Here is a 57671-nt window from a genome sequence, read left to right on the forward strand (position 1 = left end):
GACATAGGCGCGATACGGCTCCATCGTCACGTTGTTCGCGGCGTCGAGGATCCACAACAGGCTCGCCGCGATCCATAGAGCGCGGCTGTACGGCATCGCGAACAGGCACAGGCTGCACAGCACCGCGCCGATCAGGAAATACGGCGTGCGGCGCCCGAGCCGCGTGTTCGTCCGATCGCTCATCGCGCCGATCAGCGGCTGGACGAGCAGCCCGGTCATGGGGCCAGCGAGCCACAGCAGCGGCAGGCTGGCCTCGTCGGCACCGAGATAGCCGTAGATCGGCGCCATATTGGCCTGTTGCAGCCCGAACGAGAATTGCAGCCCGAGGAAGCCGAGGTTCATCTCGACGATCCGGGCCAGCGACAGGCGAGGCTTGGTCATCTCACGGCTCCTGCTTGGTAGGAGAGGACGGGTGCCGAACACACTCCGTTCGTCCTAAGCTTGTCGAAGGGCGGGTTACGGGGCGCGTGCTTCGACAAGCTCAGCACGAACGGCAAGAACGGGGCGGGCCTCCAGCGAACGATGCGCCCGCTCGCCTTCACCCTCCAGCCACACGACCCCCCATGCCGGCACGGCGTCGACAAGCGCGCCGGTCAGCCGGTCACGCCCGGTCTCCGCCACCGCGATCTCGCGCTCGCTGAAGTTGAGGAACACCCGGTCGCGCCCGCACGCAACTCCCAGCAACGCGGCGTCCGCGGTCGCGATCAGCGTCGGCGCCCCCGCACCTCCGCTCGCGATCCGCGCATCACGCAAGGCGGTAAGGTCGCCGCTGATCCGCAGCGCCGCCGGCGTCTCCAGCGCCCACCAGTCCATCGGCGGTCGGTGGATCCAGCGACCCTCATGCGCCAGCTCGGGATCGTCGGCATAAGCGTAATCGTTCAGCAGCCCGGCCTCGTCACCCATATAGGTCGTCGCGACCCCGCCGCTGGCGATCGACAGCGCGTTGAGCAGCGCGATCCGCCGCAACGCGGCCTCGCGCGCGTCATCGTCCTGCGCCGCCTCCAGCCCGGCGAGCGACGCGAGCGTGCCGTTGGTGCCGTGCAAGGCCGCGCCGTCCGACTGGAACGGCACCCCGCGCGCCCAACTGTCGCCCGCGCCGTGCAGGAAGGCGGCGGCGGCGCGCAGTCGCGCCTCGGGCGCCGGGTCGATCGCGCGCAGATCGCCGAGCACCGCGCCCCAGCCGATATCGTCGTGGCAGCGCGCATAGCTCAGCCAATTCGCGCCCGACGGCAGTCCGCCGCTCGCCGCGACGATCGCCGCGGGCAGTTGCGCGGATCGCTCCGCGAGCCCGACCCAGCCGGCGACCATCAGCGAATTGTTGTAGACCAGATGGCATTCGGGCTCGAACCCGTCGCCCTCGTCCATCCCGAAATAGGGCGGGACGAACGCGGTCGGCACGATCGCCTCCGCCTTGAGCAAGGTCGCGGGCGCGACGATGTCGAGCGCGGCGCGCAGCCCGCGTACGATGTAATGCGCCTGCGGAAGGTTGCGGCACGTCGTCCCCGACTGCTTCCACAGGAAGGCCGTGCTGTCGAGCCGGAACGCCTCGAAGCCGTGGTTGGCGAGGCGTAGCGCAGCGTCGAGCATCGCGACGAACACCTGCGGGTTGCGCCAGTTTAAATCCCATTGGAACGGATAGAAGGTCGTCCAGACGTTGCCGCCCATTTCGGGCACGTGCGTGAAATTGCCCGGCGCGGTGGTCGGGAAAACCTGCGGCAGTTCGGCATTGCGCGCCGCCGCCTCGGCATCGTCGACCACCATGTAGAAGTCGCGGTAGAAAGGATCGCCCGCGCGCGCCGCCTTCGCCCACTCATGGTCGTCGGCGGTGTGGTTGAGCGCGAGGTCGACGCACAGGCTGATCCGCGCCGCGCGCAGCCGCTCGGTAAGCCGCTCGACATCGGCCATCGTACCGAGCGACGGCTCGATGCTCCGATAATCGGCGACCGCGAACCCGCCGTCGCTGTCGCCCTCACGCGCCTTGAGCAGCGCGAGGACGTGGAGGTAGCGCACCCCCAGCGCCTCCAGATGGTCGACGTGCGCGGCAAGCCCGTTCACCGTCCCGCCGAAGCGATCGACATAGGTCGAATAGCCGACCATGTCGGCGCGCACGAACCAGTCGGGATCGGCGACCCGCGCGTCGTCGAGCGCCTGCAACGCTGGCGGGCGTTCCCCGGCACGCGCGTGGAGCAGCGCCTCGATCGTCGCCCACAGCGCGGCGCCATCGTGATCGGGATAGAGCCGCGCAAGCTGGCGACGCAGCCGCGGTGCGATCGCCTCCAGGCGCTGCTGCATGGTCATGATCCGCGATTCCCCATGTCGGTCATCATCTTACCCGATCGTCGTGTGACTGAACCACTCCGTCATTGCGAGCGTAGCGAAGCAATCCAGGGCGTCCTGGTCAGACACTGGATTGCCTCGCTCCGCTCGCAAGGACGAAAATACGTCCTGCCTCAGAAATCGAACCGCACCGATGCGGCGATCGTCCGGCCGTTGATCGACCGCGCCCGCACCAGCTGGTTCGACGGGATCGCGGCGTCCTCGGCCTCGGTGATGCCCTTTACGTTGAAGATGTTGTTGGCATTCAGGTTGAAGCTGACGTTATCCGCCGCGCGCACCAGCAGGAAGCCGTTGACCTGCGTGTAGGCGGGCATCTTCAACTGGTTGACCGGCTGCGTGTAGCTGGAGGTGGTGCCGATCACGTTCGCGCCGAAGCTGACGCGCCCGAAGTCGAGCTGCGGGGTCGCCTGATAGACGAACGCGGCCTGCCGCTGCGGCCGGTTGCCGTTCAGCGTCGCGTCGGTCGCGTCGCGCGTGATCTTGGCATCGGTATAGGTGCCCGCGGCGGTCAGCGAGAACGGCCCGTGGCGGAAGCGGCCTTCCAGCTCGACGCCGGTCGCCTCGTAATTGCGGCTGGTGAACTGCTGCTGCGACAGCAGATAGTTGGTTTCCTGCGTCTTCGCGTTGAACACCGTGGCATACAGGCCGATCGGCCCGGACGAGAATTTCAGCCCGCCCTCCGCCTGCTTCACGAAGTCGTAGGGCTTGGCACCCGGGACGAGGCCGCCGGTCTGCAGGTTGATCGTCGGGCCGAACAGCAGTCGGTCGGCATTGACGCGCCCGCCCCGGCTGTAGCGCGCGAACGCCGCCAGCGTGTCACTCAGCCGATAGTTCACGCCCGCCGAATAGGAGAGATAGCTATAGTCGTAGTCGATGCCGGTCCGGTTGTTGGGCAGGAACGCCACCGTCTGCTCGGCGGCGGAGATCACGCCATCGCCGTTCATGTCCTGCGCGCGCGTCGTGACCGCACCGGGCAGGTCGCCCGCGATGCTCCCCTTGGCCGAACCGAAGTCGTAGCGGACGCTGCCGTCGATGTTCAGCCGCCCGACCTCGAAGCCGAGCTGCGCGAACGGCGCATTGGTGGTGTAGCGCATGTCATAGCTGCGGCGGCAGCAATTGCCGAAGAACGACGCCGAATACAGCGTCCCTCCGGCGGTCTGCGACACGCCCGCGGCGTTGCGGATGTCGACCAGCACCGATCGGCCGTCACCCTGAACGGTCTGGAAGAACGAGGTCCACAGCCAGTCGGTCTTCACGTCCTGCCGCGAATTGTAGATGCCCGCCGCGATCGACACCGCGCCACCGCCCAGCTCGACCTTGCCGTTCAGGCGCAGATCGTTGGTGATGTTGTTCAGGCTCTTCAGGTCGACGTCGAACAGCACCACGCTGGCGAGTAGGCCGTTGCCGCCGACCGTTCCCGGGCTGGCGATCCGCTGCCCCGAAAGCGGGCCGCTGGCATAGTAAAGCTGAGCGCCCGCGCCGGCGAAGCCATTGGCCGTGGTCTGCGCATCGCCGACGGCGGCGGGGAAGGGCGAGACGAAGTCGCCGGAGATGTCCGAATAGCGGAACCGCTCGGTAAGGTTCCAACCGTCGGCGATCTCGAACTGGCCCTCGAACCCGACCGACTTGACGACCGGATGCATCCCGTCGCCGATGTTGCGACGCACCGGCTTGTTGTTGCCGTCAAGCGTCAGTAACGAACCGATGTAGCGGCTGTGCAGCGTGTCCTCGTTGATCGAGAAGCCGGGCACGTTGGTGTAGGTCGGGTCGTCGTTGCCACCGGTCACGCGCACCGGGTTGGGCAGATAGGCGATGCTGCGATCGTCGAGATACTTGCCGTAGACGCGGACATAGCCGCGGTCGAACTCGCGGGTGATGTTGGCCTTGATCTGCCCGCCGCGCATCGCGTCGTAGCCGACGTCGCGCGGACCGTCACCAAGCCGGTAGAAACCGCTCAATTCGTAGCGGGTCTTGGCATCGATGTGCCCGCCGTACGCGAAGTCGGCCCGATATTCGCGATAGTCGATGCCCGAGGAAAGCTGGAACGAGCCCCCTTCCTGCTCGCCGGTCTTCGAGATGAAGTTGATGATGCCGCCCGGCGAGTTGCTCGCGAAGGTCGACGCCGATCCGCCGCGTACCGACTCGATGCGGGCGAGCGACAAATCGTTGCGGATGAAGATGTCGGCATTGCCGAAGATGATGTCGCCGAATTCGAGCACCGGCAGGCCGTCTTCCTGCAATTGCAGGAACTTCGAGCCGCCCGACGCGACCGGCAGGCCGCGCACCGAGATATTGGCATTGCCCTCGCCGCCCGACGCTTCGACGCGAACGCCGGGCAGATTGCGGAGGATTTCCGCGGTGTTGCGCGGCGGGATCTTCGCGGTCAGGTCGGCATCGAGCGAGCTGACCGACACCGACGTATCCAGCCGGTTGCGTCCCTGTGCCACGCCGGTGACGACGATGTCTTCGGCCGCAGTGGCCTCGGGCGGATTGGCAGAAGTGCTGGTGTCGCTCTGCGGGACTTGCGCGTGCGCCGCACCGGCGATCAGCAACGCGGGGATCGAAGCGAGCAGGCGGAAGCGCAGTGTCATCACAGAAAAACCTCTCCTGAACGACCGCTCTTTGTGAACGGCCTGATGACAGCTACATATTCCTCCTGCAATCGATTGCAACGCCATTTTGCAAACGATTGCAGAGAGTGCGAAATTCGTTAGGCAGAGGTGCGGACGATCAGTTCCGGAGCGACGATCTCGCTGGATGCGGGCTCCCCGGCGATTCGCCGGAGCAGCGTTTCGACCATCAGCCGCGTCCCCGTCACCAGATCCTGACGGATCGTCGTCAGCGGGGGTGACGTATGCGCGGCGAGCGTGACGTCGTCATAGCCGATCACCGCGACGTCACCCGGCACGTCGAGCCCGGCCTCGGTCAGCGCGCGCAACGCGCTCATCGCAGCAACGTCCGAAGCGGCGAAGATCGCATCAGGCGCGTCACCTTTCGCCAGCCGCGTGCGCACGGCGGCATGGACCGCATCCGGGTCCATCTCGCACGAGAGCACCTCGACCGGCATCGTACCGGCGGCGTCCCGGAACCCCGACAGCCGATCCGCGAATTCGGGAGGCGCGGGATCGCCGAGGAACAACAGCCGGCTGCGCCCAAGCCCGAGCAGATGCGTCCCCGCGATCCGGCCACCCAGGATGTTGTCCGATCCGATCGTCAAATGCTTCTGGTCCGGCCGGTTGACCCCCCAGACGACCAGTGGCGCATAGCGTGCGGCGACACGCTCGATCGTGTCATATTGGTCCGATTGCCCGACCAGCAGCACACCATCGACGCGCCCGCTGTCGACCAGCCGGTCGAGCCACTCGTCGTTCTCGGGCAGCACGCGCGACAGCAAGATGTCATAGCCGCGATCCACCAGCAGATCGGCGAGGAAGCCCAGCAGACTCAGGAAGAACGGATCGGTCAAATGCTGGGTGCGCGCATGGCCCAGCGGCATGGCGAGCGCGATCGCGCCGGTGCTGCGCATCCGCAAGTTGCGCGCGAGCTGGTTGGGGCGCACGCCATGTTCGCGGGCCAGCGCGCGGATGCGCTCCTGCGTGGTCTTGCTGACCGAGGGGTGGCCGGACAGCGCGCGAGACACGGTCGCCGTCGAAACCCCTGCCATTACTGCAAGATCGGCCAGCTTCATCGCTGTCGGCACTGCATTACGTCCCCGCTCCGTTCCCGTTCTTCATAAGCGGTCGGCGCCGCGCCGCAATGCGGGTCATGGTCGCGGGTCGGCGACTGGACCCTGATCGCGCTCGATCGCGGCAATCTCGCCATCGATGAAGTCCATCAATAACTTAAGCACCTCCGGATCGGTGCACCGCGCGTTCATCAGCCGCCGCTGGCACATGCCGCCCGCCATGATGAGGATCGACTCGCCGAGCCGTGCGAGCCTCCCCTCGTCGTGCGCGGCGGGAACGATGATCTTCAACGCCCGCACGAGTTGCCCGCGCAGACGATCGTCCATCGCATCGAAGATCTCGGCGATCCGCTGGTTGCGGTTCGCCTCGGCCATGATTTCGGCAATCAGCCGCGTGTCGTTCAGGTCGTTGCACGCAATGAAGCGCGCGATCCAGTCGCGCACCATCGTGCGATCGGCCGTGCAACGCGCCGCACACAGTTCGTCACCAGCCAGAAACTCGTCGAGATCGTGTTCGACCAAGGCGGCGACGATCGCCTCCTTGTTGGCGAAGTCACGATAGATCTGACCGACCAATACACCCGATCGCTCGGAGAGTTTGGCCATGCTGGTGGCATGGAAACCGTGCTCCGCAAAAAGTTCCCGCGCGGCCTGAACAATTTTCGCTCGGCGCGCGTTTGCTTTTCCATTCCGGTCGAGGATCAGCGTGGTGTCAGGGTCGGGACACCCTTCTTTACAATGCTGCATCAATTTGTGCCGACCATCTTCTTCCCAGCTTGACGATGCCACCTGTTCGCAGTAGCAGCATTCGTGAGTGAGCGATCACTCACACACTTCATAAGAGATGTCCATGCCGAAAATGGGGCCGAAAACGGGGTTCGCGGTCGCCGCGATGATGCTGGTGCCGCTTGCGGCGTGCGGCGGCGGGAACGACGCCGAAAAACAGCAGCAACAACAGCAGGCTCAGGCCGGGCCGCCGCAAGTGAGCGTGCTGGCCGTGCAGCCGCAGTCGGTAACGCTGACCACGACCTTGCCGGGGCGGACGACCGCCTTCGAAACGTCGGAGGTGCGTCCGCAGGTCAACGGCCTCGTCACTGCGCGCCTTTTCACCGAGGGCGACCTCGTTCGCGCCGGGCAGCCGCTCTACCGCGTCGACTCGCAGCCGTACCAGGCGCAGGTCGCCAGCGCGCGTGCCGCCGTGGCGCGCGCCCGCGCGGCGATCGCGTCGAGCGCCGCGCTCCAGCGCCGCTACGGCGAGCTGGTCAAGATCAACGCGATCGCGCGGCAGGATTACGAGAACGCGGTCACGACCGCCGCGCAGGCGCAGGCGGACGTCGCCGCGCAGCAGGCGGCGCTGCGGTCGGCGCAGATCGATCTCGCCCGCACCACGATCCGTGCGCCGATCTCCGGCCGGATCGGCCGATCGGTGGCGACCACCGGCGCGCTGGTCAGCGCGGCGCAGACCACGCCGCTGACCACGATCCAGCGGCTCGACCCGATCTACGTCGACGTCTCGCAATCGAGCGCCGACCTGCTCAAGCTGCGTCAGCAGATTGCCGCCGGCGATCTGGCGCGCGGCGGCACCGCGGCGCGCGTCCGGCTGCGGCTGGAGGACGGCTCGGTCTATCCGATCGAGGGCAAGCTGCAGTTCGCCGACGTCAGCGTCGACCCGAACACCGGCACGCAGACGATCCGCGCATTGTTCCCGAACCCCAAGGGGCTGTTGCTGCCGGGCATGTATGTCCGCGCCGAACTGGTCGAGGGGACGAAGGACAATGCGATCCTGGTGCCGCAGCGCGCGGTCACGCGTGACGAGCGCGGCAATCCCACTGCTCTGGTCGTCGGTGCCGACGGCAAGCTCCAGCCGCGCCAGCTGACCGCACCGCGCACGATCGGCGAGGACTGGCTGGTCACCGCCGGGCTCAATCCGGGCGACAAGGTGGTCATGGAGGGCGCGATGATGCTGCGCCCCGGGATGCCCGTGAAGGCCGTCCCGTACAATCCGAATGCCAAGCCCGCCCAACCCGGTGCGCCGGGCGGTGCCGCGCAGGGCCAGCAGGCCCAGGGGAAGTAACGCCGCATGTCGCGCTTTTTCATCGACCGGCCCATCTTCGCATGGGTCATCGCCATGGTGCTCATGCTGGCGGGGATCATCGCGATCCGCAGCCTGCCGATCGCCCAATTCCCCGAGATCGCGCCCCCGGCGGTCGCGATCGCCGCCACCTATCCGGGCGCCGACGCCGAAACGCTCGAGCGCACCACCACGCAGATCATCGAGCAGCAGCTGCGCGGCATCGACAATCTGCGCTACTTCTCGTCGTCCTCCTCGTCGGCGGGCGTGGTCACGATCACGCTGACCTTCGAACAGGGCACCGATCCTGACATCGCGCAGGTGCAGGTTCAGAACAAGTTGCAGGCGGCGACGCCGCTGTTGCCGCAGGAAGTGCAGCGGCAGGGCATCCAGGTGACCAAGTCGGCGGCCAGCTTCCTGGCGGTCGTCGGGCTCGTCTCCACCGACGGCTCGCACAGCAACAACGATCTGGCCGACATGGTCGTGTCGAAGTTCCAGGATCCGATCAGCCGCATCAACGGCGTCGGCGAGTTGCAGGTGTTCGGCTCGCAATATGCGATGCGCATCTGGCTCGATCCGCTCAAGCTCAACAATTACGCGCTGACCGTCGCCGACGTGACCTCGGCGGTGCAGGCGCAGAACGCGCAGGTCTCCGCCGGTCAGATCGGTGCGCAGCCCGCCCCCAAGGAGCAGATGCTCAACGCGACCGTCTCGGTGCAGTCGCGGCTCCAGACACCCGAGCAGTTCGGTAATATCCGGCTGAAGACGGGGACGGACGGCGCGGTGGTTCGCCTGCGCGACGTCGCGCGGATCGAGATCGGTGCCGAGAATTACGGCTTCGACGTGCAATATAACGGCAAGCCGGCGTCGGGCTTCGGCGTCCGCCTGGCGGCGGGTGCCAACGCGCTCGACACCGTCGACCTGCTCAAGGCGCGCGTCGCCGACATCGGCAAGACGCTGCCCCCCGACGTGAAGGTCATCTATCCTTACGACATCACGCCGTTCGTGCGTCTGTCGGTGGAGCAGGTGATCCACACGCTGATCGAGGCGGTGGTGCTCGTCTTCCTCGTCATGTTCCTGTTCCTCCAGAACTGGCGCGCGACGTTGATTCCGACGATCGCGGTGCCGGTCGTGCTCCTCGGCACCTTCGCGGTGATGGCGCTGGCCGGATACACGATCAACACGCTGACCTTGTTCGGCATGGTGCTGGCGATCGGCTTGCTCGTCGACGACGCGATCGTCGTCGTCGAGAACGTCGAGCGCCTGATCGTCACCGAGCATCTCTCCCCGAAGGAGGCGGCGCGCAAGTCGATGGACGAGATCAGCAGCGCGCTGGTCGGCATCGGGCTTGTGCTGTCGGCGGTGTTCCTGCCAATGGCGTTCTTCGGCGGCTCGACCGGCGTGATCTATCGCCAGTTCTCGATCACGATCGTCTCGGCGATGGTGCTGTCGGTGCTGGTCGCCCTGATCCTGACGCCGGCGCTCTGCGCGACGATCCTCAAGCCGCACGACCCGAACAAGCAGGAAGGCAGGGGCCGCTGGCTCGCTTCTTCCGCTGGTTCAACGACAAGTTCGATAGCGCGCAGCATCGCTACGAGGGCGGGGTGAAGAGCACCGCGCGCCATTGGAAGCGTTCGCTGTTCGTCTATCTGCTGATCGTCGCGGGCATGGCGCTGATCTTCATCCGGCTGCCTTCGGGCTTCCTGCCGGACGAGGACCAGGGCTTCGTGATCGCGCTGGTGCAGGGACCGGCGGGCGCGAGCAGCGCGCGCACCGACAAGGGGCTGGCGATCACGCGTGACCACTTCCTCAAGCAGGAAGGCAAGAACGTCCAGGGCGTCTTCACGATCAACGGCTTCAGCTTCGCAGGACAGGGCCAGAACACCGGCCTCGTCTTCGTCAACCTGAAGCCGTGGGAAGACCGTTCGGGCGGCGACAATCGCGCACAGGCGATCGTCGGCCGTGCGATGGGCGCGCTGTCGCAATATAAGGACGGCTTGATCTTCGCGCTGATCCCGCCCGCGGTGCAGGAACTGGGCAACGCGACCGGCTTCGACGTGCAGCTGGTCGATACCGGCGGCATCGGACACGAAAAGCTGGTGCAGGCCCGCAACATGATGCTCGGCATGGCCGCGCAGGACAAAAGGCTGGCACAGGTCCGCCCGCTGAGCCTGGAGGACGCGCCGCAGCTCAAGGTCAAGATCGACGAGGACAAGGCGCGCGCGCTCGGCCTCGATCTGTCGGCGGTCAATACGACGATCGCGACCGCATGGGGCGGCGGGTACATCAACGACTTCATCGACCGCGGTCGCGTGAAGCGCGTGTATGTCCAGAACGACGCGCCGTATCGCATGTCGCCCGAGGATGTCGGTGAACTCTACGTTCGCGGTGCGAACGGGCAGATGGCGCCGTTCACCGCTTTCTCGACGCTCGAATGGGCCAATGCGCCGGTCTCGCTGACCCGCTACAACGGGCAGCCGGCGATGCAGCTGCAAGGCTCGCCGGGGCCGGGGCAGAGCACCGGTGCCGCGATGGAAGCGTTGCAGGAAATCCATGCGAAGCTGCCCCCGGGCACGACGCTGGAATGGACCGGCCTTTCCTATGAGGAACGGCTGTCGGGCGGGCAGGCGCCGGCGCTGTACGGGCTGTCGCTGCTGATCGTCTTCCTTTGCCTTGCCGCGCTGTACGAAAGCTGGTCGGTGCCGATCTCGGTCCTGCTGGTCGTCCCGCTCGGCATCATCGGTGCGGTGCTCGCCGCATGGCTGACCGGGCTGAACAAGGACATCTACCTGCAGGTCGGGCTCATCACCACGATCGGCGTGTCCGCCAAGAACGCGATCCTGATCGTCGAATTCGCCGAAGAGCGGATCGCCGAGGGGCTGAGCGCCTTCGACGCGGCGGTGGAGGCGGCCAAGCTGCGCTTGCGCCCGATCCTGATGACCAGCCTCGCCTTCGTGTTCGGCGTGATGCCGCTCGCGATATCGACCGGCGCGGGTGCGGGTGGCCAGAACGCCATCGGCCGCGCGGTGGTCGGCGGCATGTTGTCCGCGACGGTGCTGGCGATCTTCTTCGTGCCGATGTTCTTCGTCGTCGTGCTGCGCTTGTTCGGGCACGGCAAGGACGAGAAGACGCCGCACGACGACGCGCCTGCCCATGACGATCGTCCCACGGGCGACACCGCCCATCAGGGAGCCTGACGTGAAGAGTTCCTCGTTCCTCGCTGCGCTGGCCCTGACCAGCGCGCTCGCCGGGTGCAACATGGCACCCAAATACGAACGCCCGACCGGTTCGGTGCCGCTCGCCCTGCCGGAAGGCGGCGTGTACCCGCGCGCCGCCACCGACGCGCCCGACGTGACGCAGATCGGCTGGCGCGACTTCTTCCTCGATCCCCGGCTGCGGCAGGTGATCGAGACGTCGCTCGCCAACAATCGCGACCTGCGCGTCGCGGCGGCCAATGTGCTTCAGGCGCGCGCGCAATATCGCGTCCAGCGCTCCGCGATCGTCCCGACCACCGGCGTCACCGGCTCGGCGACCTATACCAACAACCTGTTCGGCGCGATCGGCGCGGCGGGCGGCGGCGCTGCTGCCGGCGGCGGCACCGGCGCGGGTGCCGGTACGGGTACCGGCACAGGGGTGGGCGCCGGGACCGGCGGCACCGGTGGCGGCACGGGGGCGGCGGCCGGTGGAGCGGTCGGCGAAAGCTCGTCGAACATTCAATTTTATTCGGCCAACGTCGGCTTCTCGGCGTTCGAGCTCGACCTGTTCGGCCGCGTCCGCAACCTCAACCGCGCCGCGCTCGAGCAATATTTCGCGACCGAGGAAGCGCAGCGCAGCACCCGGATCAGCCTGATCGCCGAAGTGGCGAGTGCATGGCTGCAACTCGCCGCCGATCAGGAGCAACTCCGGCTCAGCCGCGAGACGCTCAAGACCTTCGAGGAAACGGTGCGGCTCACCAGCGCGCAGTTCCGCATCGGGGTCGCCTCGGAGTTGGAGGCGCGACAGGCCGAAACCAACTATCAAGCGGCGCGCAACGACATCGCGACGCTGACCGCGCAGGTCGCGCGCGATCAGAATGCGCTCAACCTGCTGGCGGGCACCACCGTGACGGCGGAGCAATTGCCCGCTTCGCTCGGCACCGTCGCCTTCACCCGCGACGCGCTGCCGGGCGACGTGTCGTCGGCGGTGCTGCTGCGGCGCCCCGACGTGCTGCAGGCCGAGCATCAGCTGATCGCGCAGAATGCCAATATCGGCGCGGCGCGCGCGGCATTCTTCCCGCGCATCTCGCTGACCGCGACGATCGGGACGATCTCCTCGGCGCTGACGGGGCTCTTCGGGGGCGGGACCTTCAACTACAATGCCGCGCCGTCGCTGCAGCTGCCGTTGTTCGACGGCGGCCGCAACGCCGGCAACCTCGATTATGCCAAGGCGTCGCGTGAGGCGGCGGTCGCCACCTATGAGAAGGCGATCCAGACCGCGTTCCGCGAGGTTGCGGATGCATTGGCGCAGCGCGGCACGATCGGCGAGCAGCTGTCGGCGCAGGGCGCGCGCGCCAATGCCGCGTCGGTGGCGGCGCGGCTGTCGGATGCGCGCTACCGCGCCGGGGTCGATTCGTTCCTGACCTCGCTCGATGCGCAGCGTACCGCCTATTCGGCGCAGCAGCAGTTGGTGACGACCCGGCTGACGCAGGCGAACAACCTGATTGAGCTGTACCGCGCGCTGGGCGGTGGCTTGGCGGGAGAGGTGCCGGCGACCGCCAATCGCTGAGGCCCCTTGCGTCCGGTGGTGATCGGCGTACCCTGTCGTGGAAAAACGACGGAGAGGACGAGGTCATGATCACCCCGGACGCGCGCGCAGGCGAGGAAAGCCTGGTTATTCTCCAGAGCTTGCTGTGCGTGCTGCGCGAGAAGAACGTGCTGTCGCGGGCCGATGTCGAGACATTGTGCGAGCGCGTCGCGATGCGCGCCTCGGCTGCCGAACGCGATCCGCTGCCGTGCTGCGCCGAGGCGACCCGCGCCGCCGCGACCGAGATGGCGCGGATCAAGGACTATATCGGCCAGCATTACGGCGGGAAGCACCGGCGGATCTGAGGCGTTCCCGCCATTCCCGCTAGGGCGAGACCTTCGCGAGGGTCGATGACGGAGCGCCCTACTCCGCCCCGCGCACCCTTCGTCATCCCCGCGAAGGCGGGGATCCAGAACCTCGGACCTCGCGCCCCAATCGCAGACCTGCGCGTCTGGATTCCCGCCCGCGCGGGAATGACGAATCAGGTGAAAGCCTTTCCCTTCCTCAGCCTCGAATCCAGTCCGGGATGACGGTGGCCGGACGAAAGCGGCGACCATCTCGACGCGCGCCCGCGAACCGGCGTAAGGCGGGCGGGTGATTCAACGGCATATTTCCGCATGACCGCCGAGACCGGCCTCGCCGCGCTGTGGCTCGCCGCTGCGCTCGCCGCATTGCAGGTACTGCTCGGCGTGCTCGGGCTGCGGCGCGACATGCCGCAGGCCGTCGGCGCGATCCGCGCGGTCGCGATCGTGCAGGGCGCGCTTGCCGCGGTCGCGATGGCGGCGCTGATCCGCGCCTTCCTCGACACCGATCTGTCGGTCGCGCTGGTCGCGGCCAACAGCCATTCGATGAAGCCGTGGCTCTACAAATTCGCGGGTGCGTGGGGCAATCACGAGGGCTCGATGCTGTTGTGGGTCACGATCCTTGGCATCGCCGGGGCAGCGGTCGCGAAATTCGAGCACCGCCTCGCACAGCCCACCCTCGTCGCGACGCTCGCCGCACAGGCGGCGATCGCGCTCGGCTTCTACGCCTTCCTGCTCTTCGCCTCCAACCCGTTCGCGCGGCTCAGCCCGGCGCCCGCCGATGGCGCCGGGCTCAACCCGCTGCTCCAGGACCCCGGGCTCGCTTTCCACCCGCCGACGCTCTACGCCGGCTATGTCGGGCTATCGGTCGCCTTCTCCTTCGCGGTCGGCGCGCTCGTCACCCGCGATGTCGGGCCGGTGTTCGCGCGCGCGATGCGGCCGTGGGTGCTGGCTGCATGGATCTTCCTGACGCTCGGCATCACCGCCGGCAGCTATTGGGCCTATTACGAACTCGGCTGGGGCGGCTGGTGGTTCTGGGACCCGGTCGAGAATGCCAGCCTGATGCCGTGGCTCGCCGCGACCGCGCTGCTCCATTCGGTGACGGTGCTCGCCACCCGCGACGGCCTGCGCGCATGGACGGTGATGCTCGCGGTGGTCGCCTTTTCGATGAGCATGATCGGCACCTTCCTGGTGCGCTCGGGCATCCTCACCAGCGTCCACGCCTTTGCGGTCGATCCGCAGCGCGGCGCGTTCATCCTCGTGCTGCTGCTGCTCTATATCGGTGGCGCGCTGGCATTGTTCGGCGCGCGGGTCGGTACCGTCCGGCAGGGGAAATTGTTCGAGCCGTTCAGCCGCGAAGGCGCGCTGGTCGCCAACAACCTGCTGCTGACCGTGATCCTGGGCATCGTGCTGATCGGCACCTTCTACCCGATCATCGCCGGCGCGTTCGACGTCCAGCTGTCGGTCGGTCCGCCGTTCTTCGATTCGACCGCCGGGCCGATCGCCTTGCTGCTGGTCGCGGTGATGGCGGTCGGGCCGCTGCTGCGCTGGCGGCGTGACGACGCGGAGGCGCTGATCCAGCGTTCCTTCCCCGCGATCGCCGCGGCGCTGTTCGCGGGCGTCGGCGTGTTTCTGCTCGGCGGACCGATCAGCGTGCTGCCGCTGGCGGGGGTGGCGCTGGCCGCCGGGCTGGCGGTGGCGAGCGTCGCACCGCTCGCCAAGCGCAATCTCGCACGCGCGCCGCTGCATCTGTGGGGCATGGTGATCGCGCATCTCGGGATTGCGGTGTCGCTGGCGGGGATGGCGATCAGCACCGCCTATACGCAGGAGACGTTGCTCGCGGTCGGGGTCGGCGATCCGGCGCGGATCGCGGGGTATACGGTTCGGCTGGAGGGCGTACGCCCACTGGTCAGCGACAATTGGAGCGCGCTCGAAGGGCGGCTCGCGGTCACCGACGAGAGCGGCGCGCGCTTCGTGCTGCGCCCGCAGGTCCGCTATTTCACGACGCCGGTGACGACCACCAACGAAAGCGCGATCGCGACGATGTGGAACGGGCAGCTCTACACGGTGCTCGGCGCGCTGGGTGACGACGGGCGCTGGCAGTTGCGCTTGTGGTGGAAGCCGTTCGTGACGCTGATCTGGCTGGGCGGGGCGATGATCGCGATCGGCGGCGCGCTGTCGCTGGTCGGGCATCAATACCGGCTGTGGCGCACGAAGCAGCGGGCGGAGGCGTTTGCGTGAAGCGCTGGCTGGTCTGGCTGCCGCTCTGCGCGTTCGGGATCATCGTCGCGGTGATCGCCTGGGGGCTGTGGAAACCTGCCGATCGCACGGTGCGCTCGGCCTTGGTCGGGCGACCGCTGCCCGACTTCGTCCTGCCCGCGATCGCCCCCGGCAAGCCCGGCCTGACCACCGCCGACTTCAAGCAGGGTAGCCCGCGGTTGCTCAACGTTTTCGCGAGCTGGTGCGTGCCGTGCGTCGCGGAGGCACCGCAATTGCTGACGCTCAAGGCCGCCGGCGTGCCGATCGATGCAATCGCGATCAAGGACACGTCCAGCGACATCTCCGCTTTCCTGCGCCGTAACGGCGATCCTTACGCGCGGGTCGGCGCCGATGCGCACAGCCGCGTCCAGCTCGCGCTCGGCTCGTCGGGCGTGCCCGAGACGTTCGTCGTCGACGGCAAGGGCGTGATCCGTGCGCAGCATGTCGGCGATATCCGCGCCGAGGACGTGCCCCAACTCCTGCAAGCATTGGCGGACGCGAAGTGAGGGCGCTGACCGCCGCCGCCATCTTGCTCGCCGCGCCGCTCGCCGCGCAGACCGCGCTGCCGCAACTCGCCTATACGCAGTTGCGCGATCCCGATCAGGAGCGGCAGGCGCGCGCGCTGATGGAGACGCTGCGCTGCGTCGTCTGTCAGGGGCAGTCGATCGCCGATTCGGACGCCGATATGGCGGGCGAGATGCGCGCGCTGGTGCGGCAGCGGATCGCGCGCGGCGAGACGCCCGAGGCGGTGCGGTCGTGGCTGATCGCGCGCTACGGCGATTATGTCAGCTATGCCCCGCCGTTGCGCGCCGCGACGCTTCCGCTGTGGCTCGCGCCGCTGGTGCTGCTCGCGCTCGGCGCCTGGCTGGCCCGCGCGACCTTCCGTCGTCGGTGATGCGTCGCCCGACGTGATCGTGCGTTGAGCGCGCGATTGTTCGGGAGATGTCCATGCGTTCGCTGTTCACCACTGCCTTGATCGGCGTCGGCGCCGGGTTGGCCGCGTCGTTCGTCATGGACCGTTTTCAGGACGTTGCAGCACCCGCGTTCGGGATGGACGGCGGCAACGACGATCCCGCGACCGTCAAGGCCGCCGACACGCTCAGCAATGCGGTCGAGGGCCGCCCGGTCACGCAGAAGCATCGCGAGGCCGCGGGCTCGGCGATGCATTACGCGCTGGGGGCGGCGATCGGCGGCGGCTATGCGCTGGCGGTGCGGCAGTGGCCGGAGCTGGCCAGGGGCTGGGGCGTGCCGACCGGGCTGACCACGATGCTGCTGCTCGACGACCTTCTGGTCCCCGCCGCGGGCTGGGGGCCGTGGCCCGAGGCAGAGGTGCCGGGCAACGCCTATGGTCTCGCCTCGCACCTCGTGTTCGGCGTCGCGCTGGAGGGCGTGCGCCGCGCGGGCGAGGCGTTGCCGGCCTGATCGCCGCACGCTACGCCATGTTCCTTGTCCAGGGGGTGCCGTCCATGTTCTCGCCGATCGTCCGTTCGCTCGCCCTGCTGGGCACGGCCTGCACCCTGCTCGCTGCCGTGCCGGCGGCGGCGGAATGCACGCGGGAGAAGGTCCGCGTCGACCTGCCCGAGCAGCGGATGGACGAGCGGGTGCAGGCGCTGGCGCATCTGTCCGGTTGCTTCATGGAGGTCGACACCACGCTGCTCGCCGACAAGCAGGCGCGGCGGCTGAAGGGGCGGATGGTCCCGCGCGACGCGCTGTATCGCTCGTTGCGCGGCAGCGGGCTGGAGGCGGCGCGCTACAAGGGTCACTGGCGGATCGACCGCCGCCAGCAGGAGCGGTTCGCGCGTCGTGTCGCGACCCTGCGCGCCACCACCGCCGCGCAGCGCGAGCGGGAGGCGATCGGCAAGCAGCGCGCGGCCGACGTCGACCACACGCTGCGCCATATCGAAAAGGCGGTCCCGCGTGAGGTGAACGAGCAGGCGCACCTCGACGTCACCGACCGCATCCGCTTCGACGAGCGGCTCGACCGCGTCGCGCGCAAGATCGGCACGCCGCCCACGCCATTGGCGATGGGCTGGGTCGCGCCGGTTCAGTAACTGTCTGTCATCCCGGATCTGACCCGGTTAAACAATGACGGTCTACCGTTCCCGCCACCAGATCAACACCGCCAGCGCCACGCCCGCGGCGATTCCAGCGAGAAACCCGATCGACGGCTGTCCGGCATAGAGCCCGATCGCGGTCCCGCCCAGCGCGCCGATCGCGATGGGGAAGCCGCCGGCGGAGGGGTTGCGCGGGGATGAGCCATATGCGCGCTGTGCCACGCCGACGCGCCCGACGCCAGCCGCCGCGACGGGCCGGGGCCGCCGCGAGACATGGTTCTGCAATCGTTGTGCATTGGCTCTTCTTCTTGGCGAATCGGTCCGCTAGGGTCTGTACTCAATCGCAACAAGGTCGTGACGGAGCGGATTTTGGCGCCAGGCCAGGAGCAAGGAGGGAGCGATGCTCTCGCATCGTGACCGACGCGCGACGCCGCATGGCGCCAAAAGCCGCCCGCCGCTTCGCGGTCGCCTCTGGAAGGCCGCCCAGCATCGTCGCTTGCTTGCGGGTAGCGCAGCTACCCGACTGCGCTTCGCTCCTCGTGGGCGGCCTTCCAGAGGCGATCACGATCCTTGTTGCGATTGAGTACAGACCCTAGACCGCGAGGCATGTGGCCGGACGTGGGGCGGCACCGCGTGCTGGGTCACGTCGTGTGCGGCGCGATGATTGTGACGGGACCGGCGTTCGCGCAGACCGCGCCCACGCCGCCGCTCGTCGTGCCGCCGGCGCCGATGAGCGATGTCGATCCCAACGATCAGCTCGCACCCTTGCCCGATATCGGGGTCGACTGGCCCGATCTCGCTGCCGCCCCCGGTGATCCGACGGCCGCGACGAACAGCGTCGCCGCCAGCTTCCGTTACGGCTGGCGGATCGACGGCGTCGACACGGTCGGCGGCACCTTGCTGAAGCAGCGGTTCCGTGAACTATCGGTGCTGGCCGGCGCGGAGGGCAAGGAAGCCAATGCCGCGCAGCTCGATCGTCGCGCCCGGCAGGACGCCGACCTGCTCGTCACGTTGCTCAAGGGCGGCGGCTATTACGATGCCACCGTCACGACGCGCGTCGAGCGTGCGAAGAACCGCCCGGTGGTGGTGCTCGCCGCGACGCCGGGGCCGCTCTACCGCTTTACCGGCGTAACGCTCGCCGGGGTCGAGGCCGCGGGGACGAAGGAACCGGTGTTGCGCGACGCCTTCGGGGTGAAGGCCAATGATCCGGTCAACGCCGACGCGATCGCCGCCGCCGAGGCCAATCTGAAGACCCGCATCGGCGAGGAGGGCTTTCCCTTTGCGCAGGTCGGCGATCCGGAAGTGGTGGTCGATCGCGCGACGCAGACCGCGACGCTGGCAATGGAGGTCGCGCCGGGCACCGCGCGGCGGTTCGGGCGGATCACCGTCAACGCGGACAACAAGGTCTTCGACGCCGCGCATGTGCAGGACATCGCACGCTTCACCCCCGGCCAACCCTATGAGACCTCGCAGGTCGACGATTTGCGACGCGCGCTCGTCCAGACCGGGCTGGTCTCGACCGCCGAGGTGCGCACCGTGCCCGGCGCTGACCCGGCGGTGGTCGACGTCGCGGTGCGGCTGGAACCCGCGCCGCCGCGCACCGTCGCGGTCGAGCTGGGCTATGGCACCGGCGAGGGCGCGCGCTCGGAGATCAGCTGGACGCACCGCAACCTGTTCCCGCCCGAAGGCGCGGTGACGCTGCGCGGCGTGGCGGGCACGCGCGAACAGCTTGGGCAGATCACGTTCCGGCGCAACAATTTCCACGCGCGCGACCGCGTGCTGACTGCGCAATTGTCCGCCGCGCATCTGCGCCGCGACGCCTTCGACGCACAGACGATCTCGCTGTCGGCGGCGCTGGAACGGCAGACGAACATCTTCTTTCAAAAGACCTGGACGTGGTCGCTGGGGGCCGAACTGGTCGCGACCGACGAGCGCGACGTGATCGCCTCGACCGGCGTCCCGCGCCGCCGCACCTTCCTGATCGGCGCGCTGCCCACCAGCCTCGGCTATGACGGGTCGGACGATCTGCTCAACCCGACGCGCGGCTTCCGGCTGTCGGGGCGGGTCAGTCCCGAGATATCTTTGCAGAACACCGTTTTCGGCTACACTCGCGTCCAGCTCGATGCGAGCAAGTACCAGCCGGTGACCTCGTCGGTGGTGCTGGCGGGGCGGATGCGCCTCGGCACGATCCTGGGCGCGCCGCGTGACCAGATCGCGCCGTCACGGCGTTTTTACGCGGGCGGCGGCGCGTCGGTGCGCGGCTACAGCTTCCAGTCGATCGGCCCGCGCGACGTCAACAACGATCCGATCGGCGGGCGCAGCCTCGCGGAATTCGCGATCGAGGCGCGCGTGAAGGCGTTCGGCAATTTCGGCGTCGTGCCGTTCCTCGACGGCGGCAACATCTACACTGGCGGACTGCCCGATTTCAGCGGGCTGCGCTACGGCGCGGGGATCGGCGTGCGTTACTACAGCAACTTCGGCCCGATCCGCGTCGACGTCGGCACCCCGATCAATCCGCAGCCGGGTGACTCGCGGATCGCGGTCTATGTCTCGCTGGGGCAGGCGTTCTGATGCGCGGGTTGCGCATTCTCGGTTTCATCCTCTGTGCGGTGCTGGCGCTGGTCGCGGTCGTCGCCGTGGTGATCGACACCGGTATCGGCCACCGCATCGTCGCCGACCGCGTCAACGCGCTCCAACCCGACAATGGCCTGCGGTTCCGGCTCGGCCGGATCGAGGGCTCGCTATACGGCGAGGCCGAGCTGGTCGACTTCCGGCTCTACGATCCCAAGGGGCTCGTCCTGTCGGTGCCGCGCGCGCGGCTCGACTGGTCGCCGTTCGCCTGGCTCCACAACCGGCTCGACATCACGGCGCTCGATATCCCCGTCGCGACACTCGCGAAGCTGCCCGAGCCGCGCGATACCGGCCGCTCCGGCCCGCTGCTGCCGAAGTTCGACATCGCGATCGGTCGCCTGTCGGTCGCGCGGCTGATCGTTGCGCCTGCGGTGACCGGTCGGGTGCGCGACGGGCGGCTGCTCGCCCGCGCCGATATTCGCGACGGTCATGCGGTGGTCGCGCTCGATGCGTTGGTGGCGGGCAGCGACCGCGTCAGGCTGCGGCTCGATTCGCGTCCCGATGCTGGCAAGTTCGACATTGCCGCGCGCGCGCAGGGCGCGGCGACGGGCGTGCTCGCGCAACTGACCGGGCTGCGGCGAGCGATCGCGCTCGACATCGACGGCGCGGGCGACTGGCGGCAGTGGCGCGGGCAGGCGGTGGCGATGGCGGGGGGCACGCGGCTCGTCGACCTCGCACTCGGCAACACGGCCGGCCGATATACGCTGACTGGCACCGTCGCGCCCGCCAGCGTCACGCGCGGCAAGCTCCAGTCGCTGACCGCCCCGCGGGTGCTGGTGAACGGCGCGGGCACGTTCGTCAGCCGCCGCCTCGACGGGAGCCTGACGCTGCGTTCGCCGTCGCTCGCGTTGCAGGCGGAGGGAATGATCGACCTCGCCGACAGCGCATTTCGAAATTTGCGCGTCAACGGTCACCTGCTGAGCCCGTCTGCGCTTTTCCGCAACATGACCGCGCGCGACCTGCGCCTGCGCGCGATTCTCGACGGTAATTTCCGCACCTTCGCCTTCGACTATCGCCTCACGGCGGCACGGTTCGCGTTCGACGATACCGGCTTCGAGCAGGCGCGCGCCGCCGGCCGCGGCCATTGGGGACCGCGCCCGATCGCGCTGCCGGTCGCCTTTACCGCCGCGCGCGTCACCGGGGTCGGCGATGTCGCGGGCGGCATCCTGCGCAACCTGTCAGTGGCGGGGGTGCTGCGCATCACCGCCCATACGGTCACCGGTGACGGGCTAAAGCTGCGTTCCGACAAGCTTTCCGGCGATATCGGGCTGACGCTCGACCTTCACACCGGGCGCTATGACGTCGCGCTGTCGGGCGCGCTCGGGCGGTATCTGATCCCTGGGCTCGGCGTGGTCGACGTGCGGTCGCAGCTGCGCGTCGTCCCCGGCCCCGATGGGCACGGCACGCGCGTGATCGGGCGCGGGACTGCGCGCATGCTGCGGCTCGACAACGATTTCTTCCGCAGCCTGGCCGGCGGCCTGCCGCAAATCGAGACGCTGCTCGAGCGCACCCCCGACGGCGTGCTCCACTTCACGCGCCTCGTGCTCACTGCGCCATCGCTGCGGCTCTCGGGCACCGGCTATCGCCGCCGCGACGGTACGTTCGTGTTCGAGGGATCGGGAACGCAGAGCAGCTATGGCCCGGTCCAGCTCAAGCTCGACGGCAGGATCGAGAAGCCGACGATCGACCTCGTCTTCGCGCGTCCCAATGCCGCGATGGGGCTGAACAACGTCCGCGCGCACCTCGATCCGACGCCGCAGGGCTTCGCCTTCACCGCCGCGGGCGGATCGCGGCTCGGCCCGTTCGAGGGCGCGGGCGCGATCCTGCTGCCGCCGGGCGAGCAGGCGCAGATCGCGATCGCGCGGCTCGACGTCAGCGGCACGCGCGCCACGGGCACGCTCGATATCGTCGATGGCGGATTTCGCGGGCGGATGAACGTCGCCGGGGGCGGCTTCACCGGCGCGCTCGATTTCGTGCCGGTCGGCGAGGTGCAACGGATCAGCGGAAGGATCGACGCACGCAACGCGCGGCTCGCCGGCGCGGCGACCGTCCGGCAGGCACGCGTCGATTTCAACGTGCTGCTCGAACCCGATGGCGCACGCGTCAACGCCACCACCAGCGGCGCGGGCCTGCGGCGTGGCGCACTGTCGGTGTCGCGCTTCTCGGGACAGGCGGCGCTGACCGGCGACACCGGCGAGGTCCGCGCCTCGATCGCCGGCTCGCGCGGGGTCGGCTTCCGCGTCGATACCGTCACGCAGATTACCGCCGACGGCTATGCGGTCCGCGCCTCGGGGACGATCGGCCAGCAGCCGATCCGGCTGGAAACGCCCGCTGTCTTCCGCCGCGTCGGCGATCTCTGGACACTCGACCCGACCAAATTGACTTTTGCGGGCGGCGCCGCCGAAGTGTCGGGCCGGCTCGGCAACGGCGAAACCGCGGTACGCGCCTCGCTCACGCGCCTGCCGCTCGGCGTGCTCGACATCGGCTATAGCGGCCTCGGGCTCGGCGGCACCGCGACGGGCACGCTCGAACTCAACGCGCGCGACGGCGCGGCGCCGACCGGGCGCACCAACCTGACGATCCGTGGGCTCACCCGCTCGGGGCTGCTCAGCTCGTCCGCGCCGATCGACATCGGCGTTGCCGGGGTACTCGGTCCCGACAAGCTCGGCGTGCGGATGGTGATGGCGTCGGGCGGGCGCACTGTGGGCCGTGCGCAGGCGCTGCTCAAGCCGCTAGGCAGCGGCGATCTCGTCGAGCGGCTGACCAAGGCGGGGCTGTTCGCGCAGCTTCGCTATTCCGGCCCCGCCGACACGCTCTGGCGCCTCACCCGGATCGAGCTGTTCGACCTGTCCGGCCCGGTCGCCCTGTCGGCGGACGTCACCGGCACCGTCGCCAACCCGCAGATCCGCGGGCTGGTTCGCGCCAGCAACGCGCGCATCCAGAGCGCGACCACCGGCACCGTCGTCACCAACATCCAGACCGCCGGCCGCTTCGACGGATCGCGGCTGCGGATCGAGCGCTTCACCGGCGACGCCGGGCGTGGCGGGCGCGTGAGCGGCACCGGCAGCTTCGACTTCGCCGCGCCGAGCGGAGTCGCTTTCGACCTGCGCGTCGACGCCGATCATGCGGTGCTGATCGATCGCGAGGATATCGGCGCGACCGCCACCGGGCCGCTTGCCTTCACCTCGGACGGGGTCGGCGGGGTCATCTCGGGTGACGTGCGCCTCGACAGCAGCCGCTACCGGCTCGGACAAGCGACGGTCGCCAGTGCGCTGCCGCAGATCAACGTCCGGGAAATCAACGTACCCGGCGGCGATCAGGTCGACGACGACGCCGCCGCGCCGTGGCGGCTCGACGTCCATGCCCGCGCACGCAACGGCCTGATGGTGTCGGGGCTCGGGCTGGCGAGCGAATGGACCACCGACGTCCAGATCGCCGGCACGCCGACCAACCCCGCGATCACCGGACGCGCCGATCTCGTCCGCGGCGATTATGAGTTCGCGGGGCGCGAGTTCGAACTGTCACGCGGGATCATCCGCTTTGCGGGCGAGGTGCCGGCGAACCCGGCGCTCGATATCGAGGCGGCGGCGAACACCACCGGGCTCAACGCCACGATCCGCGTCACCGGCGTCGCGCAGAAGCCCGAGATCAATTTCGCGAGCACCCCCGCGCTACCGCAGGACGAATTGCTGTCGCGGCTGTTGTTCGGCACCTCGATCACCAATCTGTCCGCGCCGGAGGCTTTGCAACTCGCCGCCGCGGTGGCGGCATTGCAGGGCGGCGGCAACGGGCTCAACCCGATCAATGCGGTACGGCGTGCAGCGGGCCTCGACCGGCTGCGCATCCTCCCCGCCGATCCGCAGACCGGGCAGGGCACGTCGATCGCCGCGGGCAAATATGTGACCCGGCGGCTCTATGCGGAGATCATCACCGACGGTGCCGGCTATTCGGCGACGCGCGTCGAGTTCCAGGTGACGCGCTGGCTGTCGCTGCTCTCCTCGATCTCGACGCTCGGGCGGCAGAGCGGAAACGTGCGGGTGTCGAAGGATTATTGAGCGGACACCCGCAACCATCGTGCTTCGAGACGCTCTCTCGACTGCGCTCGACGGCGCCTCAGCACGAACGAACCGGCTGGGATCGAGGCGTTCACCTTCGCCAATTCACCCTATCCTGCGGCAGCAAGCCGGAACCGCGCGACAAGCCCACGGTTGAGCGGCAGACGATGACCACCCCGCAACTTCTCTCGATCGCCACCCTGATCGGGATGATGGCCCTCTTCATCTGGGGTCGCTTCCGCTACGACCTCGTGGCGATCATCGCGCTGCTCGCCAGCCTCGCGCTCGGCATCGTCGCGCCTGCCGACGCCTTCAAGGGCTTCTCCGACGACATCGTCATCATTGTCGCCTCCGCGCTGGTTCTGTCGGCAGCGGTGCAGCGCTCCGGGGTGATCGAGCGCGTGCTGCGCAAGGTCGCGCGGCGTGTCCGCCGCGTGCGCGGGCAATTGCTGGTGCTGACCGGCTCGGTCGGCGTCGCCAGCGCCCTGGTCAAGAACATCGGTGCGCTGGCGATGCTGATGCCGGCCGCGATCCAGATGGCGAAGAAGAACAACGCCTCGCCTTCGGTGTTCCTGATGCCCATGTCGTTCGCGTCGCTGCTCGGCGGGTTGATGACCCTGGTCGGCACCTCGCCGAACATCATCGTCAGCCGTTCGCGCGAACAGATGCTGGGCGAGCCGTTCGGGATGTTCGACTATACGCCGGTCGGCCTCGGCCTGCTGGTCGTCGGACTGCTGTACCTCAGCATCGCCTATCGCCTGATCCCCGCCGACCGCCGCGCCGCGCCGAGCATGGCCGAAGCGCTCGACATTACCGGCTATGTCACCGAAATCGTCATTCCGGACGGCTCGCCTGCGGTCGGCGAAACCGTCGCGGCGTTCCTCGATCGCCACGAACATGAGGTGACGATCACCCGCATGGTGCGCGCGGGGATGCGGAGCCATCCGCTCGCCGATACCGAGTTGCGCGCGGACGACACCCTGATCCTCGGCGGCGACCCCGACGCGCTGGAACGCGCGATCGCGGGCGATCGACTGACGCTGGAGAGCGAAGAACGCGAGAAGCGTACCGATCGCGGCGAGAGCGAGATCGGCGTCATCGAGGCGGTGATCAACGTCGGGTCGCCGCTGGAAGGACAGACCGCCGGGCGGCTCGACCTTCAGGCGCGCTACGGCGTCAACCTGATCGCGATCTCGCGCCGTGACGAGCGCCTGTCGCGCCGGCTCGGCAATATCGCGCTGCGCACCGGCGACGTCGTGGTGTTGCAGGGCACGCTCGACACCTTGCCCGAGAAATTGCGCGAACTCGGCTGCCTGCCGCTCGCCGAGCGCGAGCTGCGGCTCGGCACCAGCCGGCGCGGCTGGTTGCCGGTCGCGGTGCTCGGCGCGGCGATGTTCGCGACCGCAATGGGCTGGGTCCCGGTCGGCGTCGCCTTCTTCGCCGCGGCGGGGATCGTCGTCGTGACCGGGCTGCTGCCGGTGCGCGAGGCGTACAATCATATCGAGTGGCCGATCCTCGTGATGCTCGGCGCGCTGATCCCGGTGTCCGACTCGCTGCGTACCACCGGCGCGTCGGACGTCATTGCGACATGGCTGGCGCAGACCGCGACCGTGCTACCGGCATGGGGAGCGGTGGCGCTGGTCCTCGCCGCGGCGATGGCGGTGACGCCGTTCCTCAACAATGCCGCGACCGTGCTGGTCATAGCGCCGATCGCCGCGCAATTCGCGGGCGACCTCGGCTATCGCCCCGAAGCGTTCCTGATGGCGACGGCGGTGGGTGCCGGCAGCGATTTCCTCACCCCGATCGGGCATCAGTGCAACACGCTGGTATTGGGGCCGGGCGGGTATCGTTTCGGCGATTACGCGCGGCTCGGCGCGCCCTTGTCGGCGCTCGTGCTGCTGGTCGGCACGCCGCTGATCCTGTTCTTCTGGCCGCTCCATTGATCGGCATCACATAGAAATATTGGTTTCTTTCCGGGACGTTCGCCCCGAGCAGCGCGTTTGACAGGGCACAAATCCGAACGATGTGACGGAGAGAGAAGATGAAGCGTTTCCTGCCGGCCGCTGCCCTCGCCATCCTGCTCGCCACGCCTGCCGTCGCGCAGCAGATGACCCCCGACGCCTATGTCGCCGCCGCCGGTGCCGGCGACCTCTACGAGAAGACGTCGAGCCAGATCGTCCTGCAATCGACCAAGGACCCCAAGGTCCGCTCGTTCGCGCAAGGCATGATCCGCGACCACAATAAGAGCACCGCGATGGTCAAGAGCGCCGCCACCAAGGCCGGGCTGAAGCCCAAGCCGCCAATGATGACGCCCGAGCAGAACCAGATGGTGGCGCAGCTCCGCGGCGAAAGCGGCACCACGCGCGACCGGACGTACATGACCCAGCAGCAGACCGCGCACCAGCAGGCGCTCGCCCTGCATCAAGGCTATGCCGCCGATGGCACCGCCGCGCCGTTGAAGACCGCTGCGGGCGAAATCGCGCCGGTCGTGCAGCACCACATCGACATGCTCGGCGGGATGTAAGGTCTCGCGCTGAACCTGATCGCTTACCGTCCGTCGCCCCGGGTCAAGCCCGGGGCGCCGACACTCACTTCGGGCAGCTGTCCCCCGCGCCAGCGTCCAGGTCGAGACACCGCCCGTCGAGCCCCGACACCGGCAGCCCGATCGTCGCCGCCAGCGTCGGTGCGATATCGACCGTCTCGACCGACAGCGGTTGCTCGAACGCGACCATTCCCTTGCGCCAGAACAGGATCGGCACGCGGCGGTCATAGTCCCACGGGCTACCGTGCGTCTCGACATAGAACGGCCCCGGCGTGACGATCGTCGTCACACGCGGCTTGAGCAGCACCATCAGGTCGCCCGACCGCTCGGCATCATAGGAGGCGCGCGCACGCTCGATCAGCGTCCACGTCTCCGGCGGAGTCTTGGCGAACGGCGTCGCCGCGATCTCGTCGCGCGTGAAGGCGGCGGCGACCTGCGGCATCGCCAGGTAACGACGCTTCGCTTCCGCCAGCACCTGCTTGCGCCGTGCGGCGGGCACGCTGTCGGCGATATAGACGTCGCTCTCCGGCCCGATCAGCACCGGCCCGGCGATGCCGAGGTCCCGCCCGATCGCCGCACCGACCAGCTTGGCGGCGTTGCTGGCGGAGGCATGTTCCTCCAGCGGCATCGCGCGCTGTTGCTGGCGCTCGGTCATGTCGTGCGCGCCGTGGTCGGCAGTCAGCATTACCTCATAGTCCAGCCCCCATTCGTCGAGCTGCGCGAGGAAGGCGCCGATCGTCTGGTCGAGCTGCGCCATCTGGATGCACATCTCCGATCCCTGCGTGCCGAGCGCATGGCCGACATAGTCGGTCGCCGACGCGCCGACCGCGATCAGGTCGGTGCCCGCGCCCTGTCCGAGCTTCATGTCCTGGATCAGCCCGGCCGCCAGCGCGAACACCGCGCCGTCGAGTGCGGGAGAGGCGCGGAACGACTTGGTATCGCCGCCCGCGCGCTGGAACTGACCGGTGCCGATCGTCTGCGCGCCGACCGTGATCGGTTGCGCCAGCCCCTTGCAATAACCCGGCAGCGGCAGCGGTGCCTGCGCACCCGCCAGCAGCTTGCCGACCGCATCATTGGCGCGCGTCACCACCGCCGGCACCGGCGCGGTGCTGCGCGAGGGGAGGGTGACGAAATGGTCGGTGGCCCAGAACCACATCTGGTCGGTGTTGTGCCCGCCCATCATGATCGCCGCGCGATCCTTGCCCGCCACCGACACGACCCGGGTACGCGGATCGGCACGCTTCATCATGTCGCCCAGCGTATCGACGCGCAGGTGCAGGTCGGACGGCTGGTATTTGTCGTGGTCCGATCCCGGTGCGCGCTCGTCCTCCGCGCAATAGACGGTCTTGTCGGGCCGCCCGGCGCGCTGGTCGATCCAGTTGTTGGCGATGATCCCGGTATGCGCGGGGCGCATCCCCGTCAGGATCGTCGCGTGACCGGGGCAGGTCTCCGTCGCGGCATGGCTCTGGTAGCCCGAGGGGAAGACCACCCCCTGTTGCAATCGCGCGAGGCCATCGGTGTAGCGGTTGCGATATTGCGCGAACAGGTCGGCGGAGAATTGGTCGACCGAGATCGCGACGATCAGCTTCGGCTTGCCCTGCGGCGCCGTTGCGGCGGCGGTCGGCGTGGCCGTCTGAGCGGCGACCGGCAGGGCTATCGCGGCGGTGGTCAACAAAGCGGCGGCAAACAGCGATTTCATCGGGCAACCTTGATGCAACGGGGGAGCGAAGCCGCTATGATCCCGCTCCGATGATCAGGCAAGCAATGCGCGCGGCGCTTTTCACTCTGATGACAGCCGTCTCGCTGCTGCTCGCCTCCACGGCCGGCGCGCAGGCGCGGCATGTCGCGATGACGCTGATCGCCGAGAGCGACCGTCCTACGCCCGGCAGCACCGTCGCGCTCGCGATCCATGCCGTTCCCGACGCGGGCTGGCACGGATATTGGCGCAATCCCGGCGATGCGGGGGTGGCGACACGTGCGACCTGGACGCTGCCGGCCGGCGTTGCCGCGGGGGCGCTCGATTATCCGCCGCCAGGGCGGCTGGTGATCGCCGGGCTAATGAACCACGTCTACGAACGACCGTGGACGATGCTGACGACACTGAAGGTGCCCGTCGGCCTGGCAGCCGGCACCGCGCTGCCCGTGCGCGTCAAGCTTGACTATCTCGTCTGCACCGAGACGATCTGCGTGCCCGAGACGCAGGAGCTTAGCACGCAACTGACGGTCGGCGACGGCGCGATCACGCCTGCGCGTCGCGCGCAATTCGACACATGGCGGCGCGCGCTGCCGCGCCCGCTGGGCAGCACCGCGACCTGGCAGATCGACGCCGGGCGCTTCCGGCTGTCCGTGCCGTACCCCGCCGATGCGCCGCTGGGAAAGGCATGGTTCTACCCCGCGCGCAGTGGCGCGACCGACTATCCCGCGCAGCAGATCGTCACCCGCGACGGTGAGCGGCTGGTGATCGAGACCAAGGCCGCCGCCACCCCGGAGCGTGGCGCGCTGGAGGGCGTGCTGACGCTCGGCGATGACGCTGCGCTGGCGCTGGTCGCGCAGCCCGGCACCGTCGCGCCTGCAAAGGCGGCGGCGTCGCTCGACTGGAGCGTCGCGCTGGCGGCGTTCGGCGGCGCGGTGCTCGGCGGTTTGCTGCTCAACGTCATGCCGTGCGTCTTCCCGATCCTCAGCCTCAAGGCGCTCGGCCTCGCACGCTCGGGCGAAAGCGAGCGCCACGCGCGGATCGAGGCGCTCGCCTATACCGCGGGCGTCGTGCTGGTGTGCCTCGCGCTCGGCGCGATCTTGCTGGTGCTGCGCGCGGGCGGGGCGAGCGCGGGGTGGGCGTTCCAGTTGCAGGATCCGCGCGTCGTCGGCGTGCTGTTGCTCCTGGTTGTCGCGATCGCGCTCAACCTCGCCGGGCTGTTCGAGCTGCCGACTCCGCAATTCGCCGGGCGCAGCGGTGCGAGTGGCGCCTTCATGACCGGGGCGCTCGCCGCCTTCGTCGCGACGCCGTGCACCGGCCCGTTCATGGGCGCGGCGCTCGGCGCAGCGTTGGTACTGCCTGCGATCGCCGCGCTGTTGGTGTTCGCGGGGCTGGGCCTCGGCATCGCGCTGCCGTTTCTGCTGATCGGCTTCGTTCCCGCGCTGCGACGGCGGCTGCCGAAGCCGGGGATGTGGATGGTGCGGCTGCGCCATATCCTGTCGGTGCCGATGTTCGCGACCGCGCTCGCGCTCGCCTGGGTGCTCGGGCGACAGGCGGGGGTCGACGGGATGACGCTCGCGCTCGCCGCTGCATTGCTCGCCGGGCTCGGCCTATGGTGGAGCGGGCGGCGGCAGGTGCAGGGCGACCGGCTGGTCTGGGCACCTGCGCTGGTCGCGCTGTTGCTGGCTGGCGGCGCGCTGGCCACCGTCCGCGCGATGCCGGCGGGCGCGACGGTCGCCGGAGTCGCAGGTGCCGAGCCCTTCACCGAGGCGCGACTTGCGGCCTTGCGCGCCGAGGGCCGGCCGGTCTTCGCCTATTTCACCGCCGACTGGTGTTTGACATGCAAGGTCAACGAAAAGGCCGCCATCGAGACGCAAGGGGTGGCGGACGCCTTCAGGCGCAACAAGGTCGCGGTGCTGGTCGGCGACTGGACCGACGGAGACCCGACCCTCGGTCGCTTCATCGCGCAGCACAATCGCGCGGGCGTGCCGCTCTACCTCTTCTACCCGCCCAAGGCCGACGAGCCGCGCGTCCTTCCGCAGGTGCTGACACCGGCGACGCTCACTTCGTTGCGTTGAGGGACTGCTGCACTGCAATGAAGTGTTGCACGGGCGGTTGATCTCGCTCAGCATGCGACGAATCCGGTTATCGGGCGTTGCAGGGGACAAATGGGGACAGCGGCGTTCGACGAGATCATGGGGGTAAGTGGCGCCGATGGTGCCCGCCCCGAGTTGCGGGAATTGTGCGGCTGGCTGGCCGACACGCCCGATGGCGAATTGCGCCGCCGCCAGCAGTCCGCCGAAACGACCTTCCGCCAGCTCGGCATCACCTTCGCGGTTTATGGTGAGAGCGATGCGGGTGAGCGGATCATCCCGTTCGATATCGTTCCGCGCGTCTTCCTCGCCGACGAATGGGCGCGGCTGTCCGAAGGGCTGATCCAGCGTGTCGAGGCGATCAACGCCTTCCTCGTCGACATCTATGGCGACCAGAAGATCCTGCGCGACGGCGTGCTGCCTGCCGACCTGATCCTCGGCAACGCGCAATTCCGCCCCGAAGTCGCCGGCATCCGCCCGCCGCACGACGTGTGGGCGCATATCTGCGGGATCGACCTCGTCCGCACAGGCCCGGACGATTTCTTCGTGCTGGAGGACAATGCCCGCACGCCGTCGGGTGTGAGCTACATGCTGGAAAACCGCGAGGCGATGGTGCGGCTCTGCCCGGAGCTGTTCGCCAAGTTCCGCGTCGCCGCGGTCGACAGCTATCCCGATCGGCTGCTGGAGACGATGCGGTCGGTCGCGCCGCGTGGCTGCGGCGGTCCGCGCCCGACCTGCGTGGTGCTGACGCCCGGCCATTACAATTCAGCCTATTACGAGCACAGCTTCCTCGCCGATTCGATGGGCGTCGAGCTGGTCGAGGCCGCCGACCTCGTCGTCGATGACGACGTCGTCTACATGCGCACGATCGAGGGCCGCGTCCGTGTCGACGTCATCTATCGCCGGGTCGACGACGATTATCTCGATCCGCTCGTCTTCCGCCCGGATTCGATGCTCGGCGTGCCGGGGCTGATCGCGGCCTATGCCTCGGGCAACGTCGCCATCCTGAACGCACCGGGCAACGGCATCGCCGATGACAAGGCGATCTACAGCTACATGCCGGAGATCGTGAAATATTACTCGGGCAGCGAAGCGCGGCTGCCCAATGTCGAAACCTATCGCTGCCGCGAGCCGCAGGCGCTCAAATACGTCCTCGACCATCTCGACCAACTGGTGGTCAAATTGGTCGATGGATCTGGCGGCTACGGGATGCTGGTCGGCCCGACCGCCTCGACGGCGGAGATCGAGCGCTTCCGCACGGCGCTGATCGCCGAGCCCGAGCGCTATATCGCGCAGCCGACGCTGGCACTGTCCACCGTCCCCACCCTGGTCGAACAGGGCGTCGCACCACGCCACGTCGATTTCCGCCCGTTCGTGCTGACCGGCGCGAAGGGCGTGCAGGTCGTGCCGGGCGGGCTGACCCGCGTCGCGCTCCGCGAGGGCTCGCTGGTCGTGAACTCGTCGCAGGGCGGCGGGACCAAGGACAGTTTCGTGCTGATGGACGAACCCCGTGGCATGACCCAGTCGATGTCGGGCGCGGCCGGCACGATGACGCAGACGCTGGGCGGGGGACAGCGCTGATGCTCAGTCGTACCGCCGCGTCGCTCTACTGGCTCGGCCGCTATGTCGAGCGCGCCGATTTCGTCGCGCGACTGATCGAGGCGACGCTGCGCCTTGACGTCCTTTCCCCGCGCTCGGCGGGCGAGGATGCGTGGCGCACCGCGCTTGCGGTAAGCGAAACCGACGATGCTTTCGCAGCGGGCGGCCATGTCGTCAGCCGCGAAGAGGTCGCACACTTCCTGCTCGCCGACAGCTCGCATCCGGGTTCGATCCTGCGCTGCCTCGCGATGGCGCGCGACAATGCCCGCGCGGTGCGCACCGCGCTCAGCCGCGAAGCGTGGCAGGCGATCAACGGCGCATGGCTGATCTTCGATCAACGGATCGGCCGGCTCGATCCGACCGCGGTGCTCGGGGTGGTCGATGCGGTCAAGGCCGAGACACGCGGGTTCGAGGGCGCGGTGCACCGGATGCTCCGCAACCAGACGACCTCGTTCATCCGGCTTGGGCAGGCGGTCGAGCGCACCGACAACACCGCGCGGCTGCTCGACGTCAAATATCACATCCTGCTCCCTGAGGGCGAACGCGTCGGCGGTACGGTCGATCGCGACCAGTGGACGACGATCCTCCAGACCGTCTCGGCCGTCACCGCCTTTCGCTGGCTTTACAACGACGGGCTCAACCCGACCAACGTCATCGACCTGCTGCTCAGCCGCGGCGAGCTGCCGCGGAGCCTCGCCGCTTCGATCGAGGAGACCGTCGCCGCGCTCACCGCGCTCGCGCGCGCCAGCGGGACGCAAGGCGAGGCCGACCGGATGGCCCGTACCCGCCACGCGCGCGTCGCGCGCACCCGCACCGGCGACGTGATCGCCGCCGGGCTCCACCAACATCTCCAGGCCCTGATCGTCGAGAACGCGCAATTGCACGACGCGATCGGCCGGCAGTTCAAGTTCCACTGATGCGCCTGACCATCGACCACCGCACCACCTATCGCTTCACCGCGCCGCAGGGCCGCGTCGTGCAATTGCTGCGCATGACCCCGCGCAACACGCACGATCAAACGGTGGCGGCGTGGAACATCAACATCGATTGCGACGCGCGGCTGCGCGAGCATCGCGATGGCTTCGGCAACATCACGACGATGCTCTATGCCGAGGGGCCGCTGACGGGGATCGAGATCAGCGTTTCCGGCGAAGTGGTGACGAGTTCGTCGAGCGGCGTGCTGCACGGCACGTTCGAGCCGCTGCCTGCCGCGCTCTATCTGCGCAGCACCCCCGCGACCCACGCGGAATCCGCGCTTGCCGCCTTCGCGCAGGCCGAAGTCGAAGGGCGGACGCCGATCGCCGCGCTCCACGCGCTCAACCGCGCGCTCCACCGGCGCTTCACCATCGTCGACGGCCGTCCCGAGCCGGGGCTCACCGTCACCGCCGCCTTCGCGCGGGACACCGCCACCGCACGCGACTTGGCCCAGATGTTCGTCGCCGCCGCGCGCGCCGCCAATTTCCCGGCGCGCTACGTCACCGGCTATTGCGACATACTGGCCGGTGGCCGTGCGACGCCGCATGGCTGGGCAGAGGTGTGGGTCGAGGGACTCGGCTGGGTAGGGTTCGACCCGACGCTCGGATCGTCGCCGGAGGCGCACCACGTTCGCGTCGCGGTCGCGCTCGACGCTGCCGGTTGCTCGCCAGTCGCCGGGTCGCGGCTGGGCGAAGGACGCGAATGGCTCGACGTCGAGGTGCAGGTCAGCGCGCAGGATTGACCGAAACGGTTCGATCGTATACCCGCCGCGCCAACATCAAGAGTCGACGTAGTTCGACGCCAACCTGCTCCCGAGCAAGGTGGCGCCTCCGGCAACGGGGGGATGTGGCCGGACCGGCAACCAACGGGACTTTCGCCACATATCGTTTCGACTCCTGATGCCCGAACCGAGCAACAGGATCAGCGACCGTGACGATCGAGCCCCAGCAATTCGCCAGCGACAATTATGCCGGAGCCTGCCCCGAGGCGCTGGAGGCGATGCTCGCCGCCAATGCCGGCTCGGCGGTCGCTTATGGCGATGACGGCTGGACGCAGCGCGCGTCGGACAGTTTCCGCACCTTGTTCGAGACCGATGCGGAGGTCTTCTTCGTCTTCAACGGTACCGCCGCCAACTCGCTTGCGCTCGCGTCGCTCTGCCAGAGCTATCACAGCGTCATCTGCTCGTCGGCGGCGCATGTCGAAACCGACGAATGCGGTGCGCCCGAGTTCTTCTCGAACGGCTCCAAGCTGCTGCTCGCACCATCCGCGGACGGCAAGCTGACGCCCGAAGCGATCCGCACGCTCGCCAGCAGCCGATCCGACATCCACTTTCCGAAGCCACGCGTCGTTACCATCACCCAGCCGACCGAGACCGGGCAAGTCTATTCGATCACCGAGGTGCGCGCGATCTCGGCGGTGTGCCGTGAACTGGGGCTCAAGCTGCACATGGACGGCGCGCGTTTCGCCCACGCCTGCGCCGCGCTCGGCTGCACGCCGGCGGCGATCACCTGGGAGGCGGGCGTGGACGTCCTGTGCTTCGGCGGGACCAAGAACGGGCTGATGATCGGTGAAGCGGTGATCTTCTTCGACCGCGCGCTGGCAGAGGATTTCGACTATCGCTGCAAACAGGCCGGGCAGCTCGCCTCGAAGATGCGCTTCCTCTCCGCGCCGTGGATCTGGCTGATCGACAGCGGCGCATGGCTGCGCAATGCCGAGCACGGCAATGCCTGCGCCGAGCGGCTTGCGGCGCGCGTCGCCGATCTGCCCGCGGTGCAGTTGCTGTTCCCGGTGCAAGCCAATTCGGTGTTCCTCGTCGCACCGGAGGCGGTACTCGACGAGCTGCGCGCGCTTGGCTGGCGCTTCTACACGTTCATCGGCGGCGGAGCGCGCTTCATGTTCGCATGGGACGCCGACCCCGCGCGCGTCGACCAGCTCGCGGCGGACATCCGCGCCGCGTGTGAAGTGCCGGCGCTGGCGTAGGTCGTCATTGCGAGCGTAGCGAAGCAATCCAGCGCGTCTCGGTCCGACCCTGGATTGCTTCACTACACTCGCAATGACGGGTTTTACGCCGGAATGTGGATCAAGCGGTCACTGGCTGCGCTTCATCCTCGGGCATCAACACCCAGCCATGCGCCGCGAGCATCTCGATCGGACGATAGCGCGTCTTATACGCCATCCGCTGCGAGCCCTTCACCCAATAGCCTAGGTACACATATGGCAGCCCCGCCTCACGCGCGCGGGCGATATGGTCGAGGATGATGTAATTGCCGAGCGCCGGGCGCGCATCCTGGTCGGTGTCGAAGAAGCTGTAGACCATCGACAGCCCGTCCGCCTGCCGGTCGGTCAGGCAACAGCCGACCAGCTTTCCCGGCCGTCCGTCGTCGGACGGCTCGCGATATTCGACCACCACCGAATTGACCGGCGAATGCTCGATCATGTCGGCAAAGTCGCCTTCGTCCATCGCCGCCATCCCGCCGCCGGGGTGCCGCGCCGACAGATAGCGGCGCATCAGCGTATATTGCTCGTCGGTCGCCCACGGCCGACATGCCGTCACGTCGAGATCGCCGTGGCGGCGGACCAGCTTGCGCTGCGTCGCGTTCGGTTCGAACTCGCGCGTGCGCACCCGCACCGACACGCAGGCGGCACACCCCGCGCAGCTTGGGCGATAGGCGACCGACTGGCTGCGGCGAAAACCGATCCGGCCCAGCGCGTCGTTCAGCTCACCGGCCTCGGGGCCGGTCAATTCGGTGAACACCTTCCGCTCCTGCCGGCCGGGCAGGTACGGGCACGGCTGCGGGCTGGTGACGAAGAAGCGCGGGAAGCGGAACGGTGCCGTCATTCGTGCCGCTCCTTTGCTGCGTCGCCCATGCCTCGGCCCATCGTCTTACCTGCCAACACCTTTATAGGCGATGTCGTGCGACGCGCGAAATGCCGCTTTGGCACAAAAAGCAGTGCCTTGTGTCAGGCCAGCTCGACCGTGCTCACCTCGAACCCCGCCTCGCGCAGGCCGACCATCAACCGGTCGAGATGCGCACGATCGCGCGCCTCGCATTCGATGTCGGTGATCAGGCCCTTGGCGGGCAGGGTGGTGAAGACGCGCTGGTGATAGATTTCGATGATGTTCACCCGCTCGCGATCGAACACCCGCATCACGTTATACAGCGCGCCCGGCTGGTCCTGCAGCCGCAGCCGCAGCCGCGCCAGCCGCCCCGACCGCGCCAGATCGCGCAGCAGCACGTTGGCGAGCAAGCGCGTATCGATATTGCCGCCGCACAGCACGACGCCGATCGTCCGGCCGCGGAAACGCTCGGGATGCGCGAGCAACGCGGCGAGCCCCGCCGCCCCCGCGCCCTCGACCACGGTCTTCTCGATCTGGAGCAACAGGCTCAATGCCTCCTCCAGATAACGTTCGGAGACGAGCACGATATCGTCGACCAGTTGCGCGACCATCTGCGCGGTGATCCCACCCGGCTCCTTGACCGCGATGCCTTCCGCCAGCGTATCGCCGGCGCACGGCATGTCGGTGCCGTTGATGCGATTGTACATCGACGGATACAGCTCGGCCTCGACGCCGACCACCTCGATCGGGCGATCCGCCGCGCGCGCGACCGTCGCCATGCCGGAGATCAGCCCGCCGCCGCCGATCGGCACTACCAGCAGGTCGATCTCGGGATGCTCCTCCAGCATCTCCAGCGCGACGGTGCCTTGCCCCGCGATGATCCGCGGATCATCGAACGGATGCACGAAGGTGAAGCCGCGCTCCGCCTCCAGCACGCGCGCATGGGCGTAGGCGGCGTCGAACGTGTCGCCCTCCAGGATCACGGTCGCGCCGTGGCCCTGCGTCTGCACCACCTTCACCACCGGTGTGTTGCGCGGCATCACGATCGTCACGGGCACGCCCAGCCGGTTGCCGTGATAGGCGAGCCCCTGCGCATGATTGCCCGCCGACGCCGCGATCACGCCCTTGGCGCGCGCTTCGTCGGAGAGTTGCAGCAGCGTGTTGAGCGCGCCGCGCTCCTTGTAGGCGGCGGTGAACTGCAGGTTCTCGAACTTCAGATAGACGGTCGCGCCGGTCAGCTTCGACAGCGTCTGGCTGATCAGCGTCGGCGTCCGCACGACCGCGTCGCCGATGCGGATCTGCGCGGCGCGCACGTCCTCGATCGAGACGGGAAGGGCAGGGGCGGACGCGAGCTTGGTTGCCATGCCGGGGACGTAGCGGAACACCGGTGCGAAAGGAACACCCGCGCGCCGTTACGGTGCGGACCGGGGCAACGAGCGCCATCGCCTTGCCACTACCGTCATTCCCGCGAAGACGGGAATCCAGACACGCTGGTCCCTCTGATGACGCGAGGCGTCCGCGCTTCTGGATCCCCGACTTCGCGGGGATGACGGATGAGGGTGTCGCTCAGGATGGGCGCACGGCCGCGAACGCCCCGCGCCATTCCGGCCGCACGATCGCCAGCACGGCAGGCGTGACCGGCACCGTCATCTCGTACATCCCCTCGGCATAGGAACCCGCGACATATTGCCCGGCGATCAGCCCGATGCGGTCGACCGCGCGGCGGTCGGTCGACCCAAGCAGCACCGTCAGGTCCGACACCGGCGGGCACGGAAAGATATCGCTCGCGCCCGGATCGCTCCCCAGCCGTCGACGCCGCTCGCCTTTCAGCCACGCGCACCAATTTGCACCGAACACGCGCTGCATCGCGGCCGGCGACTCGAACATCGCGCGCGGGTCGACCCGTCGCGCCTTGGCCTTGTCCCACACCAGCGGCTCCAGCGTGGTGTTGCCGTGCGCGCCGCCCGTGAAGCGGTAGGTTTCACCCGACAGGCTCAGCAGCCGCGGCGTTTCGGTCACCACCTTCCATTCGCGCGTGGCGTCGTGCTGGTGGAACGGAAAGTTGCTCTTCGCCGTGTCGCGCCGGTCCTCCGCCGCCAGCCCGGCCGCACGGGTCCGCAGCCGTGCGCGGTCCGCCTCTAGCCAGCGGCGCAGCGGCGCGATCCGCGCGGCGGCGGCCGGATAACGGTACGAGAAGTCGAGTGCCGGGGTCTTCTCGCTTACCTTCGTCTGCGCCGCCGCCGGCACCGCGGACGCCAGCAAGATCAACCCCATCACTCGCCGCATGACATCCCTCGCCAAAGCCGTGCCGCTTCCATATGGCAGCGGACATGAACCGACGCCATCTCACCGCCGCGATCGTAGCGCTTGCCGGCCTTGCGACGACGCTCCCCGCGGGTGCCGACGCGCTGATCGACAACGTCAACGGCCTGACGCTCAACCGTGACCGGCAGGTGGTGCGTTTCAAGGCGATGGTGATCGATGCGCAGGGCAAGGTCGTCCGCCTGATCGCCCCCGACGAACAACCACCCAAGCCGACCAAGAAGAACCCCGGTCCGCGCTACGACTGGCGTGCCGACATGAAGGGGCGCGTGCTGGTGCCCGGCATGATCGACGCGCACGGCCATGTCATTGAACTGGGGCTGGCAGCGCTGACGCTCGACCTGTCCGACACGCGGTCGCTCGACGAGGCCAAGGCGAAGATTGCGGAATACGCGCGCGCCAACCCGGACCGGCAATGGATCATCGGGCGCGGCTGGAACCAGGAAGTGTGGAAGCTCGGGCGCTTTCCGTCCGCCGCCGATCTCGATGCGGTGGTCGGCGACCGCCCGGTCTGGCTGGCACGCGCCGATGGCCACGCCGGTTGGGCGAACAGCGCCGCGCTGAAACTGGCCGGCGTGACCGCCGCGACACAGGCTCCCGCGGGCGGGCGGGTCGAAAAGCCGCTCGGCGTGCTGGTCGATCGCGCCAAGGAACTGGTCGAGCGCGTCGTTCCCAAGGTCAGCCCCAAGGACCGGACCGCCGCCTTTCTCAAGGCGCAGCAGATCCTACTCGGCTACGGCGTCACCGCGGTGGCCGACATGGGGACCAGCGTCGACGACTGGATGACCTATCGACGGATGGGCGACATCAATGCGCTGCGCGTCCGCATCATGTCCTACGGGCTCGGCATCGACACCGCGGTGACGATCGGCGGGACCGGCCCGACGCCGTGGCTATACGACGACCGGCTGCGGCTGGAGGGCGTCAAGCTCTATGCCGATGGCGCGCTCGGGTCGCGCGGCGCGTGGCTGAAGGCAGACTATGCCGATGCGCCGGGGCAGCGCGGGCTCGGCTTCCTCGCCGACGATCAGCTACAGAACATCATGAGCCGCGCCGCGATGGACGGCTATCAGGTCGCGGTCCACGCGATCGGCGATCGCGCCGACAAGCAGGTGCTCGATGCGATCGCCGAACTGTCGGAGACCTATAAGGGCGATCGCCGCTGGCGGATCGAACATGCGCAGATCGTCGATCCCGTCGACATGGCGGCATTCGGCAAATACCGCATCATCGCCTCGATGCAGCCGACCCATCAGACGAGCGATCGCTTGATGGCCGAGGCGCGGCTGGGGCAGGCGCGGCTGGCGGGCGCCTATGCGTGGAAGACGTTGCTCGACGACGGCGCGACCTTGGCGTTCGGGTCGGACTTTCCGGTCGAGAAGCCGGATCCCTGGGCCGGCTGGGCGGCGGCGTTCACGCGCACCGATGCCGACGGGCAGCCGGTCGGCGGCTGGCACCCCGACCAGGCGGTGTCGCGCGAACAGGCATGGTGGGCGTACACCGGCGGCGCCAGCTACGCCGGGTTCGCCGAGCAGAAGTTTGGAACGCTGGCGGCGGGTCAGCGCGCCGACTTCCTGCTGCTCGATCGCGACCCGATGACCGCGACGCCTGCCGACCTGCGCCAGACGAAGGTGCTGGAAACGTGGATCGGCGGCACGAAGGCGTGGGAGCGGAAGTAGCGGCCTCGTCGCCCCGCAATGCCCGCCACCCCGGCGAAGGCCGGGGCCTAGTTGGGGGACGCTGGTGATCACGCGCAGCGCGTTGTTACGACCGCCTTCCCAACTGGGCCCCGGCTTTCGCCGGGGTGGCGATGGAAGCCTCAGGTAGAGGCGCCCCTCAGAACTCCGACCAATCCCCCTGCACCGCCACCGCCGCTGCGCCACGACTCCGCGCGCTGGCGGCGATCCGTGCGCCGGCCTGCGCCGCGCGTGCCTGCAACTGGTGGACCGGCGACGCGGCCGGCGCGGCAACGCCCGACGCTCCCGCTGTCAGGCGGAAGCGCCCGACCTCGCGCGCCATCACGTCGGTTTCCTCGACCAGGCTGCGCGCCGCGGCGGTCGCTTCCTCGACCATCGCCGCATTCTGCTGCGTCACCCCGTCCATCTCCGACACAGCGGTATTGACCTGCTGCAAGCCGGTGGCCTGCTGATCGGCGGCCGAGGCGATGTTGCCGACCAACGTGCTGATCTCGCCGATCCGCGCCGTGATCCGCTGCAAGGCCGCGCCCGCTTCGGCGACGAGCCCGACGCCAAGATCGACCTGCACGGTAGAGGCGGTGATCTTGCTCTTCACGTCCTTCGCGGCATCCGCGGACCGCTGCGCCAACGCGCGAACCTCGCTGGCGACGACCGCAAAGCCCTTGCCCGCGTCACCTGCCCGTGCCGCCTCGACGCCTGCGTTCAACGCCAGCAGGTTGGTCTGGAACGCGATGCCGTCGATCACCGCGATGATCTCGCTGATCTCGTTCGACGAGCGTTCGATCCCGTTCATCGCCTCGACCGCGCGGCGGACCACGTCACCCGAGGCCTCGGCATCGCGGCGCGTTTCCACCACCACCGCATCCGCGCGCGAGGCGGTTTCGGCGGTTTCCTTCACCGTCGTCGTGATCTCGTGCATCGCCGCGGCGGTTTCCTCCAGCGATGCGGCCTGTTGCTCGGTGCGCTGCGACAGATCGTCGGAGGCCTGGCGGATGTCGTTGGCGCCATTGGTGATCCCGGTCGCGCTGGTCGTCACCGCCGCCATGGCCGCGGACACCGCGGTCATCGCGCCGTTGAAATCGTTCTTCAGCTTGGCGAACGGGCCGGTCAGTTCGGCGTCGATCCGCGCGGTCAGGTCGCCCTGCGCCAGCGCGCTCAGCCCGCGGCCGATATTGTCGACGATCAGGGCGGTCTGCTCTTCCTTGGCGCGCTCGGCGGCGGCGAGCTGGTTGCGGAACTGCACCATCACCTTGGCGAGCTGCCCGACTTCGTCGGCGCGCTCGTCGACCGCGACCTGCGTGGAGAGGTCGCCCGACGCGAGCCGTCCGAGCGCCTCGGTCATCGCCTTGATCGGATTGGCGATGCCTCGGATCAGGGCGGTGAGGAGCAGCCCTGCGAGCACCAGCGCCGCGACGACCAGCGCGACCGACAGCACCCGCGAGAAGCTATAAAGCGCGCTCGCCGCATCCATCTCGCTTTCCATCAGCTTGATCTGCACGTCCTGCGACGTGGCCGCCTCGGCATTGGCGCGATCGAACAGCGGCTGGCTGGCGCGGAACGCCTGCGTCGCTTCTTCATTGCGGTTCGCCTCGCCCAGACGGCGCGTCAGCTCCGACCGTGCGACGAACGCCGTCCAGACCTGCCTGAACCGCGCAAGCGAGGCGCGCGCGGCCTGGTTGACCAGCACCTTGTCGAGGAAGACGACGTTCTTGTCGATCAATGCCAGTTGCTCGGTCGCGGCCTGGTCGGCGTCGCGGATCTTGTCGGGTTCGGTCGACAGGATCACCGCCGCTTCGGCGATGCGATAGTCGGACGTCGCGGCGTTGACGGTCGCGATCGCCACCAACTTGTCGCGCCGGTCCTTGCCCAGCATCTCGGTGGCGTGGTTCAATCGCCCCTGCGTCCAGAGCGACATGCCCGCCATCGCGATCAAGGCGAGCGCGAGAATGCCGAAAGCGAGCAGCAGTTTGCGGCCAATCGCCAGATTCTTCATCACCACGGCCTTCGCGACATCTAACTCGATCGGCTCAGCGCTAGGCGGAACAGCTTGATATCCTGTTAAAACGGCGCGGATCGGCCCTATATGACGCGATAGGGCACGACCCCGCGAACCTCGGCTTCGACCACGATCGCGCGATCGGTCGGCGGGAACGCCCGCTGGTCGCAGTCCGATCGCGGGCAGAGACGGCAACTGATCCCGATCGGGGTCGCGGCGCGCAGATCGACCGCATCGGCGTAGACGAAGTCGGCGGCATGGGCCACCTCGCACCCCAATGCGACCGCGTAGCGGCGTGGCGCGCGCGCGAACCGCCCCGAAGGTTTGACCAGCCCATTGGCCATCGAAACATAGCGCACCCCATCGGGCGTCTCGGCGTGTTGCACGAGGATGCGATCCGGAATCGCGACCGCCTCATGGACGTGCCACAACGGGCACGCGCCGCCGAAGCGCGCGAATTGCAGCCGGGTGGCCGAATGGCGCTTGGTGATGTTGCCCGCCATGTCGACACGACAGAAATAGAAGGGAATGCCCTCCGCGCCGGGGCGTTGCAGCGTCGACAGCCGGTGGCACGCCTGTTCGAAGCTGGTGCCGAACCGCCGCGACAGCCGGTCGATATCGTGGCGCACGTCGCGCGCGGCGGTGCGGAATGCCTGATACGGCATCAGCATTGCGCCGGCCGCGTAATTGGCGAGCCCGATCGCCAGCAGCCGCCGCGCCTCCGGCTGCGCCAGACCCGAGGCCGCGACGATCGCCGCGATGGGCGCGGCGAAGGCGAGCGCGGCGATGCGGTGCGCGATCAGGAAGCGGCGGCTTTCCGGCGGCAGCGCGGCATTGAGCCGCAGCACCCCGCCGTCGAAGCGCGCGAGCGGCGCATCCTCCCGCGCTTCGTCGAACAGCGTCACGCCTTGCGCCGCCAACGCTGCATCGATCGGCGTCGCGTGATGCGCCAGCGCCCATTCCTCGGCGGCGCGATCGAGCGGGTCGATGTAATTGCCCGCCTCGTGGAACCAGTCGCGCACCGCCTCCCACGGCAAGCGCGCACCGACGCCCGCGGTCAGCGCTTCCTCGGCGAGCGCGACGCGTTCCTCGGCGGCGCGCTTCGCGGCGTGGAGCGCGATCATCCGGTCGGCGAGCGCGGGGCGTTCCTCGGCGAGGCGCGCGATCTCCTCGGGCGCGAGCGGGGCGACGGCGGGATCGGCGAGCGCCTCGCGCAATGCCACCAGCCGGCGCGCCGGCACGGCGCCCTCGATATCGGCAAGCGCGGCGGGGAAGTGCTGCGCCAACGCCGCGCTGACGGCGGCGGTAAGCGGGCGTTCGTCACTTTCGAGTTGCGACAGATAGCTGACCGACAGGCCAAGGCGGGCGGCCATCGCGCGCTGGTTGAGCTGGGCCGCGGCGCGAAGCGCGCGGAGTTGCGCACCGACGTAGAGGCGGGATTTCACGCGCCGTCGCTCCTGCGTAGGCAGGGGCCCATGTCTGTATCGTGGTCGCGGATCGTCGACACACCAGCCTCTCTCACCGTAACAGTCGTCGCGCAGCACGACACAGCCATAGTCTCCTGCCTACCCAGGAGCGACAAAGGTTCGCAACCTCATCCTTCGCAAGTTCGCAACTTCACATTTGCCCCGCCACGCTCCGCCGGGCACAACGCCGCTCGCGTCCGGGAGAGAACAATGTCATCGACGATCGCCGAACTCGAGAACCGCCGGGCCGCGGCGCGCGCCGGCGGCGGGCAGAAGCGCGTCGATGCGCAGCACGGCAAGGGCAAGCTGACCGCGCGCGAACGCCTCGACGTGCTGCTCGACGAAGGCAGCTTCGAGGAGCTGGACATGTTCGTCGAGCACAATTGCACCGATTTCGGGATGCAGGATCAGGTCGTGCCCGGCGACGGCGTCGTCACCGGATCGGGGACGATCAACGGCCGTCTGGTGTTCGTCTTCTCGCAGGATTTCACCGTCTTCGGCGGCTCGCTCTCCGAACGCCACGCGCAGAAGATCTGCAAGATCATGGATATGGCGCTCAAGGTCGGTGCGCCGGTCATCGGCCTCAACGATCTCGGGCGGCGCCCGCATCCAGGAGGGCGTCGCGTCGCTCGGCGGCTATGCCGAGGTGTTCCAGCGCAACGTGCTCGCCAGCGGTGTCGTCCCGCAGCTCAGCCTCATCATGGGACCGTGCGCGGGCGGGGCGGTCTATTCCCCCGCGATGACCGACTTCATCTTTATGGTGAAGGATTCCAGCTACATGTTCGTCACCGGCCCGGACGTGGTGAAGACCGTCACCAACGAAGTCGTGACGCAGGAGGCGCTGGGCGGCGCGGTGACGCACACCACCAAGACCAGCGTCGCCGATGTCGCCTTCGACAACGATATCGAGGCGCTGCTGGCCGCGCGCGACTTCATCGACTTCCTGCCCTCGTCCAATCGTGAGGGCGTGCCCGAGCGTCCGACCGACGATCCGTGGGACCGCGTCGAGCCCGGACTCGACACGCTGATCCCCGCCAACGCCAACCAACCCTATGACATGCACGAGCTGCTCGCGAAGGTCGTCGACGAAGGCGATTTCTTCGAGATCCAGCCCGCGCATGGCGGCAACATCATCTGCGGCTTCGGGCGGATCGAGGGGCGGACGGTCGGCTTCGTCGCCAACCAGCCGCTGGTGCTGGCGGGGGTGCTCGACATCAATTCCAGCCGCAAGGCGGCGCGTTTCGTACGCTTCTGCGATGCGTTCGAGATCCCGATCGTCACCTTCGTCGACGTGCCCGGCTTCCTGCCCGGCACCGCGCAGGAGCATAACGGCATCATCAAGCACGGTGCGAAACTGTTGTTCGCCTATGCCGAGGCGACGGTGCCCAAGATCACGGTCATCACGCGCAAGGCGTACGGCGGGGCGTATGACGTCATGGCGTCGAAGCATCTGCGCGGCGATCTGAACTACGCATGGCCGACCGCCGAGATCGCGGTGATGGGCGCGAAAGGCGCCGTGGAGATCATCTTCCGCGGCCGCAAGCCGGAAGAGATCGCCGAGCGGACGGCGGAATATGAGGCGCGCTTCGCCAACCCCTTCGTCGCGGCGAGCAAGGGGTTCATCGACGAAGTGATCCAACCGCATTCGACACGGCGACGGATCGCGCTGGGGCTGCGGAAGCTACGGAACAAGGCGCTGGAGAATCCGTGGAAGAAGCATGACAACATTCCGTTGTGACGCCGTTTCGGCCTCAATCGCTCGGCTGGTCGAACTGAAGAATGTCTGCGCGAAAAGCGCCGGCTGGCTGATCGATGTCGGTGTCGATTCGCCCGAACGACTCGTAGAGATCGGCGCGGTCGAGGCATATTGCCGCATCAAAGCCGCTCATCCGAGGGACGTCAGCCTTTGTGCGGTATGGGCGCTGCAGGGCGCAATCGACGGTGTCGCGTCACACCATCTGCCGGCAGACGTCAAGCAGGCGTTGAAGGACGCCGTGAAGGAACGCCAATGACCCTCGGCCGTCTCAACCATGTCGGCGTCGCCACGCCGTCGATCGCGAAGTCAATCGAGACGTATAAAACCCTGCTCGGCGCGGAGGGGATCGGGGTGCCGTTCGATCTGCCAGCGCAGGGCGTCAAAGTGTGCTTCATCGACGCGCCCAACACGCAGATCGAGCTGATCGAACCGTATGACGACACTTCCCCCATCGCCGGCTTCCTGAAGAAGAACCCCGCCGGCGGCCAGCACCACGTCTGTTTCGAGGTGCCCGATATCCACGCCGCGGTCGCCGACCTCAAGGACAAAGGCGCGACGATCCTCGGCGAACCGCGGATCGGCGCGCATGGTACGCCGATCGTCTTCGTCCACCCGCGCGACATGGGCGGCGTGCTGGTCGAACTGATGGAAACCCCGCAGGAGGGCGCGCATTGACCTACGAGACGATCACCTTCGACGTCAGCGATCGTGTCGCGACGCTCGCGATCGACCGGCCCGCGCGGATGAACGCGCTCACCCCGCGCGTCTTCGCCGAATTGACCGCCGCGATCGACGCCGCGCTCGAACAGGGCGCGCGCGCGATCGTGCTGACCGGCACGGGCGGGGCGTTCTGCTCGGGCGCGGACCTGGTTGGCGACGCCAAGGATCCTGGGGCTGCACCCATGCCGCGCGACCTCGGCGAGTCGCTCGACACCAGCTACAACCCCTTCGTTCGCAAGGTCGCCGCGCTCGACGTGCCGCTCCTCACCGCGATCAACGGCCCGGCGGTCGGCGCGGGGCTGGGGCTGGCGTTGCTCGGCGATATCAGCGTCATGGCGCGCTCGGCCTATGTGCTGCTCGCCTTCGTCAACATCGGGCTGGTCCCCGATGCCGGCGCGACATGGCTGGTCGCCAAGGCGGCCGGGCGCACCAAGGCGCTGGAGATGGCGCTGCTCGGCGAGCGCGTCTCTGCCGACGACGCGCTCGCCGCCGGGCTGGTGACGCGCGTCGTCGACGATGCGCAGGTGCTCGCCGAAACGCAGCAGCTTGCGGCAAAGCTCGCCGCCGGGCCATCGGTCGCGATCGGGATGATCCGCAAGCAGGTCGCCGCCGCTTTGTCGCTCGACCTCGACCAGTCGCTGGCGGTCGAGCGCGAGAACCAGACCCGCGCCGGCCACACCCGCGACTTCGCCGAAGCGGTGCGCGCGTTCGGCGAGAAGCGTAAGCCGGTCTTCGAGGGTCGCTGAGCATGGCCGAAGAGCGCAACATCGGCGAGGACAGCGGCGCGGCGGCAGCGATCGGGACGCCCGCCCCGACCGGCACCGAAAGCTGGACCGCCGCCGCCGCCAAGGAGGTGAAGGGCCGCGACCTGACGTGGCGCACCCCCGAGGGGATCGACGTCAAGCCGCTCTACACCCCCGCCGACGTCGAGGGCTGGGACCCCGGCCTGCCCGGCTTCGCGCCGTTCGCGCGCGGGGTGCGCGCGTCGATGTATGCCGGGCGGCCGTGGACGATCCGCCAATATGCGGGCTTCTCGACCGCCGAGGAATCGAACGCTTTCTACCACCGCAACCTGAAGGCGGGGCAGAAGGGGCTGTCAGTCGCGTTCGATCTGGCGACGCATCGCGGGTACGACAGCGACCATCCGCGCGTCACCGGCGACGTCGGCAAGGCGGGTGTGGCGATCGACACCGTCGAGGACATGAAGATCCTGTTCGACGGCATCCCGCTCGACGAAATGTCGGTGAGCATGACGATGAACGGCGCGGTGATCCCGATCCTCGCCTTCTTCATCGTCGCGGGTGAAGAACAGGGCGTCGACCGGAAATTGCTCGACGGGACCATCCAGAACGACATTCTGAAGGAGTTCATGGTCCGCAACACCTATATCTACCCGCCCGAACCGTCGATGCGGATCATCTCCGACATCTTCGCCTATACCTCGGCGGAGATGCCCAAGTTCAACAGCATCTCGATCTCCGGCTATCACATGCAGGAAGCCGGGGCGACGCAGGTGCAGGAACTGGCCTTCACCATCGCCGACGGCATGGAATATGTGAAATACGGGGTCGCATCGGGGCTCGACATCGACAAGTTCGCCGGGCGGCTGAGCTTCTTCTTCGCGATCGGCATGAACTTCTTCATGGAGATTGCCAAGCTGCGCGCCGCGCGGGTGCTGTGGCACCGGGTCATGACCGAACTCGGCGCGAAGGACGAGCGCAGCAAGATGCTGCGCACGCACTGCCAGACCAGCGGCGTCTCGCTGACCGAGCAGGATCCTTACAACAACGTCATGCGCACGACGATCGAGGCGATGGCGGCGATGCTCGGCGGCACGCAATCGCTGCACACCAACGCGCTGGACGAGGCGATCGCGCTGCCGACCGATTTCTCCGCCCGGATCGCGCGCAACACGCAATTGGTGATCCAGGAAGAGACGGGGATGACCAACGTCGTCGATCCGCTCGGCGGCAGTTATTATGTCGAGGCGCTGACCAAGCGGCTGGTCGACGATGCCTGGACGATCATCGAGCGTGTCGAGCGCGAGGGCGGGATGGCCAAGGCGGTCGCGGCGGGCTGGCCCAAGGCGATGATCGAGGAAGCGAGCGCAGCGCGCGCGGCGCGCGTCGATCGCGGCGAGGACGTGATCGTCGGCGTCAACAAATACCGCAAGGAGAATGAAGACCCGGTCGAGATCCTCGCGATCGACAATCACGCCGTCCGCGATGCGCAGGTGCGTCGTATTCGGGAGGTGAAGGCGGCGCGCGACGAGGCGAAGGCACGCGCGGCGCTCGACGCATTGCGCGACGGCGCGCGCGGCGACGCGAACCTGCTCGCGCTCGCGGTCGATTGCGCGCGCGCCCGCGCCACGCTCGGCGAGATTTCCTCGGCGATGGAGGAGGTGTTCGGCCGCTACGGTACGCAGCCGACGCCGGTGAAGGGCGTCTACGGCGGCGCCTATACCGACGACGCGCGCTGGACGCGGCTCGAGGACGGCGTCGCCGCCACCGAGCGGCGGCTGGGGCGCAAGCCGCGAATGCTGGTCGCGAAGATGGGGCAGGACGGTCACGACCGCGGTGCCAATCTGGTCAGCAGCATGTTCGGCGATCTCGGGTTCGAGATCGTGCCCGGCCCGCTGTTCCAGACCCCGGAGGAAGCCGCGAAGCTGGCGCTGGAGAAGGATGTCGATGTCGTCGGCGCCTCCAGTCTGGCGGCCGGGCACAAGACGCTGATCCCCGAACTGATCGGGCATCTGCGCGATGCTGGCCGCGCCGATATCAAGGTGATCGCGGGCGGGGTGATCCCCGCGCAGGATTATCAGGCGCTGTTCGATGCGGGCGTGCAGGCGATCTTCGGGCCGGGCACCAATCTGATCACGGCGGCGGAGGAAGTGTTGCGGCTGCTCGGCCACAACATGCCCCCGCAGGGAGAAGCGGCATGATGGACGGGACACCTCATCCCCACACACTGCGTCACCCCGGCGCAGGCCGCGCGGCCGGCAACCTGGCTCCGGCCTCCGCCGGGGTGACGGCAGTGTTGGGAATAGCGGCATTGGCAGCATCGCTGCTGTCCACCCCCGCCACCGCCCAGACCCAGGCCGACATGAACGCGCAGGCCGCCGCCAGCTACAAGACCGCCGACGCGGCGATGAACGCGCAATGGCCGCGCACCTATGCCGCGATGAAGCGTCACGACGCGGGCGATACCACGCGCGGCGGCGGCTTCGGCTATGCCGCGGCGACGCTCGCCAGCCAGCGCGCATGGCTGACGTTCCGCGACAAACAGTGCACGATCGAAGGTGGCGAGTTCGCCGGCGGCTCGCTCCAGCCGATGGCGCGCTTGCAGTGTCTGGCGCGGCTGACCAAGGAGCGCACCACGCAATTGAAGGACCTGATGTGGCAACGCTGATCGAGACGACGACCCGCAACGACTGGACGCGCGAGGAAATCGCCGACCTGTTCGACCTGCCGTTCGACGAGTTGATGTACCGCGCGCAGACCGTCCACCGCGCGCATCACGCGCCCTCGGAGGTGCAGCTCTGCACGCTCCTGTCGATCAAGACCGGCGGCTGCCCGGAGGATTGCGGCTATTGCTCGCAATCGGTCGCGGCGGAGAGCGGGGTCAAGGCGACCAAGCTGATGGACGTGCAGGCGGTGCTCCAGCGTGCCGCCGAGGCCAAGGACGCCGGCTCGCAGCGCTTCTGCATGGGCGCGGCGTGGCGCAACCCCAAGGACCGCGACATGGATGCGATCATCCAGATGATCGAGGGCGTGCGCGGCATGGGGATGGAAACCTGCATGACGCTGGGGATGCTGACGCCGGAGCAGGCGCAGCGGCTGGGCGAGGCGGGCCTCGACTATTACAACCACAATATCGACACCTCGCCCGAGCGTTACGCCGACGTCATCACGACGCGAACGTTCGGCGAGCGGCTCGACACGCTGGAGAATGTCCGCTCGGCGGGGATCAACGTCTGCTGCGGCGGGATCGTCGGCATGGGTGAGACGCGTTCGGATCGCGTCGGCTTCGTCCATGCGCTGGCGACCTTGCCGCGTCACCCGGAGAGCGTGCCGGTCAACGCGCTGGTGCCGGTCAAGGGTACGGTGCTCGGCGACATGCTCGCCGACACGCCGCTCGCCAAGATCGACGACATCGAGTTCGTCCGCACCGTCGCGGTCGCGCGGATCACGATGCCGCTCAGCATGGTGCGGCTGTCGGCCGGGCGCGAGAGCATGGGCGAGGCGACGCAGGCGCTCTGCTTCATGGCTGGCGCGAACTCGATCTTCACCGGCGACAAACTGCTGACCGCGGGCAATCGCGGCGACAGCGCGGATACGGCGCTGTTCGCGAAACTTGGCGTGCGACCGATGGAAGCGCCCGAGCCGATGCGGGTGTTCGAGGCCGCGGAGTAGAGGATCTCATATGAACCCGACGAAGGAAGTCATTGAAAATCGGATCGAAGAATTTGATCGGGATGGCGAAGAACGCTTTCTAGCGCGGTACGCAAACGGAATTGGGGCCAAATCGCATATTATGGTAAAGAGCGGGAAGGCTTATCCTACGAAAGCGCTCTGGGCTTCCGCTTTTGATCCTCCAATATCGCCCCGCGCTTTTCAATCTCTTGAGGCGGTCGCGGGTTTGCAGTCATTCGGCTTTGAATGCTTCCATAAAATAGAGCCAAGCTAACATGCGCGAGCAAGAGGTTTCGGACGTCCGGTTCGACGACGCCAGCCTGATCGTCGACCTCATGGACGGGCGCACGATCGCCGTGCCGCTCGCCCGGTATCCGCGGCTGCTGCACGCCAGCCCGGCGCAGCGCGCCGGTTGGGAGAAGGCGGGGGCGGGGTACGGCATCCACTGGCCGGATATCGACGAAGACCTGAGTACGGACGGCTTGCTGCGCGGCGTCCCGGCGGCACGCGCGAACTGATAAAAGAAAACAGGAGAGGCCGTTGTTCAAGAAGATCCTGGTCGCCAATCGTGGCGAGATCGCCTGCCGGGTGTTCCGCACCGCCAAGAAGATGGGCATCGCCACCGTCGCGGTCTATTCGGATGCCGATGCGCGCAGCCCGCATGTGCTGATGGCGGACGAGGCGGTGCGGCTCGGGCCGGCGCCGGCGGCGGACAGCTATCTCAAGGCGGAGCTGATCCTGCTCGCCGCCAGGGAGACCGGCGCGGACTGCATCCACCCCGGTTACGGCTTCCTCTCCGAACGCGAGAGCTTTGCGCGCGCCTGCGCCGAGGCCGGGATCGCCTTCGTCGGCCCGCCGCCGAACGCGATCGCCGCGATGGGCGACAAGATCGAGTCGAAGAAGCTCGCCAAGGCGGCGGGCGTCAACGTCGTCCCCGGCTATCTCGGTGAGATCGCCGACACCGACGAGGCGGTGCGGATCGCGTCCGAGATCGGCTTCCCGGTGATGATGAAGGCCAGCGCGGGCGGCGGTGGCAAGGGGATGCGGCTGGCGTGGAGCGAGCAGGACGTCCGCGACGGCTTCGAGGCGACCAAGCGCGAGGGGCTGGCGAGCTTCGGCGACGACCGGGTGTTCATCGAAAAGTTCATCGAGAGCCCGCGCCATATCGAAATCCAGCTGCTCGGCGATCAGCACGGCAACATCGTCTATCTCAACGAACGCGAATGCTCGATCCAGCGCCGCCACCAGAAGGTGGTCGAGGAAGCACCGTCGCCGTTCGTCACCCCGCAGATGCGTCGCGCGATGGGCGAGCAGGCGGTCGCGCTGGCTCGTGCGGTCGGCTATTACAGCGCGGGCACGGTCGAGCTGATCGTCTCGGGCGCGGATACGACCGGCGAGAGCTTCTACTTCCTCGAAATGAACACCCGGCTGCAGGTCGAACATCCGGTGACCGAGGAGATCACCGGGCTCGATCTGGTCGAGCAGATGATCCGGGTGGCGGCGGGCGAGACGCTGTCGTTCGGGCAGGAAGACGTTCGGCTCGACGGCTGGTCGATCGAGAATCGCGTCTATGCCGAGGACCCGTATCGCGGCTTCCTGCCGAGCATCGGGCGGCTGGTGCGCTACGCGCCGCCTTCGACCACCACCGACGACCCGTCATCCCCGCGCAGGCGGGGATCCAGAACCCATGTCGTCGATGGGGCCGAGACGTCGGCGGGTCTGGATTCCCGTCTTCGCGGGAATGACGATGCGGGTGACGGGAACGCGGTGCGCATCCGCGTCGACGACGGCGTCGCGGAGGGCGGCGAGGTCAGCATGTTCTACGACCCGATGATCGCCAAGCTGGTGACATGGGCTCCCACCCGCGAAGCGGCGATCGACGCGCAGGTCGCCGCGCTCGACGCCTTCACGATCGAAGGGCCGGGGACCAACCTCCATTTCCTGTCGGCGCTGATGCAGCACCCGCGCTTCCGCTCGGGCAACATCACCACCGGCTTCATCGCCGAGGAATATCCGGATGGGTTCCACGGCGCGCCCGCCGCACCCGCGCTGCTGACGACGCTCGCCGCGATCGGCGCGGTTGCGGCGCATGCGCAGGTGACCCGCGCGCGGCTGGTCGACGGGCAGCTCGGCCACGTCCTGTCGGCGCCGAGCGACTGGATCGCCCGCGTCGATGGGCACGATCATGCCGTGACGATCCGCGACGGCCGCGTCACCGTCGACGGCACCCCGCTCGATGCCGCGATCGACTACACCCCCGGCGCGCCCACCGCGCAGGTGGACGGCGACGATCCGCTCTCCGTCGCGATCACCAAGGGCCGCGACGGGTTCACGCTCACCGCACGTGGCGCGCGTCACAAGGTGCGCGTCCTGCCGGCGCATGTCGCGCCTTATGCCGCGCATCTGATCGAGAAGGTCCCGCCCGACCTGTCGAAGTTCCTGATCGCGCCGATGCCGGGGCTGCTCGTCCGGCTCGACGTTGCGGCGGGCGACCGCGTCGAGGCCGGGCAGGCGCTGGCAGTGGTCGAGGCGATGAAGATGGAGAACATCCTGCGGGCCGAGAAATCCGGTATCGTCGCTGCGGTAAAGGCGCAGGCCGGTGACAGTCTGGCGGTCGATCAGGTCATTCTCGAGCTGGAATGATGCCGCCGCGACATATCGCGACATATTAGCGCTGGACGCGCGCCTTATGCGTGCGTCATGCACGACGACATGAGGCGCGTTCTTCTCTGCACGACGATGGCGCTGGCGGCTGCCGGCTGCACCGTCGGCCCCGATTATCGTCCGCCCGCCGCTGCCGAGCTGGCCGTGCCCGCCGGCTATTCGGTGCGCGGCGCGCCGACGCCCGAGGATCTGACGCGCTGGTGGCAACGCTTCGACGATCCGGTGCTCGGACAGTTGGTCGAGCAGGCGTCGGCCGCGAACACCGATGTCGCGCAGGCGGTGGCGCGGTTGCGGCAGGCGCGCGAGGCGCTGGTGCAGAGCCGGTCGAACCTGTTGCCGACGATCAGCGGCAACACCGGCTACAGCCGCTCGGAGACGCTGCGCGGCGGCGGGCAGACGATTACGCTCCCCGATGGCACCGTCCAGAACATCGGCGGCGGGGGCGGGGCCAACAACTTCTCGCTCGGCGGCAGCGCTTCCTACCAGCTCGGGCTGTTCGGTGAGGTGCGCCGCACGATCGAGGCCAGCCGTGCGCAATATGAATCGTCGGGGTTCGACTATGCCGCCGCGCTGCTGACCGTCCAGCAGGAAACCGCGCAGAACTACATCCTCGCGCGGCTCTACCAGCAGCAGCTCGCCAATGCCCGCGCCAGCCTGGCGTTGCAGGAGGACAATCTCGAGATCGCGGGCTTCCGCCTTCAGGCCGGGCTCGTCTCGTCGCTCGATCAGGAGCAGGCGCGGCAGCAGCGTGCGCAGACCGCCGCGACGATCCCGACGCTCGAACAACAATATAACGCCGCAGTGTCGCGGCTCGGCGTGCTGACCGCGCAGGCGCCCGGCGCGCTCAAGCCGTTGCTGGCCGAGGTCCGCGCGATCCCGACCGGGACCCCGCCCGCCGGGATCGGCATCCCCGCCGACGTGCTCCGCCAGCGCCCCGACGTGCGCGCCGCCGAACGCGCGCTTGCCGCGGCCACCGCGCAGATCGGCGTCGCGCAGGCGGCGCTCTATCCGAACTTCGCGTTCAGTGGGAACATCAACGCGCGCGCCAACACCGTCGGCTCGCTGCTCGACACCGTCACCGGCGGCTTGTTCGCCGGGTTGACGCAGGCGATCTTCAACGGTGGCCGGCTGCGTAGCCAGGTGCGCGGTCAGGAGGCCGCGGCCGACGCCGCGCTTGCCGCCTATAAAGGTACGGTGCTCACCGCGCTCGAGGACGTCGAGAATGCGGTCGTCGCGCTCGACACCGCCGATCGTCGCGAGCGCGAGCTGTCGGTCGCGTTCGACGCCGCCGGCAACGCCGCCTTGCTGTCGCGCGAACAATATCGCAGCGGGTTGAGCGACTTCACGACACTCAGCCAGCAGGAGGCGACGCTGCTCACCACCCGCAACAGCGCGGCACAGGCACGTGCCGACGAGGCGACCGCGCTGGTGCAGCTCTTCGCCGCGCTCGGCGGCGGCTGGGACAGCACGACGGTGCCGACCGCCCCGCCGCGGGTCGCTCCTGCGCCGACGCTCGCCCAACCGGCTCCGACGCCCGCCTCCACCAACGGAAATCCCTGATGGCCGACCCCAATCTCGACGATTTCCTCGGTGTGAAGCCGCAGCCGGCATGGCGGCGCTGGGGCAAATGGGTGCTGGTGCTCGCCGCGGTCGTGCTGGTCGGGCTGCTGCTGTCGCGCTGCGTGTTTGGCGATCCCGACAAGGTCGATTACGCCACCACGCCGGTGACGCGCGGACGGCTGACCGTCTCGGTCTCGGCGACCGGCAAGCTGGCGCCGACCAATCAGGTCACGGTCGGCTCGCAGCTGTCGGGGCTCGTCACCAAGGTGGTGGTCGACGTCAACGACCGCGTCACCGCCGGGCAACCGCTCGCGCTGATCGACCCCGAGCAGATCGACGACCAGATCAACGCCGCCAAGGCGACGCTCGCCGCCAACGAGGCGCAGGTGGCGCAGGCGCGCGCGACGCTGGCGGAGTCGCAGGCGCAGCTCGCCCGACTCAACGAAGTCTATCGCCTGTCGAAAGGCCGGGTACCGTCGAAGACCGAATTGCAGACCGGGCAGGCCGATGCGCAACGCGCACGCGCCGCGCTCAACGTCGCGCAGGCGAACGTCACCGCCGCGCGCGCGCAATTGTCGCAGCAACAGACGCAGCGCGCGCGTGCGATCATCCGCTCGCCCGTCAACGGCGTGGTGCTGGCGCGACAGGTCGATCCCGGCCAGACGGTCGCGGCGTCGTTCAACACCCCGACCTTGTTCGTCATCGCCGAGGACCTGACGCGCATGAAGTTGGAGGTCGCGATCGACGAGGCCGATGTCGGCGAGGTACAGGTTGGCCAGAAGGCGACCTTCACCGTCGACGCCTTCCCCGGCAAGACCTTCCCGGCCGCGATCACGCGCGTCGATCTCGGCTCCAACCTGACCGTCAGCAACGCGACGGCTTCGTCGTCGAGCAGCTCCGGCACCACCAGCACCACCGGCCAGGTGGTGTCCTATGCCGCCGACCTGACCGTCGCCAACCCGACCTTGCAATTGCGCCCCGGCATGACCGCAACCGCCGACATCGTCACCGCCGACCGCCAGAACGTGCTGCTCGTCCCCAACGCCGCCTTCCGCTTCAAGCCGGGCGCGGGCGGCGGGAAGCGTGGCGGCATCACCGGCACGATCCTCGCCGGCCCGCCGCGCCGCAACGCCGCCCAGCGCAGCGCGACGCTCGGGCGCGGCGCGACGCAGACGGTCTACGTCAAGGGCGCGGACGGCACGCCGCAGCCGGTGCAGGTCACGACCGGCGACACCAACGGCACGCTGACCGAGGTGACCGCGGGCGGGCTCCAGCCCGGACAGCAGGTCATCACCGGGCAATTGGCGGCGGGCGAGAGCGCGGGCACGGCGGGCGGCGCGGCGAAGGGCGGCCGGTCGCGTGGCCAGTGACGCACCGCCGCTGATCGCGTTGCGCGCCGTCACCAAGGTCTATGGTCAGGGCGCGACGCAGTTTCAGGCGCTGAAGGGCGTCGACCTCGATATCGCCGCCGGCGATTTCGTCGCGGTGATGGGGCCGTCGGGGTCGGGCAAGTCGACGACGATGAACATCCTCGGCTGCCTCGACGTGCCGTCGGCGGGGACGTTCCTGTTCCGCGGCCACCACGTCGAGACGCTTGGCCGCGACGAGCGCGCGCTGCTGCGACGGCGCTATCTCGGCTTCGTCTTTCAGGGCTTCAACCTGCTCAGCCGCACCACCGCGCTCGAGAATGTCGAGCTGCCCTTGCTCTATCGCGGCGACGAGAAGCGCGCACGCCGCGCGACCGCGATGGCGGCGCTCGAGAAGGTCGGGCTCGATCGCTGGTGGGATCATACCCCCGCCGAACTGTCGGGCGGCCAGCAGCAGCGCGTCGCGATCGCCCGCGCGATCGTCACCCGCCCCGACGTGCTGCTCGCCGACGAGCCGACCGGCAACCTCGATTCGGAACGCTCGATCGAGATCATGGAATTGCTGACCGACCTCAATCGCGAGAGCGGGATCACCGTGCTGATGGTCACCCACGAACCCGACATGGCCGCCTTCGCGCGCACCGTCGTCCACTTTAAGGACGGGCTGGTCGAGCGGATCGAAACGCAGCACGCGCAGGGGAGAAGGTGTCGTGAACCATTTACTTCCCCTCGCCCCTCCTAGGGGAGAGGGATACGGAGACTTGGCGGCTACGCCGCCTAGTCGCAGTTGGGTGAGGGTCTGCGGCGCGCCGCGCCGCGCGCGCCAAAGGCGCGCTCGACCCCTCACCAAGCTTCGCTAACGAGCAAGCTCGCAAGCTGCGCTATCCTCTCCCCTGTCCAGGGGAGAGGGCAGTAACATGTTCGGCACCACGCTCCTCCTCGCATTGCGGTCGATCCGCCGCCACATCCTGCGGTCGTTCCTGACGATCCTCGGCATCGTCATCGGCGTCGGCGCGGTGGTGACGATGGTGACGCTCGGCAAGGCGACCACCGCGGCGGTCCAGTCACAGATCGCCGCGCTCGGCACCAACATCCTCCAGATCCGCCCGGGTCAGGGCTTCGGCCGCGGCGGCGGCGGGCCGCGTCCGCCCGACTTCGCCCCCGAGGACGTGACCGCGATCGCGACGCAGATCGCCGGCGTCACCGCGGTCGCCCCGCAGGCGCAGGCCAGCGCGACCGCGATCTACGAAGGGGCGAACTGGTCGACGACGATCAACGGCACCACAGCGGCCTATTTCCAGGTCCAGCCGTGGCCGCTCGCCAGCGGGCGCTACTGGACCACGCCCGAGGAACAGGCCGGCAAGGCGGTGTGCATCATCGGCAATACCGTCCGCCAGAACCTGTTCCGCGGCGGCGAGGCGGTCGGCGAGCGCTTCCGGCTCGGTGACGTCAGCTGCGACGTGATCGGCACGCTCAGCACGCGCGGGCAGGCCGGCTTCGGAGGCGATCAGGACGATGTCGTCATCATGCCGATCAAGGCGGTGCAGCGTCGCTTCACCGGCAGCCGCGACATCCGCCTGATGCTGGTCGGCGTCGACCAGCGGTATCAGACCGCGAGCGTCCAGTCCGCAATCACCGACCTGCTGCGCGAACGCCGCAAGATCACCGACGGGCGCGAGGACAATTTCAACATCTTCGACACCAAGCAGATCAGCGACACGCTGACCGGCACCACCACCGCGCTGACCCGGATCGTCGCGGCGGTGGCGGCGATCAGCCTCGTGGTCGGCGGGA

General features: G+C 68.4%; 44 protein-coding genes, 2 pseudogenes and 1 riboswitch (2 of these 47 running past the window's edge). Of the genes and pseudogenes, 34 read left to right on the top strand and 12 right to left on the bottom strand.

The genetic code is table 11. The features are described 5' to 3' along the window. From QP166_RS01360 to QP166_RS01380, 5 genes are all read right to left on the bottom strand, one after another. A protein-coding gene (locus tag QP166_RS01360) for an MFS transporter (RefSeq protein ID WP_333914285.1) crosses the window boundary here: on the bottom strand, positions 1 to 381 show its 5' end (the start). Its footprint begins 933 nt before the window's first position; 381 of the gene's 1314 nt are visible here — the first part of the coding sequence; its start codon is at positions 379 to 381; its stop codon lies beyond the left edge, outside the window. A gap of 75 nt (positions 382 to 456) precedes the next feature. Further along, positions 457 to 2298 carry an alpha-amylase family glycosyl hydrolase gene (locus QP166_RS01365; RefSeq protein ID WP_333914286.1) on the bottom strand — a complete coding sequence of 614 codons (1842 nt, stop codon included), beginning with the start codon at positions 2296 to 2298 and terminating at the stop codon, positions 457 to 459. A gap of 152 nt (positions 2299 to 2450) precedes the next feature. Next, entirely contained in the window at positions 2451 to 4928 is a 2478-nt protein-coding gene (locus tag QP166_RS01370; protein ID WP_333914287.1) for a TonB-dependent siderophore receptor, read from the bottom strand. 119 nt (positions 4929 to 5047) lie between these two features. Then, on the bottom strand, positions 5048 to 6025 hold the full coding sequence (locus tag QP166_RS01375) for a LacI family DNA-binding transcriptional regulator (protein ID WP_333914288.1): 978 nt from the start codon (positions 6023 to 6025) through the stop codon (positions 5048 to 5050). 75 nt (positions 6026 to 6100) lie between these two features. Beyond that, positions 6101 to 6628 carry a TetR/AcrR family transcriptional regulator gene (locus tag QP166_RS01380; RefSeq protein ID WP_333914289.1) on the bottom strand — a complete coding sequence of 176 codons (528 nt, stop codon included), beginning with the start codon at positions 6626 to 6628 and terminating at the stop codon, positions 6101 to 6103. Positions 6629 to 6637: 9 nt separating this feature from the next. On the opposite strand from QP166_RS01380, the gene QP166_RS01385 reads away from it, so the two are divergent. From QP166_RS01385 to QP166_RS01430, 10 genes and pseudogenes are all read left to right on the top strand, one after another. Further along, the gene (locus QP166_RS01385; RefSeq protein WP_333914290.1) at positions 6638 to 6802 is read left to right on the top strand and encodes a hypothetical protein; all 165 of its coding nucleotides are present in this window, start codon (positions 6638 to 6640) and stop codon (positions 6800 to 6802) included. Positions 6803 to 6881: 79 nt separating this feature from the next. Then, a complete protein-coding gene (locus QP166_RS01390) occupies positions 6882 to 8096 on the top strand; it encodes an efflux RND transporter periplasmic adaptor subunit (RefSeq protein WP_443027235.1) in 1215 nt (404 codons plus the stop codon). 6 nt (positions 8097 to 8102) lie between these two features. Further along, positions 8103 to 11290, top strand: a pseudogene (locus QP166_RS01395) (efflux RND transporter permease subunit). 61 nt (positions 11291 to 11351) lie between these two features. Continuing rightward, a complete protein-coding gene (locus tag QP166_RS01400; protein ID WP_333917224.1) occupies positions 11352 to 12857 on the top strand; it encodes an efflux transporter outer membrane subunit in 1506 nt (501 codons plus the stop codon). Between the two features lie 65 nt (positions 12858 to 12922). Further along, entirely contained in the window at positions 12923 to 13180 is a 258-nt protein-coding gene (locus QP166_RS01405; RefSeq protein WP_333914292.1) for a hypothetical protein, read from the top strand. 312 nt (positions 13181 to 13492) lie between these two features. Continuing rightward, positions 13493 to 15418 (top strand): heme lyase CcmF/NrfE family subunit, encoded by a 1926-nt coding sequence (locus QP166_RS01410; protein ID WP_333914293.1) that lies wholly within the window; start codon positions 13493 to 13495, stop codon positions 15416 to 15418. Next, positions 15415 to 15942, top strand: a complete 528-nt coding sequence (locus QP166_RS01415; protein ID WP_333914294.1) for a DsbE family thiol:disulfide interchange protein — start codon at positions 15415 to 15417, stop codon at positions 15940 to 15942. Before QP166_RS01410 ends, QP166_RS01415 begins: the two co-directional genes overlap by 4 nt. Further along, positions 15939 to 16331, top strand: coding sequence for a cytochrome c-type biogenesis protein (locus tag QP166_RS01420; protein WP_443027175.1), 393 nt, complete (start codon positions 15939 to 15941; stop codon positions 16329 to 16331). The genes QP166_RS01415 and QP166_RS01420 overlap by 4 nt, the downstream gene beginning before the upstream one ends. Positions 16332 to 16384: 53 nt before the next feature. After that, positions 16385 to 16858, top strand: coding sequence for a DUF1440 domain-containing protein (locus tag QP166_RS01425; protein ID WP_333914295.1), 474 nt, complete (start codon positions 16385 to 16387; stop codon positions 16856 to 16858). A 44-nt stretch (positions 16859 to 16902) separates the two neighbouring features. Then, positions 16903 to 17487 (top strand): STN domain-containing protein, encoded by a 585-nt coding sequence (locus tag QP166_RS01430; RefSeq protein ID WP_333914296.1) that lies wholly within the window; start codon positions 16903 to 16905, stop codon positions 17485 to 17487. Between the two features lie 42 nt (positions 17488 to 17529). Here QP166_RS01430 and QP166_RS01435 read toward each other — a convergent pair whose 3' ends face one another. Then, entirely contained in the window at positions 17530 to 17712 is a 183-nt protein-coding gene (locus tag QP166_RS01435) for a hypothetical protein (protein WP_333914297.1), read from the bottom strand. Between the two features lie 384 nt (positions 17713 to 18096). Between QP166_RS01435 and QP166_RS01440 the strand changes: the two genes are divergently transcribed. From QP166_RS01440 to QP166_RS01455, 4 genes are all read left to right on the top strand, one after another. Then, entirely contained in the window at positions 18097 to 20061 is a 1965-nt protein-coding gene (locus tag QP166_RS01440; RefSeq protein WP_333914298.1) for an autotransporter assembly complex protein TamA, read from the top strand. After that, complete coding sequence (locus QP166_RS01445) at positions 20061 to 24176, top strand: translocation/assembly module TamB domain-containing protein (protein WP_333914299.1); 4116 nt, start codon at positions 20061 to 20063, stop codon at positions 24174 to 24176. Before QP166_RS01440 ends, QP166_RS01445 begins: the two co-directional genes overlap by 1 nt. A gap of 167 nt (positions 24177 to 24343) precedes the next feature. Then, a complete protein-coding gene (locus tag QP166_RS01450; protein ID WP_333914300.1) occupies positions 24344 to 26119 on the top strand; it encodes an SLC13 family permease in 1776 nt (591 codons plus the stop codon). Between the two features lie 98 nt (positions 26120 to 26217). Beyond that, positions 26218 to 26700, top strand: a complete 483-nt coding sequence (locus tag QP166_RS01455) for a DUF4142 domain-containing protein (protein WP_333914301.1) — start codon at positions 26218 to 26220, stop codon at positions 26698 to 26700. A 64-nt stretch (positions 26701 to 26764) separates the two neighbouring features. Here the strand turns inward: QP166_RS01455 and QP166_RS01460 are convergent, their stop codons facing one another. Beyond that, the gene (locus QP166_RS01460; RefSeq protein WP_333914302.1) at positions 26765 to 28417 is read right to left on the bottom strand and encodes an alkaline phosphatase family protein; all 1653 of its coding nucleotides are present in this window, start codon (positions 28415 to 28417) and stop codon (positions 26765 to 26767) included. A gap of 65 nt (positions 28418 to 28482) precedes the next feature. Here QP166_RS01460 and QP166_RS01465 point away from each other — a divergent pair, with 65 nt between their 5' ends. The 5 genes from QP166_RS01465 to QP166_RS01485 all read left to right on the top strand — a co-directional run bounded on the left by QP166_RS01465 (position 28483) and on the right by QP166_RS01485 (position 35058). Next, on the top strand, positions 28483 to 30489 hold the full coding sequence (locus QP166_RS01465; RefSeq protein WP_443027176.1) for a protein-disulfide reductase DsbD family protein: 2007 nt from the start codon (positions 28483 to 28485) through the stop codon (positions 30487 to 30489). A 90-nt stretch (positions 30490 to 30579) separates the two neighbouring features. Further along, positions 30580 to 32085 (top strand): circularly permuted type 2 ATP-grasp protein, encoded by a 1506-nt coding sequence (locus QP166_RS01470; RefSeq protein ID WP_333914304.1) that lies wholly within the window; start codon positions 30580 to 30582, stop codon positions 32083 to 32085. Continuing rightward, the gene (locus QP166_RS01475) at positions 32085 to 33020 is read left to right on the top strand and encodes an alpha-E domain-containing protein (protein ID WP_333914305.1); all 936 of its coding nucleotides are present in this window, start codon (positions 32085 to 32087) and stop codon (positions 33018 to 33020) included. Before QP166_RS01470 ends, QP166_RS01475 begins: the two co-directional genes overlap by 1 nt. Then, positions 33020 to 33820 (top strand): transglutaminase family protein, encoded by an 801-nt coding sequence (locus tag QP166_RS01480; RefSeq protein ID WP_333914306.1) that lies wholly within the window; start codon positions 33020 to 33022, stop codon positions 33818 to 33820. The genes QP166_RS01475 and QP166_RS01480 overlap by 1 nt, the downstream gene beginning before the upstream one ends. A 28-nt stretch (positions 33821 to 33848) precedes the next feature. Continuing rightward, positions 33849 to 33954: riboswitch (SAM-I-IV-variant riboswitch) on the top strand. Positions 33955 to 34008: 54 nt separating this feature from the next. Next, positions 34009 to 35058, top strand: coding sequence for a threonine aldolase family protein (locus QP166_RS01485; RefSeq protein ID WP_333914307.1), 1050 nt, complete (start codon positions 34009 to 34011; stop codon positions 35056 to 35058). Positions 35059 to 35158: 100 nt separating this feature from the next. Here QP166_RS01485 and QP166_RS01490 read toward each other — a convergent pair whose 3' ends face one another. The 3 genes from QP166_RS01490 to QP166_RS01500 all read right to left on the bottom strand — a co-directional run bounded on the left by QP166_RS01490 (position 35159) and on the right by QP166_RS01500 (position 38203). Continuing rightward, positions 35159 to 35917 carry an arginyltransferase gene (locus QP166_RS01490; protein WP_333914308.1) on the bottom strand — a complete coding sequence of 253 codons (759 nt, stop codon included), beginning with the start codon at positions 35915 to 35917 and terminating at the stop codon, positions 35159 to 35161. A gap of 122 nt (positions 35918 to 36039) precedes the next feature. After that, the gene (locus tag QP166_RS01495) at positions 36040 to 37281 is read right to left on the bottom strand and encodes a threonine ammonia-lyase (protein ID WP_333914309.1); all 1242 of its coding nucleotides are present in this window, start codon (positions 37279 to 37281) and stop codon (positions 36040 to 36042) included. A gap of 202 nt (positions 37282 to 37483) precedes the next feature. Beyond that, positions 37484 to 38203 (bottom strand): DUF4163 domain-containing protein, encoded by a 720-nt coding sequence (locus tag QP166_RS01500; protein WP_333914310.1) that lies wholly within the window; start codon positions 38201 to 38203, stop codon positions 37484 to 37486. 44 nt (positions 38204 to 38247) lie between these two features. Between QP166_RS01500 and QP166_RS01505 the strand changes: the two genes are divergently transcribed. Then, on the top strand, positions 38248 to 39918 hold the full coding sequence (locus QP166_RS01505) for an amidohydrolase (protein WP_333914311.1): 1671 nt from the start codon (positions 38248 to 38250) through the stop codon (positions 39916 to 39918). A gap of 157 nt (positions 39919 to 40075) precedes the next feature. On the opposite strand, the gene QP166_RS01510 is transcribed toward QP166_RS01505, so the two are convergent. Continuing rightward, a complete protein-coding gene (locus QP166_RS01510) occupies positions 40076 to 41929 on the bottom strand; it encodes a methyl-accepting chemotaxis protein (protein WP_333914312.1) in 1854 nt (617 codons plus the stop codon). A gap of 86 nt (positions 41930 to 42015) precedes the next feature. Next, positions 42016 to 43377, bottom strand: coding sequence for a helix-turn-helix domain-containing protein (locus tag QP166_RS01515; protein ID WP_333914313.1), 1362 nt, complete (start codon positions 43375 to 43377; stop codon positions 42016 to 42018). A gap of 231 nt (positions 43378 to 43608) precedes the next feature. On the opposite strand from QP166_RS01515, the pseudogene QP166_RS01520 reads away from it, so the two are divergent. The 14 genes and pseudogenes from QP166_RS01520 to QP166_RS01585 form a co-directional block, all read left to right on the top strand. Further along, positions 43609 to 45136 (top strand): annotated as a pseudogene (locus QP166_RS01520) (acyl-CoA carboxylase subunit beta). After that, positions 45117 to 45410 carry a TfoX/Sxy family DNA transformation protein gene (locus QP166_RS01525; protein WP_333914314.1) on the top strand — a complete coding sequence of 98 codons (294 nt, stop codon included), beginning with the start codon at positions 45117 to 45119 and terminating at the stop codon, positions 45408 to 45410. Before QP166_RS01520 ends, QP166_RS01525 begins: the two are co-directional and overlap by 20 nt. Beyond that, complete coding sequence (mce, locus tag QP166_RS01530; protein ID WP_333914315.1) at positions 45407 to 45829, top strand: methylmalonyl-CoA epimerase; 423 nt, start codon at positions 45407 to 45409, stop codon at positions 45827 to 45829. Before QP166_RS01525 ends, mce begins: the two co-directional genes overlap by 4 nt. Then, on the top strand, positions 45826 to 46620 hold the full coding sequence (locus QP166_RS01535) for an enoyl-CoA hydratase-related protein (RefSeq protein WP_333914316.1): 795 nt from the start codon (positions 45826 to 45828) through the stop codon (positions 46618 to 46620). Before mce ends, QP166_RS01535 begins: the two co-directional genes overlap by 4 nt. A gap of 2 nt (positions 46621 to 46622) precedes the next feature. Then, positions 46623 to 48815 carry a methylmalonyl-CoA mutase gene (gene scpA, locus QP166_RS01540; protein ID WP_333914317.1) on the top strand — a complete coding sequence of 731 codons (2193 nt, stop codon included), beginning with the start codon at positions 46623 to 46625 and terminating at the stop codon, positions 48813 to 48815. Positions 48816 to 48925: 110 nt separating this feature from the next. Next, positions 48926 to 49282, top strand: a complete 357-nt coding sequence (locus QP166_RS01545; RefSeq protein WP_333914318.1) for a lysozyme inhibitor LprI family protein — start codon at positions 48926 to 48928, stop codon at positions 49280 to 49282. Then, on the top strand, positions 49270 to 50286 hold the full coding sequence (gene bioB, locus QP166_RS01550) for a biotin synthase BioB (RefSeq protein WP_443027177.1): 1017 nt from the start codon (positions 49270 to 49272) through the stop codon (positions 50284 to 50286). Before QP166_RS01545 ends, bioB begins: the two co-directional genes overlap by 13 nt. A gap of 10 nt (positions 50287 to 50296) precedes the next feature. Then, entirely contained in the window at positions 50297 to 50560 is a 264-nt protein-coding gene (locus QP166_RS01555) for a hypothetical protein (RefSeq protein ID WP_333914319.1), read from the top strand. A gap of 1 nt (position 50561) precedes the next feature. Beyond that, entirely contained in the window at positions 50562 to 50804 is a 243-nt protein-coding gene (locus QP166_RS01560; RefSeq protein WP_333914320.1) for a DUF2442 domain-containing protein, read from the top strand. 22 nt (positions 50805 to 50826) lie between these two features. Then, positions 50827 to 52929 carry an acetyl/propionyl/methylcrotonyl-CoA carboxylase subunit alpha gene (locus QP166_RS01565; protein ID WP_333914321.1) on the top strand — a complete coding sequence of 701 codons (2103 nt, stop codon included), beginning with the start codon at positions 50827 to 50829 and terminating at the stop codon, positions 52927 to 52929. A 69-nt stretch (positions 52930 to 52998) separates the two neighbouring features. Further along, positions 52999 to 54510 carry an efflux transporter outer membrane subunit gene (locus tag QP166_RS01570; protein ID WP_333914322.1) on the top strand — a complete coding sequence of 504 codons (1512 nt, stop codon included), beginning with the start codon at positions 52999 to 53001 and terminating at the stop codon, positions 54508 to 54510. Continuing rightward, complete coding sequence (locus QP166_RS01575; RefSeq protein WP_333914323.1) at positions 54510 to 55880, top strand: efflux RND transporter periplasmic adaptor subunit; 1371 nt, start codon at positions 54510 to 54512, stop codon at positions 55878 to 55880. Before QP166_RS01570 ends, QP166_RS01575 begins: the two co-directional genes overlap by 1 nt. Next, the gene (locus tag QP166_RS01580; protein WP_333914324.1) at positions 55870 to 56619 is read left to right on the top strand and encodes an ABC transporter ATP-binding protein; all 750 of its coding nucleotides are present in this window, start codon (positions 55870 to 55872) and stop codon (positions 56617 to 56619) included. The genes QP166_RS01575 and QP166_RS01580 overlap by 11 nt, the downstream gene beginning before the upstream one ends. A gap of 175 nt (positions 56620 to 56794) precedes the next feature. Then, positions 56795 to 57671, top strand: partial view of an ABC transporter permease gene (locus tag QP166_RS01585; RefSeq protein ID WP_333914325.1) — the 5' portion only. It continues 332 nt past the right edge of the window; only the first 877 of its 1209 coding nucleotides appear in the window; the start codon lies at positions 56795 to 56797; the stop codon falls past the right edge of the window.

The sequence above is a fragment of the Sphingomonas sp. LR60 genome, from assembly GCF_036855935.1.
Classification (GTDB): Bacteria; Pseudomonadota; Alphaproteobacteria; order Sphingomonadales; family Sphingomonadaceae; genus Sphingomonas.

What these genes read in the sequence shown, in the direction of transcription:
- QP166_RS01365 (WP_333914286.1), bottom strand. Translation starts at nt 2,298, where the DNA reads ATGACCATGCAGCAGCGCCTGGAGGCGATCGCACCGCGGCTGCGTCGC.
- QP166_RS01370 (WP_333914287.1), bottom strand. Translation starts at nt 4,928, where the DNA reads ATGACACTGCGCTTCCGCCTGCTCGCTTCGATCCCCGCGTTGCTGATC.
- QP166_RS01375 (WP_333914288.1), bottom strand. Translation starts at nt 6,025, where the DNA reads ATGAAGCTGGCCGATCTTGCAGTAATGGCAGGGGTTTCGACGGCGACC.
- QP166_RS01380 (WP_333914289.1), bottom strand. Translation starts at nt 6,628, where the DNA reads ATGGCCAAACTCTCCGAGCGATCGGGTGTATTGGTCGGTCAGATCTAT.
- QP166_RS01385 (WP_333914290.1), top strand. Translation starts at nt 6,638, where the DNA reads ATGGAAACCGTGCTCCGCAAAAAGTTCCCGCGCGGCCTGAACAATTTT.
- QP166_RS01390 (WP_443027235.1), top strand. Translation starts at nt 6,882, where the DNA reads ATGGGGCCGAAAACGGGGTTCGCGGTCGCCGCGATGATGCTGGTGCCG.
- QP166_RS01400 (WP_333917224.1), top strand. Translation starts at nt 11,352, where the DNA reads ATGGCACCCAAATACGAACGCCCGACCGGTTCGGTGCCGCTCGCCCTG.
- QP166_RS01405 (WP_333914292.1), top strand. Translation starts at nt 12,923, where the DNA reads ATGATCACCCCGGACGCGCGCGCAGGCGAGGAAAGCCTGGTTATTCTC.
- QP166_RS01410 (WP_333914293.1), top strand. Translation starts at nt 13,493, where the DNA reads ATGACCGCCGAGACCGGCCTCGCCGCGCTGTGGCTCGCCGCTGCGCTC.
- QP166_RS01425 (WP_333914295.1), top strand. Translation starts at nt 16,385, where the DNA reads ATGCGTTCGCTGTTCACCACTGCCTTGATCGGCGTCGGCGCCGGGTTG.
- QP166_RS01430 (WP_333914296.1), top strand. Translation starts at nt 16,903, where the DNA reads ATGTTCTCGCCGATCGTCCGTTCGCTCGCCCTGCTGGGCACGGCCTGC.
- QP166_RS01440 (WP_333914298.1), top strand. Translation starts at nt 18,097, where the DNA reads ATGTGGCCGGACGTGGGGCGGCACCGCGTGCTGGGTCACGTCGTGTGC.
- QP166_RS01445 (WP_333914299.1), top strand. Translation starts at nt 20,061, where the DNA reads ATGCGCGGGTTGCGCATTCTCGGTTTCATCCTCTGTGCGGTGCTGGCG.
- QP166_RS01450 (WP_333914300.1), top strand. Translation starts at nt 24,344, where the DNA reads ATGACCACCCCGCAACTTCTCTCGATCGCCACCCTGATCGGGATGATG.
- QP166_RS01455 (WP_333914301.1), top strand. Translation starts at nt 26,218, where the DNA reads ATGAAGCGTTTCCTGCCGGCCGCTGCCCTCGCCATCCTGCTCGCCACG.
- QP166_RS01460 (WP_333914302.1), bottom strand. Translation starts at nt 28,417, where the DNA reads ATGAAATCGCTGTTTGCCGCCGCTTTGTTGACCACCGCCGCGATAGCC.
- QP166_RS01465 (WP_443027176.1), top strand. Translation starts at nt 28,483, where the DNA reads ATGCGCGCGGCGCTTTTCACTCTGATGACAGCCGTCTCGCTGCTGCTC.
- QP166_RS01470 (WP_333914304.1), top strand. Translation starts at nt 30,580, where the DNA reads ATGGGGACAGCGGCGTTCGACGAGATCATGGGGGTAAGTGGCGCCGAT.
- QP166_RS01475 (WP_333914305.1), top strand. Translation starts at nt 32,085, where the DNA reads ATGCTCAGTCGTACCGCCGCGTCGCTCTACTGGCTCGGCCGCTATGTC.
- QP166_RS01480 (WP_333914306.1), top strand. Translation starts at nt 33,020, where the DNA reads ATGCGCCTGACCATCGACCACCGCACCACCTATCGCTTCACCGCGCCG.
- QP166_RS01490 (WP_333914308.1), bottom strand. Translation starts at nt 35,917, where the DNA reads ATGACGGCACCGTTCCGCTTCCCGCGCTTCTTCGTCACCAGCCCGCAG.
- QP166_RS01495 (WP_333914309.1), bottom strand. Translation starts at nt 37,281, where the DNA reads ATGGCAACCAAGCTCGCGTCCGCCCCTGCCCTTCCCGTCTCGATCGAG.
- QP166_RS01500 (WP_333914310.1), bottom strand. Translation starts at nt 38,203, where the DNA reads ATGCGGCGAGTGATGGGGTTGATCTTGCTGGCGTCCGCGGTGCCGGCG.
- QP166_RS01505 (WP_333914311.1), top strand. Translation starts at nt 38,248, where the DNA reads ATGAACCGACGCCATCTCACCGCCGCGATCGTAGCGCTTGCCGGCCTT.
- QP166_RS01510 (WP_333914312.1), bottom strand. Translation starts at nt 41,929, where the DNA reads ATGAAGAATCTGGCGATTGGCCGCAAACTGCTGCTCGCTTTCGGCATT.
- QP166_RS01525 (WP_333914314.1), top strand. Translation starts at nt 45,117, where the DNA reads ATGACAACATTCCGTTGTGACGCCGTTTCGGCCTCAATCGCTCGGCTG.
- mce (WP_333914315.1), top strand. Translation starts at nt 45,407, where the DNA reads ATGACCCTCGGCCGTCTCAACCATGTCGGCGTCGCCACGCCGTCGATC.
- scpA (WP_333914317.1), top strand. Translation starts at nt 46,623, where the DNA reads ATGGCCGAAGAGCGCAACATCGGCGAGGACAGCGGCGCGGCGGCAGCG.
- QP166_RS01555 (WP_333914319.1), top strand. Translation starts at nt 50,297, where the DNA reads ATGAACCCGACGAAGGAAGTCATTGAAAATCGGATCGAAGAATTTGAT.
- QP166_RS01560 (WP_333914320.1), top strand. Translation starts at nt 50,562, where the DNA reads ATGCGCGAGCAAGAGGTTTCGGACGTCCGGTTCGACGACGCCAGCCTG.
- QP166_RS01570 (WP_333914322.1), top strand. Translation starts at nt 52,999, where the DNA reads ATGAGGCGCGTTCTTCTCTGCACGACGATGGCGCTGGCGGCTGCCGGC.
- QP166_RS01575 (WP_333914323.1), top strand. Translation starts at nt 54,510, where the DNA reads ATGGCCGACCCCAATCTCGACGATTTCCTCGGTGTGAAGCCGCAGCCG.